57 protein-coding genes (1 of these 57 only partly in view) are annotated in these 57444 nt (G+C 68.0%); 20 read left to right on the plus strand and 37 right to left on the minus strand.

Features of this window, described 5'->3' with window-relative positions; all coding sequences use genetic code 11:
* Window positions 1–81 precede the first annotated feature (81 nt).
* The 3 genes from P3L18_RS18485 to P3L18_RS18495 are packed head-to-tail and all read right to left on the minus strand — an operon-like array spanning window position 82 to window position 2916.
* Window positions 82–1116, minus strand: coding sequence for a class I SAM-dependent methyltransferase (locus P3L18_RS18485; RefSeq protein ID WP_276114881.1), 1035 nt, complete (start codon window positions 1114–1116; stop codon window positions 82–84).
* A gap of 23 nt (window positions 1117–1139) precedes the next feature.
* Complete coding sequence (locus P3L18_RS18490; RefSeq protein WP_006367581.1) at window positions 1140–1928, minus strand: enoyl-CoA hydratase-related protein; 789 nt, start codon at window positions 1926–1928, stop codon at window positions 1140–1142.
* Window positions 1921–2916: an NAD-dependent epimerase/dehydratase family protein gene (locus P3L18_RS18495; RefSeq protein WP_276114882.1), complete on the minus strand. Its 996-nt coding sequence runs from the start codon at window positions 2914–2916 to the stop codon at window positions 1921–1923. Before P3L18_RS18495 ends, P3L18_RS18490 begins: the two co-directional genes overlap by 8 nt.
* Before the next feature lie 143 nt (window positions 2917–3059).
* Between P3L18_RS18495 and P3L18_RS18500 the strand changes: the two genes are divergently transcribed.
* Together P3L18_RS18500 and ligD are read left to right on the plus strand one after the other, a co-directional pair.
* Complete coding sequence (locus P3L18_RS18500; protein WP_079930309.1) at window positions 3060–3647, plus strand: TetR/AcrR family transcriptional regulator; 588 nt, start codon at window positions 3060–3062, stop codon at window positions 3645–3647.
* 23 nt (window positions 3648–3670) lie between these two features.
* Window positions 3671–4660: a non-homologous end-joining DNA ligase gene (gene ligD / locus P3L18_RS18505; RefSeq protein WP_006367584.1), complete on the plus strand. Its 990-nt coding sequence runs from the start codon at window positions 3671–3673 to the stop codon at window positions 4658–4660.
* 44 nt (window positions 4661–4704) lie between these two features.
* Here ligD and P3L18_RS18510 read toward each other — a convergent pair whose 3' ends face one another.
* Window positions 4705–5346, minus strand: coding sequence for a TetR/AcrR family transcriptional regulator C-terminal domain-containing protein (locus P3L18_RS18510; protein WP_020170746.1), 642 nt, complete (start codon window positions 5344–5346; stop codon window positions 4705–4707).
* A gap of 78 nt (window positions 5347–5424) precedes the next feature.
* On the opposite strand from P3L18_RS18510, the gene P3L18_RS18515 reads away from it, so the two are divergent.
* Window positions 5425–6381, plus strand: coding sequence for a zinc-binding alcohol dehydrogenase family protein (locus tag P3L18_RS18515; RefSeq protein ID WP_276114883.1), 957 nt, complete (start codon window positions 5425–5427; stop codon window positions 6379–6381).
* Here the strand turns inward: P3L18_RS18515 and P3L18_RS18520 are convergent.
* Both P3L18_RS18520 and P3L18_RS18525 read right to left on the minus strand, forming a co-directional pair.
* Entirely contained in the window at window positions 6371–7213 is an 843-nt protein-coding gene (locus P3L18_RS18520; protein WP_079930311.1) for an NUDIX hydrolase, read from the minus strand. The two genes, P3L18_RS18515 and P3L18_RS18520, sit on opposite strands and share 11 nt — an antisense overlap.
* A 118-nt stretch (window positions 7214–7331) precedes the next feature.
* Entirely contained in the window at window positions 7332–8198 is an 867-nt protein-coding gene (locus P3L18_RS18525; protein ID WP_006367588.1) for an ABC transporter ATP-binding protein, read from the minus strand.
* Between the two features lie 178 nt (window positions 8199–8376).
* On the opposite strand from P3L18_RS18525, the gene P3L18_RS18530 reads away from it, so the two are divergent.
* Window positions 8377–9366, plus strand: a complete 990-nt coding sequence (locus tag P3L18_RS18530; RefSeq protein WP_276114884.1) for an LLM class flavin-dependent oxidoreductase — start codon at window positions 8377–8379, stop codon at window positions 9364–9366.
* Between the two features lie 6 nt (window positions 9367–9372).
* On the opposite strand, the gene P3L18_RS18535 is transcribed toward P3L18_RS18530, so the two are convergent.
* The 4 genes from P3L18_RS18535 to ctaD all read right to left on the minus strand — a co-directional run bounded on the left by P3L18_RS18535 (window position 9373) and on the right by ctaD (window position 13674).
* Window positions 9373–9849, minus strand: coding sequence for a cupin domain-containing protein (locus P3L18_RS18535; RefSeq protein WP_079930313.1), 477 nt, complete (start codon window positions 9847–9849; stop codon window positions 9373–9375).
* A complete protein-coding gene (locus P3L18_RS18540) occupies window positions 9846–10607 on the minus strand; it encodes a peptidyl-tRNA hydrolase (RefSeq protein ID WP_020170741.1) in 762 nt (253 codons plus the stop codon). The genes P3L18_RS18535 and P3L18_RS18540 overlap by 4 nt, the downstream gene beginning before the upstream one ends.
* Window positions 10604–11821: a phosphoserine phosphatase SerB gene (gene serB, locus P3L18_RS18545; protein WP_026920001.1), complete on the minus strand. Its 1218-nt coding sequence runs from the start codon at window positions 11819–11821 to the stop codon at window positions 10604–10606. The genes P3L18_RS18540 and serB overlap by 4 nt, the downstream gene beginning before the upstream one ends.
* A gap of 83 nt (window positions 11822–11904) precedes the next feature.
* Window positions 11905–13674 carry a cytochrome c oxidase subunit I gene (gene ctaD / locus P3L18_RS18550; RefSeq protein ID WP_079930316.1) on the minus strand — a complete coding sequence of 590 codons (1770 nt, stop codon included), beginning with the start codon at window positions 13672–13674 and terminating at the stop codon, window positions 11905–11907.
* Between the two features lie 350 nt (window positions 13675–14024).
* Between ctaD and P3L18_RS18555 the strand changes: the two genes are divergently transcribed.
* The 3 genes from P3L18_RS18555 (at window position 14025) to P3L18_RS18565 (ending at window position 16365) form a co-directional block, all read left to right on the plus strand.
* A complete protein-coding gene (locus tag P3L18_RS18555; protein WP_253194007.1) occupies window positions 14025–14990 on the plus strand; it encodes an ABC transporter substrate-binding protein in 966 nt (321 codons plus the stop codon).
* Window positions 14977–15765 carry an isocitrate lyase/phosphoenolpyruvate mutase family protein gene (locus tag P3L18_RS18560; RefSeq protein ID WP_276114885.1) on the plus strand — a complete coding sequence of 263 codons (789 nt, stop codon included), beginning with the start codon at window positions 14977–14979 and terminating at the stop codon, window positions 15763–15765. The genes P3L18_RS18555 and P3L18_RS18560 overlap by 14 nt, the downstream gene beginning before the upstream one ends.
* Window positions 15766–15873: 108 nt before the next feature.
* Complete coding sequence (locus tag P3L18_RS18565; RefSeq protein WP_276114886.1) at window positions 15874–16365, plus strand: carbonic anhydrase; 492 nt, start codon at window positions 15874–15876, stop codon at window positions 16363–16365.
* Window positions 16366–16398: 33 nt separating this feature from the next.
* On the opposite strand, the gene P3L18_RS18570 is transcribed toward P3L18_RS18565, so the two are convergent.
* Window positions 16399–17796 carry a DUF2252 domain-containing protein gene (locus tag P3L18_RS18570; RefSeq protein ID WP_276114887.1) on the minus strand — a complete coding sequence of 466 codons (1398 nt, stop codon included), beginning with the start codon at window positions 17794–17796 and terminating at the stop codon, window positions 16399–16401.
* A 78-nt stretch (window positions 17797–17874) separates the two neighbouring features.
* Between P3L18_RS18570 and P3L18_RS18575 the strand changes: the two genes are divergently transcribed.
* Entirely contained in the window at window positions 17875–20844 is a 2970-nt protein-coding gene (locus P3L18_RS18575; RefSeq protein WP_276114888.1) for a DEAD/DEAH box helicase, read from the plus strand.
* Between the two features lie 25 nt (window positions 20845–20869).
* On the plus strand, window positions 20870–21673 hold the full coding sequence (locus tag P3L18_RS18580; protein WP_079930321.1) for a hypothetical protein: 804 nt from the start codon (window positions 20870–20872) through the stop codon (window positions 21671–21673).
* Window positions 21674–21681: 8 nt separating this feature from the next.
* Here P3L18_RS18580 and P3L18_RS18585 read toward each other — a convergent pair whose 3' ends face one another.
* The 8 genes from P3L18_RS18585 to P3L18_RS18620 form a co-directional block, all read right to left on the minus strand.
* Window positions 21682–22197 carry a TrmH family RNA methyltransferase gene (locus P3L18_RS18585; RefSeq protein WP_276114889.1) on the minus strand — a complete coding sequence of 172 codons (516 nt, stop codon included), beginning with the start codon at window positions 22195–22197 and terminating at the stop codon, window positions 21682–21684.
* Entirely contained in the window at window positions 22197–22976 is a 780-nt protein-coding gene (locus P3L18_RS18590; RefSeq protein WP_276114890.1) for a hypothetical protein, read from the minus strand. Before P3L18_RS18590 ends, P3L18_RS18585 begins: the two co-directional genes overlap by 1 nt.
* Before the next feature lie 194 nt (window positions 22977–23170).
* A complete protein-coding gene (nrdF, locus tag P3L18_RS18595; RefSeq protein WP_276114891.1) occupies window positions 23171–24145 on the minus strand; it encodes a class 1b ribonucleoside-diphosphate reductase subunit beta in 975 nt (324 codons plus the stop codon).
* Between the two features lie 17 nt (window positions 24146–24162).
* Window positions 24163–24933 carry an NUMOD3 domain-containing DNA-binding protein gene (locus P3L18_RS18600; RefSeq protein WP_276114892.1) on the minus strand — a complete coding sequence of 257 codons (771 nt, stop codon included), beginning with the start codon at window positions 24931–24933 and terminating at the stop codon, window positions 24163–24165.
* Between the two features lie 33 nt (window positions 24934–24966).
* Entirely contained in the window at window positions 24967–27174 is a 2208-nt protein-coding gene (nrdE, locus tag P3L18_RS18605) for a class 1b ribonucleoside-diphosphate reductase subunit alpha (protein WP_276114893.1), read from the minus strand.
* Between the two features lie 89 nt (window positions 27175–27263).
* Window positions 27264–27746, minus strand: coding sequence for a class Ib ribonucleoside-diphosphate reductase assembly flavoprotein NrdI (gene nrdI, locus P3L18_RS18610; RefSeq protein WP_020170731.1), 483 nt, complete (start codon window positions 27744–27746; stop codon window positions 27264–27266).
* 221 nt (window positions 27747–27967) lie between these two features.
* On the minus strand, window positions 27968–28201 hold the full coding sequence (locus P3L18_RS18615; protein WP_006367608.1) for a redoxin NrdH: 234 nt from the start codon (window positions 28199–28201) through the stop codon (window positions 27968–27970).
* Window positions 28202–28556: 355 nt separating this feature from the next.
* On the minus strand, window positions 28557–29126 hold the full coding sequence (locus P3L18_RS18620; RefSeq protein ID WP_020170730.1) for an NAD(P)H-dependent oxidoreductase: 570 nt from the start codon (window positions 29124–29126) through the stop codon (window positions 28557–28559).
* A 93-nt stretch (window positions 29127–29219) separates the two neighbouring features.
* Between P3L18_RS18620 and P3L18_RS18625 the strand changes: the two genes are divergently transcribed.
* Both P3L18_RS18625 and hpxO read left to right on the plus strand, forming a co-directional pair.
* Window positions 29220–29846 (plus strand): TetR/AcrR family transcriptional regulator, encoded by a 627-nt coding sequence (locus P3L18_RS18625; RefSeq protein ID WP_006367610.1) that lies wholly within the window; start codon window positions 29220–29222, stop codon window positions 29844–29846.
* A gap of 115 nt (window positions 29847–29961) precedes the next feature.
* Window positions 29962–31161 (plus strand): FAD-dependent urate hydroxylase HpxO, encoded by a 1200-nt coding sequence (gene hpxO, locus P3L18_RS18630; RefSeq protein ID WP_276114894.1) that lies wholly within the window; start codon window positions 29962–29964, stop codon window positions 31159–31161.
* Window positions 31162–31222: 61 nt separating this feature from the next.
* On the opposite strand, the gene eccB is transcribed toward hpxO, so the two are convergent.
* The gene (gene eccB / locus P3L18_RS18635) at window positions 31223–32731 is read right to left on the minus strand and encodes a type VII secretion protein EccB (RefSeq protein ID WP_276114895.1); all 1509 of its coding nucleotides are present in this window, start codon (window positions 32729–32731) and stop codon (window positions 31223–31225) included.
* A gap of 353 nt (window positions 32732–33084) precedes the next feature.
* On the opposite strand from eccB, the gene eccE reads away from it, so the two are divergent.
* Window positions 33085–34761, plus strand: a complete 1677-nt coding sequence (eccE, locus tag P3L18_RS18640; RefSeq protein ID WP_276114896.1) for a type VII secretion protein EccE — start codon at window positions 33085–33087, stop codon at window positions 34759–34761.
* A gap of 6 nt (window positions 34762–34767) precedes the next feature.
* Here eccE and manA read toward each other — a convergent pair whose 3' ends face one another.
* The 3 genes from manA to P3L18_RS18655 all read right to left on the minus strand — a co-directional run bounded on the left by manA (window position 34768) and on the right by P3L18_RS18655 (window position 37725).
* Window positions 34768–36015, minus strand: a complete 1248-nt coding sequence (gene manA / locus P3L18_RS18645) for a mannose-6-phosphate isomerase, class I (protein WP_079930328.1) — start codon at window positions 36013–36015, stop codon at window positions 34768–34770.
* Window positions 36012–37133 carry a hypothetical protein gene (locus tag P3L18_RS18650; RefSeq protein ID WP_014360597.1) on the minus strand — a complete coding sequence of 374 codons (1122 nt, stop codon included), beginning with the start codon at window positions 37131–37133 and terminating at the stop codon, window positions 36012–36014. The genes manA and P3L18_RS18650 overlap by 4 nt, the downstream gene beginning before the upstream one ends.
* Window positions 37134–37257: 124 nt before the next feature.
* Complete coding sequence (locus tag P3L18_RS18655; protein WP_081482465.1) at window positions 37258–37725, minus strand: DUF3499 domain-containing protein; 468 nt, start codon at window positions 37723–37725, stop codon at window positions 37258–37260.
* Between the two features lie 141 nt (window positions 37726–37866).
* Here P3L18_RS18655 and P3L18_RS18660 point away from each other — a divergent pair, with 141 nt between their 5' ends.
* A complete protein-coding gene (locus tag P3L18_RS18660) occupies window positions 37867–38370 on the plus strand; it encodes a metallopeptidase family protein (protein WP_050955222.1) in 504 nt (167 codons plus the stop codon).
* A gap of 118 nt (window positions 38371–38488) precedes the next feature.
* Here P3L18_RS18660 and P3L18_RS18665 read toward each other — a convergent pair whose 3' ends face one another.
* Window positions 38489–38752 carry a WhiB family transcriptional regulator gene (locus P3L18_RS18665; protein WP_170320161.1) on the minus strand — a complete coding sequence of 88 codons (264 nt, stop codon included), beginning with the start codon at window positions 38750–38752 and terminating at the stop codon, window positions 38489–38491.
* A gap of 722 nt (window positions 38753–39474) precedes the next feature.
* Between P3L18_RS18665 and cofD the strand changes: the two genes are divergently transcribed.
* From cofD to P3L18_RS18680, 3 genes are read left to right on the plus strand one after another with little or no spacing between them, the layout of a single operon-like run.
* Entirely contained in the window at window positions 39475–40539 is a 1065-nt protein-coding gene (gene cofD / locus P3L18_RS18670; RefSeq protein ID WP_170320159.1) for a 2-phospho-L-lactate transferase, read from the plus strand.
* Complete coding sequence (locus tag P3L18_RS18675; RefSeq protein ID WP_014360601.1) at window positions 40536–41903, plus strand: coenzyme F420-0:L-glutamate ligase; 1368 nt, start codon at window positions 40536–40538, stop codon at window positions 41901–41903. The genes cofD and P3L18_RS18675 overlap by 4 nt, the downstream gene beginning before the upstream one ends.
* Complete coding sequence (locus tag P3L18_RS18680) at window positions 41900–42469, plus strand: NUDIX domain-containing protein (RefSeq protein ID WP_276114897.1); 570 nt, start codon at window positions 41900–41902, stop codon at window positions 42467–42469. The genes P3L18_RS18675 and P3L18_RS18680 overlap by 4 nt, the downstream gene beginning before the upstream one ends.
* Window positions 42470–42511: 42 nt before the next feature.
* Here the strand turns inward: P3L18_RS18680 and glgC are convergent, their stop codons facing one another.
* A complete protein-coding gene (gene glgC, locus P3L18_RS18685; RefSeq protein ID WP_026919995.1) occupies window positions 42512–43726 on the minus strand; it encodes a glucose-1-phosphate adenylyltransferase in 1215 nt (404 codons plus the stop codon).
* A gap of 156 nt (window positions 43727–43882) precedes the next feature.
* Here glgC and glgA point away from each other — a divergent pair, with 156 nt between their 5' ends.
* The gene (glgA, locus tag P3L18_RS18690) at window positions 43883–45049 is read left to right on the plus strand and encodes a glycogen synthase (protein ID WP_205741419.1); all 1167 of its coding nucleotides are present in this window, start codon (window positions 43883–43885) and stop codon (window positions 45047–45049) included.
* On the opposite strand, the gene P3L18_RS18695 is transcribed toward glgA, so the two are convergent.
* From P3L18_RS18695 to P3L18_RS18740, 10 genes are all read right to left on the minus strand, one after another.
* Window positions 45039–45905 carry a putative RNA methyltransferase gene (locus tag P3L18_RS18695; protein WP_346348441.1) on the minus strand — a complete coding sequence of 289 codons (867 nt, stop codon included), beginning with the start codon at window positions 45903–45905 and terminating at the stop codon, window positions 45039–45041. The genes glgA and P3L18_RS18695 overlap by 11 nt on opposite strands.
* Before the next feature lie 71 nt (window positions 45906–45976).
* Window positions 45977–46144 (minus strand): DUF3117 domain-containing protein, encoded by a 168-nt coding sequence (locus P3L18_RS18700; RefSeq protein WP_006367626.1) that lies wholly within the window; start codon window positions 46142–46144, stop codon window positions 45977–45979.
* 171 nt (window positions 46145–46315) lie between these two features.
* Window positions 46316–46771 (minus strand): DivIVA domain-containing protein, encoded by a 456-nt coding sequence (locus P3L18_RS18705; protein ID WP_276114898.1) that lies wholly within the window; start codon window positions 46769–46771, stop codon window positions 46316–46318.
* Between the two features lie 104 nt (window positions 46772–46875).
* A complete protein-coding gene (locus tag P3L18_RS18710) occupies window positions 46876–47937 on the minus strand; it encodes a glucosyl-3-phosphoglycerate synthase (RefSeq protein WP_014360607.1) in 1062 nt (353 codons plus the stop codon).
* The gene (folP, locus tag P3L18_RS18715) at window positions 47934–48833 is read right to left on the minus strand and encodes a dihydropteroate synthase (protein ID WP_079930336.1); all 900 of its coding nucleotides are present in this window, start codon (window positions 48831–48833) and stop codon (window positions 47934–47936) included. Before folP ends, P3L18_RS18710 begins: the two co-directional genes overlap by 4 nt.
* 22 nt (window positions 48834–48855) lie before the next feature.
* On the minus strand, window positions 48856–50625 hold the full coding sequence (locus tag P3L18_RS18720) for a long-chain-acyl-CoA synthetase (protein ID WP_276114899.1): 1770 nt from the start codon (window positions 50623–50625) through the stop codon (window positions 48856–48858).
* 80 nt (window positions 50626–50705) lie between these two features.
* Window positions 50706–51245, minus strand: coding sequence for a TIGR00730 family Rossman fold protein (locus P3L18_RS18725; RefSeq protein WP_079930339.1), 540 nt, complete (start codon window positions 51243–51245; stop codon window positions 50706–50708).
* A gap of 118 nt (window positions 51246–51363) precedes the next feature.
* Window positions 51364–52230, minus strand: a complete 867-nt coding sequence (locus P3L18_RS18730; protein WP_079930340.1) for a TIGR00730 family Rossman fold protein — start codon at window positions 52228–52230, stop codon at window positions 51364–51366.
* A gap of 66 nt (window positions 52231–52296) precedes the next feature.
* Window positions 52297–53391, minus strand: coding sequence for a succinyl-diaminopimelate desuccinylase (gene dapE, locus P3L18_RS18735; RefSeq protein ID WP_276114900.1), 1095 nt, complete (start codon window positions 53389–53391; stop codon window positions 52297–52299).
* Between the two features lie 85 nt (window positions 53392–53476).
* Complete coding sequence (locus P3L18_RS18740) at window positions 53477–53983, minus strand: DM13 domain-containing protein (protein WP_276114928.1); 507 nt, start codon at window positions 53981–53983, stop codon at window positions 53477–53479.
* A gap of 228 nt (window positions 53984–54211) precedes the next feature.
* Between P3L18_RS18740 and P3L18_RS18745 the strand changes: the two genes are divergently transcribed.
* From P3L18_RS18745 to P3L18_RS18755, 3 genes are all read left to right on the plus strand, one after another.
* Window positions 54212–54514, plus strand: a complete 303-nt coding sequence (locus P3L18_RS18745; protein ID WP_276114901.1) for a hypothetical protein — start codon at window positions 54212–54214, stop codon at window positions 54512–54514.
* Between the two features lie 152 nt (window positions 54515–54666).
* Window positions 54667–55632: a 2,3,4,5-tetrahydropyridine-2,6-dicarboxylate N-succinyltransferase gene (dapD, locus tag P3L18_RS18750; RefSeq protein WP_014360609.1), complete on the plus strand. Its 966-nt coding sequence runs from the start codon at window positions 54667–54669 to the stop codon at window positions 55630–55632.
* A gap of 75 nt (window positions 55633–55707) precedes the next feature.
* Entirely contained in the window at window positions 55708–56118 is a 411-nt protein-coding gene (locus tag P3L18_RS18755) for a VOC family protein (protein WP_079930343.1), read from the plus strand.
* Here P3L18_RS18755 and P3L18_RS18760 read toward each other — a convergent pair.
* Together P3L18_RS18760 and dapC are read right to left on the minus strand one after the other, a co-directional pair.
* Complete coding sequence (locus tag P3L18_RS18760) at window positions 56100–56795, minus strand: helix-turn-helix domain-containing protein (RefSeq protein WP_276114902.1); 696 nt, start codon at window positions 56793–56795, stop codon at window positions 56100–56102. The genes P3L18_RS18755 and P3L18_RS18760 overlap by 19 nt on opposite strands.
* 13 nt (window positions 56796–56808) lie before the next feature.
* Window positions 56809–57444, minus strand: the 3' portion of a protein-coding gene (gene dapC, locus P3L18_RS18765; protein WP_014360611.1) for a succinyldiaminopimelate transaminase. Its footprint extends 480 nt past the window's final position; the window shows 636 of its 1116 coding nt (coding positions 481–1116); the start codon falls outside the window, past its right edge — the gene reads right to left on this strand; its stop codon occupies window positions 56809–56811.

Here is a 57444-nt window from a genome sequence, read left to right on the forward strand (position 1 = left end):
CGCGCTCACCACGCCTCCTGGCCGCAACCGACACAGTCACCGATCTACACAACCGGCCCGCTTAACTGAACGGTATTGGGGCTAACTGGGCTTGTACCCACTCACCACGACGTTGTAGAAGAACTTCGGCGGCACGACCTTGCGCAGGACGTTCTCGTCGAGCCACGTCAGGCGCTTCCACGAGCCGAACGCGAAACCGGCCCAGCCCCAACCGAGTTTGCCCGGCGGCACCGCGGCCTCGAACGTACGGACCGGCCAGCCGAGCATCGCCGCGGCGAACTCCTCGGTCGCGGTCTGCACCGACGACGCTCCCGCCGACCGGGCGATACCCGCCAACTCGTCGGGATCGAAGGTGTGGATGTCGACGACAGCCTCGAGCGCGGCGGCGCGCGAGGACTCATCGAGCTCCTCCTGCGGACGGCGCCACGACTGCAGCGGACCGAGCTTGGTGAGGTTCGTCGTCAGGTACCAGGTGGCCCGGCTCATCCACCGGGCGTAGAAGTCACCGATCGTCGACGGCTCACCGGCGAAGACGAACCGCCCGCCCGGCTTGAGCACCCGCAACACCTCGCGCAACGCCTGCTCGACGTCCGGAATGTGGTGCAGCACAGCGTGTCCGACGACGAGGTCGAAGGTGTTGTCGTCGTAGGGGATCTTCTCGGCATCGGCGACCCGGCCGTCGACCTCGAGTCCGAGGTTCTCGGCGTTGCGCAGCGCCACCTTCACCATGCCCGGCGACAGGTCGGTCACCGACCCCTTCTCGGCCACCCCGGACTGCATGAGGTTCAGCAGGAAAAAGCCGGTGCCGCAACCGAGTTCCATCGCCCGCCCATAGGGCAGCCCGCTCGCTGCGCTCCCGGCGGCAGCAACACTTGCCGCCGGCACCGCGTCGAACCGGCCGCGCGCATAGTCGATGCAGCGTTCGTCGAAGCTGATCGACCACTTCTCGTCGTAGGTCTCGGCCTCCCAGTCGTGATAGAGCACCTGCGCGAGCTTGGTGTCGGTCAGCGCCGCCGCGACCTCCTCGGCGCTGGCGTGCGGGTTGGGCGCCGGATCGACCGGCGACCCGGCGCCAGTCTCGTTGTCCGTCTCCGGCTCGTTCTCGGTGGTCGTCATGTGTCCCTCTCCCTCTGCGCGGCTCACTTACCCGTGAACCGGGCCTTCCCCGGGCCGTTCTCCACGAACGACTCCATTCCGATCTTGCGGTCCTCGGTGGCGAAGAGCGCCGCGAACAGTTGTTCCTCGATCTTCAGCCCGGTCGCCAGGTCCACTCCCAGCCCCTGGTCGACGGCCTTCTTCCCGGCGGCCAGCGCCACCGATGCCGCGTTGGCGAACTGGCCGGCCCACGCCAGGGCCGCGTTGTAGACCTCATCGGGTGCCACGACCTCGTCGACGAGCCCGATCCGCAGCGCCTCGTCGGCGCCGACGAACCGGCCGGTGAAGATCATGTCCTTGGCCTTCGCCGGTCCGACGAGACGGGCCAAACGCTGCGTACCGCCACCACCGGGGATGACACCCAGCAGGACCTCGGGGACGCCGAGCTTCGCGTTGTCGCCGGCGATACGTCGGTCCGCGCCGAGCGCGACCTCCAAACCGCCGCCGAGCGCATAACCGGTGATCGCGGCGACCGTGGGCTTGGGGATCTCCGAGATCGACCCCAACGCGCTCTGCAGGCGACCGGCGACCTTGGCCATCTCCGGATAGGTCATGTCGTTCATCTCTTTGATGTCGGCGCCCGCAGCGAGCACCTTGGGACCGCCGTAGACGACGACGGCCTTGATGTCGTCACGGTCGGTGGCCTGTGCGGCCGCGGCGGCCAGCTCGGACTGGACCTGTCGGTTCAGCGCATTCATCGGTGGCCGGTTGAGCAGGATGGTGCCCACACCGGGATGGTCGTCGGAGGTCTCCAGAGTCACGAACTCAGCCATGGTCGAAGGCTACCGTCTGACGATCAGGCCGTTCGAGCCGTCCCTGCGCCGCGGCGGCGTCGGTGAGATCGGCCATCGTCACCGCACCACGCGCCGCACCGCCGGCGACGAGTTCGGCGGCGAACGCGGTGAGTACACCGGTCGCCCACGACTGCCGGCGCCCACGAGCGGCCCGGCTGCGCCCGGTACGACGATTCTGCGCAACCACCAGCCATTCGTCCGAGCCCACGTGCGGAACGCGGTCGAGGAGAATCCCGAGGGCGGGGACCCGACCGGCGAGTGCGAGCGCGCCGGTCGCACTCCGGCTGCTCAGTGCGAGGTGACTACGCACTCGGACTCCCCGGTCCGCGAGCAGGACATGGTCGGGGAAATCGGCCCGCAGGTAGCGCCGGCGCCGACCGCTGGGCTCCGTGATCCGACGGGACTGCCGAAGATTGACGATCCGGCATCCCTCGGGCGGGTGATGAACCGGGGTACCGAGCAGCCCGGCGGTCCACTCGACAGCCGCCGCACCGTGGTGTTCCCCGGTACCCAACACGACTCCGAGGTCGACGTCATCGCCCGGCTCCGTGTCGAGCTCGGCGATCAGCAGGGTGCTCAGTCCGGGCACGAGACCCGCACCGGTCACGACCGTACCCACCGACGCCTCCGACATGGTGGTCCCGCCGACGTCCTCGCACAACGCCCGGCGCAGCGCGGCCAGATACGCCGAGGTCGCCGAGATCTCGACGACGGCCGGAGCACCGCAACGCGCCAGCGCCGGCGTCTCCACCCCGGACGCATTGATCACCACGTCGTGCACCGCCGACAGGTGCGCCAACGTCCGGAGCCCCTCCGGCGCAGTCAAATCGAGTCGAGTCAGATCGAGCCCGATCAGATCCTTTCCGGCGTCGCGCCCGGCCCGCGTCACCACATGCCCGCGCGAACGCAGCTCCTCGACCACCACTCGACCGACCGCACCGCGGGCACCCATCACCAACGCTCGCATCGCACTCTCCTCAGACCGGCCCTCATCGGACCGACGCTCATCACCCGACCGAACAATGTCCAAACATCCGTTTGGAGATTGCAGCGTAACCCGACAACGCTCAGTTTCCAACCAATCGTTTGGACTGTCGGTATGGTTCGTTCGTGGCCTGGGACACCGAGACGACGCGACGCCGACTACTCGACGCCGGCACCCGGCAGTTCGCCGCATACGGCTTCGCCGGGGCACGCCTCGACGCAATCGGTCGCGACGCCGGGGTGAACAAGGAGCGGGTCTACCGCTACTTCGGCGACAAGCGCGGCCTGTTCACCGCGGTGCTGACCCGGGAATTGGCAAGCCTTCTCGAGGGGGTCGATCCCGCTGGCGCCGGCCCCGAGGCGATCGGCCGTTTCGCGGGAGCACTGTTCGACCGGTGCGCCGAGCGCCCGCACCTGCCCCGGCTCTTGGCCTACGAGAGCCTCGAACTCGGCTCCGCGGTCGGCATCGACGCTCGAAACCCGATGTGCGCGAAGAACATCGCCGGATTCCGAGCGGTAGTGCCCGGCCTGGACCGCACCGGGGCCGAACAACTGCTCTTCAGCGTCATCTCGCTGGTCGTCGGCTGGTGGACGCTGAGCGCCCTGGTGCAGACACTGCCGGTGCGGCCCGACGACGCCGCGAGCAGACGCGCCGCTGTCGTCGCCCACGCCACCGCGATGGCAGACTGCACATCAGGGCGCGACGTCGGCTGACGCATGGCCCGAGAGGAGCGGCGATGGCCCCGTCGGCAGCGAGCGATGCAGGGGAACCGGTGATGCTCACCGTCGGCGAACGGACCATCCGACTGTCGAGCCCCGACCGCATCTATTTCTCCGAGCGCGGCGAGACCAAACTCGATCTCGCGCACTACTACCTCTCCGTCGGCGACGGCATCGTGCGCGCGCTGCTGGAGCGCCCGTGCATGCTGCACCGCTTTCCCAAAGGCGTGGATGGAAAGAAGGTGCACCAGAAGCGGATTCCGGCCGGAGCTCCCGACTGGGTGGAGACGACCGAGCTGTGGTTCCCCCGGTTCGGACGCACCGCCGACGAATTGTGCGTCACCGAACTGGGCAGCGTGATCTGGGCGGTGCAGATGTCGACGGTCGAGTTCCACCCGTGGAACTCCCGTCGTGCCGACCCCGAATCGCCCGACGAGTGGCGAATCGACCTCGACCCGATGCCCGACTGCGACTTCGCACGAATCCGCCGGGTCGCCGGCGTCGTCCACGAGGTCCTCGACGAACTCGGCATCCGCGGGTTCCCGAAGACCTCCGGCGGGCGCGGGCTGCACATCTACGTCCGGATCGTCCCGGAATGGGGGTTCCCCCAGGTTCGCCGTGCGGCACTGGCATTCGCGAAAGAGGTCGAGCGTCGCTGTCCCGCGGACGTGACGACCACCTGGTGGCGCAAGGACCGTGACCCGTCGGCGGTGTTCGTCGATTACAACCAGAATGCCCGCGACCACACGATGGCCGCGGCGTACTCGGTGCGCGGCAACCCGCGGGCGACCGTGTCGGCGCCGGTGACCTGGGCCGAGATCGCCGACGTCGAGCCCGACGATTTCACCATCGCCACGATGCCTGCACGATTCGCCGAACTCGGTGACCTGCACGCCGAGATCGACGACGTCGCCCATCGCCTCGATCACCTCCTCGAGTGGGCCGATCGCGACGACGCCGCGGGCGGCACGACCGACGACACCGACATCGTCGACCTCGACGGGTAGAACTCCGCAAAGGGTGACACCACAGAGAGGACACCACAGACCGCTCAGAGTCCCACGCGCACACCGATTCCGGCGATGAGCGCTTCCAGCGCCCAGTCGAAGGTGTCAACCGGCAGTGTCGCCATCTCCTCGCTGAGCGCATATTGCAGGGGCTGCTCGTCGGGGTCGAGGCGGGCGCGTCGGGCCTCGGCGGTGATGCGATTCTCCCCCGGCACCGGATGCCGGTGCTGCTCTTCGATCACATACCCGGTGACCAACGCGTTGAGCGCGACCAGTGCTCGCTGCGCATCCAGCGGTGTCATGCCTGCGGCGGCCAGCACCCGGACCGGTTCTTCGAGTCGGCGCAGGGCATCGTCGTCGAGCAGCGTGGTTCCCGAGACCAACTTGGCCCCGTCACGGTAGGACAGCAGCGTCGTACGGATGCGATGTCCACTGGTCCGCAACAATTCTCGCCAGTCGGCGGCGGCCTCGTCGGGGATCGGCTCGTCGAGCAGTCGCCGCAGGATGCGCGTGGCCATCTCGTCGGTCAGCTCGGTCATGTCGCGGACGTGGTAGTAGAGCGCACCGGCGCGCACGCCCAATCGGCCGGCCAGCGCCCGTGCCGTGATCCCGTCGAGGCCGGTCTCCGCGAGCTGCTCGAAGGCGGCGTCGACGATCGCATCCCGGCTCAGCGGCGTCCGTGCCACAGATCCCCCTTGACTCTTGAACAATGTTCAATCATCCTAACAGAGGTAAGTTTTGAACAATGTTCAAAGGAGTAATTCATGAAAGCAGCTCTCGTCACCGACCTCACCCGCCCACCTGTGTATGCCGACCTCGACACTCCCGTCGCCACCGACGGATACGTCGAGGTGCAGATGCTCGCCGCCGGGGTGCATCAGATCGTGCGCTCCATCGCAGGCGGAGCGCACTACTCCTCGGGAGACGAACTCCCCTTCGTCGTCGGCGTCGACGGGGTGGCCATACTCGGCGGGCATCGCGTCTACACCGGCGGATGTCCCGACCCATACGGCACCATCGCCGAACGCACAGTGGTGCCCGCGGGATTCGCGGTGCCGATCCCCGATGCGCTATCGAGCGAGACCGCCGCCGCCGTGGTCAACCCCGCAATGTCGTCATGGATGCCGCTGGTGAAATCCGGTGTCCCTCAAGGAGGCACCGTCGCAGTTCTCGGAGCGACCGGCACCGCCGGTACTCTCGCCGTCCGGATCGCCCTGCACCTGGGCGCCGGTCGCGTCGTCGCGGTCGGCCGCAACGCCGCGGTGCTGGCCCGTCTCGCCGAAGACTCGCGGGTGCAGACGGTGTCGCTACTCGACGACGATCCCCGAGGGCGACTGGCGGCGGCGTTTGCCGAGGGGATCGACGTGATCCTCGATTACCTCTGGGGTCCGGTCGCCGAGATGACGCTGGAAGCCCTACGGGCGCACAGCCTCACCGGACGCCACTCCAGCGTGGACTACGTCCAGATCGGCGCACTGGCCGGCCGGTCGATCACCCTCGACGCCGCCATCCTGCGCGCGCGTCCGATCTCGATCTGGGGCTCGGGTGGTGGATCGATCGACCCGCGTCTGTTATTCGCCGAACTCCCCGCCCTGCTCGATCTCGCCGCCGCCGGTGGGCTCCCGATCGATGTCCGCACCGCGGCGCTCGCCGACGTCGAGCAGGCGTGGAACTCCCCCGAGCCCGGCCGGCTGGTCGTGACGATCGGGACTAGAGGGTGATGTCGGGTGGCAGCTGATCGCCGAGACCGGCGAAATAGTCGTCGGAACGGGTGAAAGCCAAGCCCGACAAGCCCTTTCCAGCGCTCACCACCGGTTCTATCGGCTCGATGGCGCGCTCGGCGTCGAGGAGATCGGCCACGGTCGCGTATCGGGCCACCTCCGTCAACTGCGCCCACGTCGGGGGCAGCAGGAAATGCTTGCCCGCCGACCACGCGTCGATCGCGTCCTGCGCACTCGCCCACCGGGTGACGTCGGCCTCGGTGGTCGAACCGTCCGGTTCCTGGCCGGGCGGGACGGCCGCCAGAAAGAAACGGGTGTCGTAGCGGCGCTTCTCGTTGACCGGGGTGATCCAGTGCGCCAGCGGCCGCAGCAGGTCGGCGCGCAACGTGAGGCCGTGGGCGCGGAGGAAACCGGCGAACGACAGGGATTTGTCGACGAGGGCGGCGCGGTCGTCACGCAACGTCGCGGGGTCGGGGAACTCCTCGCCCGACGAGGCGAGCAGCACGCCGCATTCCTCGAAGGTCTCGCGTACCGCGGCGCAGACCAGAGCCTGCGCGAGTTCGGTTGTGGTGGAGAACTGTTCGGCCCACCACTGCGGCGCGGGTCCGGTCCAGGCGAGGTCGGCGTCGCTGTCGCGGGGGTCGACCCCGCCGCCCGGGAACACCGTCATACCACCGGCGAACGCCATCTGCTTGACGCGGCGCTGCAGGAACACCTCGATCCCGCCACCGCTGTTGTCGCCACCGTCGCTGTTCTTGCCGCCATCGCGCACGAGCACCACGGTCGCCGCGTCACGTAACGGCGCGGCCTGCGGTGCCGACGTCCCTGCCATCGAAGACCTCCAACCCGTCCCGGCCGAGATGTGTGCCGGGACACCCGTCGACACTATCGCCGGGCCGCGGCACAACCGCATCCAGGGGCGGCCGATCCCGATCGACCGCAGCGACTCGTCAGCCGGCGGAACGTCGGTGTCCGCCGGCGCGGCGGGACCGGCGGGCGAAGAACCGGCCGTCGACCTTCGACAAGGTGATCTGCTGGCGGAACGCGGTCGACAGGTTCTTGCTCGTCAACACCTTGTTCAGCAGTCCCTGCTCCACCACGGCCCCCTCCGACAGGAGCATGGCGTGGGTGAATCCGGCGGGGATCTCCTCGACGTGGTGGGTGATGAGCACGATCGCCGGCGAGTCGGGGTCGGCGGCCAGCGCGGAGAGCCGTTCGACGAGCTCTTCACGCCCGCCGAGGTCGAGTCCGGCAGCCGGTTCGTCGAGCAACAGCAGTTCGGGGTCGGTCATCAACGCCCGGGCGATGAGGACCCTCTTGCGTTCACCCTCCGACAGGGTGCCGAAGGCCCGATCGGCGAGGTGTTCGGCACCCATCGACTCCAGCGATTCGAGCGCCTGTGCCCGATCGACGTCGTCGTAGGTCTCCCGCCACCGGCCGATGACCGAATAGCCGGCGGAGATGACGACGTCGCTGACCACCTCGTCGTCGGGGATGCGGTCGGCCAGCGCCGCACTGGCCACGCCGATCCGCGTGGACAGTTCGCGGACCTCGACCTTGCCGAGTTGCTCGGCCAGCACGAAGGCGATACCGGAACTCGGGTGCAGTTCGGCGGCGGCCATGCGCAGCAGGGTGGTCTTGCCGGCGCCGTTGGGACCGAGGACGACCCAGCGCTCGTCGAGTTCGACCTGCCAGGTGACCGGACCGACCAGGGACGTTCCGCCGCGAACGACCGCGACGTCACGGAAATCGATCAACAGGTCGGGGTCGGAGGTGGGCTCGTCGGGCACGGGATCGCTGGCGGTCACGGACTCCATCGTGCCCTACTCACCGCGCCCGTGGGCACCATCATCGCGATGCGTGTCCGCCTGGCGCCGGGGTCCGCCGAGGACCTGCCGTGCCGGGCGCGGCGTCACCGGCCGATGTGTGCGCGAGACGACCAAAGTCGGGATCGGGCAAGGGAATAGCCGTCCGCCCGACGACCTTGATCAAGGTATGAGTGTGCCTCTTTCGATCCTCGACCTCGCCCAGGTGGGCACCGGAGAAACCGTGGGCCAATCGTTGGCCGCCTCGACCGACATGGCCATCCGCGCCGAGAAGTGGGGTTACGAACGGATCTGGTACGCCGAACACCACAACATGTCGTCGATCGCATCGTCGGCGCCTGCGGTGCTGATCTCCCATATCGCGGCCCGCACCTCCACGATCCGGCTCGGCTCCGGCGGGGTGATGCTGCCCAATCACGCGCCGTTGACGATCGCCGAGCAGTTCGGCACCCTCGGCGAGCTCTACCCCGGTCGCATCGATCTCGGGCTGGGCCGCGCCCCCGGTGGTGACCAGAACACGTTCGCGGCCCTGCGCCGCGACATGGCCGCCGCCGATCGCTTCCCGAACGACGTTCTCGAACTGCAGGGCTATCTCACCGGGCACTCGCGCGTGCCCGGGATGAGTGCGACGCCGGGCAACGGTACCGACGTGCCGCTCTACATCCTCGGTTCGTCGCTCTTCGGTGCGCAGCTCGCCGCGGCGCTCGGCCTGCCCTATGGTTTCGCCTCGCATTTCGCGCCCGGCGCCCTCACCCAGGCGGTGCAGATCTATCGGGAGCAGTTCCGGCCGTCGGAGCAGCTCGCCGAGCCGTATGTGATCGCCGGGGCCTGCGTCATCGCCGACGAGGATCCGCAGCGCGCCCGCGACCAGCTCCACCAGGCCAAGCGGCATCGGGTGACCGCGCTCTTCGGCCGGGGCGGACGAAAGTTCACCGACGAGGAAGCCGATGCAATCCTGTCGATGCCGCAGGGACGTCAGATCGACGAGATGCTCACGTATTCCGGCGTCGGCACCCCGGACGAGGTGCGGGAGTATCTCGACTGGTTCGCCGGACATGCCGACGCCGACGAGGTGATCGTCGCGTCGATCGCCCCCGACCGGCAGGTGTGGCTGCAGACGCTGGAGCACCTGGCGCCGGCGCGGGTCCCGGCGAGCTGAGCGCCGTCAGGCCAGCCGGAAGTCGGCGAAGTCGAATCCGGGTACGACGACGCAACTGACCAGCGCCGCTTCGTTTCCCACGGCACGCGCCCGCTGCCAGTGCCCCGGCGGCACGAGTACCTGCGGTCGGTGGCCGGCACCGATGTCGGGTCCGACCACGATCGTCTCGGTGTGCTCGATGCCGGTGGGCCCGACGCCGAGGGGCACAGCACCGTCACCGCCGAGATCGAGTTCCACCGGCGCACCGCGGTGAAACAGCCACATCTCCGCGCCGCGCACGGTGTGCCAGGCCGATTCTTCACCGGGTAACAGCACGAAATAGATCGCGGTGCCCGCGGCGCGGTCACCGTCGTATCCGGGCAGCGACGCGGCGGGCAGCGTCAGCTCACTACGCCACGTCTCGGCGTACCAGCCGCCCTCCGGGTGAGGCGCCAGATTCAGCGGTAGCGCCCACTCCGGTAATGCCGCTTGATCTTTCGTCATTCGATTACCTCCGCGATCACGGTCACTGACCCCGGTGCGATCTCGGTGAAGCCCGCATCCCGAACGGCCACCGCCTCACCGGCACGTTCTGCGGCGAGCAGCCGTGTCCAGGTGGAGTCGTCGGCGGCGCACACCATCAGCGGACACCCGGCCTCGCGCCAGTCGCGGGCGGTGGCCTCATCGAGGAGCTTCACCGCGAGCATGGCGCCGTGACCCACCTGGGCCGCCGACTTGCCGACCGTCATCTCCAGTCGTGGGTCCAGCCACAGACACACCCCGCGGCCGCCGGGCGCCGGTGGCAGTTCACCATCGACCTCGGTGCCACCGATCTGCAACCGGGAGATCCGCTTGTCGACGTCGCCGACCCGGCCGGGCACCAGGGCGCGGGCCTGCGCGCCGCCTTCGGTGGCGGTGAGGCCCCAGACCTCTTGCGCGGCAACCCACTGCGCACCGCGGGCGCGTCGCGCGATCTTGCGGATACGCGCGTCACACCAGGCGTCCATCGGCGCCGACCACGGACCGTCGCCACCGGATCGGTCGTCGAGGCACAGCAGCGCCACCGCACGGGCGGCGGCCACCAGCAGCTCGGTGCGGTCGGGGGGATCGGCCTTCTCGATGCGCAGCACCATCTGCATGGCGAGCACGTCGGCGGGATCCGGCGGGTCGTCGTGACCGCCGACATAAGCCGTCAGCCGACGGTGATCGTCCTCGAACGGGTCGGGTACGACAGAGCCCGGGTCGGTCGATGTGTCGGTCATTCCAGCGGAACCCGGCGCAGCACCCCGTCGGCGGCGTCGGCGGCCTCGATCTCGTCGCGGGTGACGCCGAGAATGAACAGCACCGCGTCGAGGAACGGGTGGCTGAGCGCGGCGTCGGCGACCTCACGGAGTGCGGGCTTGGCGTTGAACGCGATACCGAGACCGGCCACCGACAGCATGTCGATGTCGTTGGCGCCGTCGCCCACGGCGATGGTCTGTTCCATCGGCACCCCGACCTGATCGGCGAACGACCGCAGCGCCCTGGCCTTGCCCGGCCGGTCGACGATCTCCCCGACGACCCGGCCGGTGAGGGTTCCGTCGACGACCTCGAGGGTGTTGGCCCGCACGAAATCGAGTTCCAGCTCATGGGCGAGACCGTCGATGACCTGCCGGAACCCGCCGGACACCACACCGCAGTGATAGCCCAGGCGGTGCAGCGTGCGAATCGTGGTGCGCGCTCCCGGCGTCAGCTCCAGCGACGAGGCGACGTCGTCGAGAACGCTCGCGTCGAGACCGGCGAGCGCGGCGACCCGTTGATGCAGGGACTGCGCGAAATCCAGTTCACCGCGCATCGCCGCCTCGGTCACCGCCGCGACCTCGGCCTCCCGACCGGCATGGGCGGCGAGCATCTCGATGACTTCGCCCTGGATGAGCGTCGAGTCCACATCGAAGACGATGAGTCGCTTGGCGCGTCGCGCGAGCCCCCCGCGTTCGACCGCGATGTCGATGCCGTAGCGGGTGGCCACCCGCGCAAGGCCCTTGCGCAGTGCGGCGTCGGCCGCGACGTCGTCGCGTCCACCGACGCTGACCATCAATTCCAGTCCGGTGAGCGGATAGTCGGCCACCCCGCGGATCGAGTCGATGTTGCCGCCCTGCCCGGCGAGTTCGGCTGCCACCGCGGAGAACGCGCGCGCGGTCACCGGGCTGCCGAGCAGCACCACGGCGTGTGTCGAGGGCTGATGGCCACCGGACTGTCCACCGACCTCGACGTGGACATCCATCCCGACCGAGCTCATCGCCTGCTCGACGACGTCCTGCACCTGCTCGGGGTCGGTGTCGCACGCGACGAGCACCCCGAGTGTCAGGCGATCATGGATGACGACCTGCTCGACGTCGAGCAGGGAAACCTGTTGTCCGGCAAGCGCACCCATGAGCACCGAGGTGACACCGGGCTTGTCGGGGCCGGTGACGGTGATCAGGAGGGTCGCCTTCACGACCGCACCCGGAGCGGTGTGAACCGATCCGGGTGCGGAAGTGGTGTGTGAATCCGGGGAGTCGCCCACCGCGCTGCGCCGCGTCAGTCGGCGGAGGACTCGTGGTCGCCGACGGTGAGCGGGTCGCGCCGGGCATGCTCGGCGCTTTCGCTGTCATGCCCGTGACCCGGGCCGACGTGCGCCTCGGCACGCATCCGGTCGATCATGTGCGGATAGTGCAGCTCGAACGCCGGACGCTCCGAACGGATGCGGGGCAGCTCGGTGAAGTTGTGTCGCGGCGGCGGGCAGCTCGTCGCCCATTCGAGGGAGTTACCGAAGCCCCACGGATCGTCGACGGTCACGACCTCGCCGTAGCGGTAGCTCTTGAAGACGTTCCACAGGAACGGCAGCGTCGACAGTCCGAGGATGAACGCGCCGGCCGTGGAGATCTCGTTGAGGGTGGTGAAGCCGTCCGAGGGCAGGTAGTCGGCGTAGCGACGCGGCATGCCCTCGTTACCCAGCCAGTGCTGCACCAGGAAGGTGGTGTGGAAGCCGATGAAGGTCAGCCAGAAGTGCCACTTGCCCAGGCGCTCGTCGAGCATGCGTCCGGTCATCTTGGGGAACCAGAAGTAGATGCCGGCGTAGGTCGCGAACACGATGGTGCCGAAGAGCACGTAGTGGAAGTGCGCGACGACGAAGTAACTGTCGGAGAGGTGGAAGTCCAGCGGCGGGCTGGCGAGCAGCACACCGGTCAGACCACCGAAGAGGAAGGTCACGATGAAGCCGACGGAGAAGAGCATCGGCGTCTCGAACGTCATGTGGCCCTTCCACATGGTGCCTATCCAGTTGAAGAACTTCACACCGGTCGGTACCGCGATCAGGAAGGTCATGAAGGAGAAGAACGGCAGCAGGACCGCGCCGGTGACGTACATGTGGTGAGCCCACACCGCCACCGACAGCGCGGCGATGGCCAGCGTCGCGTACACCAGACCCGAGTAGCCGAACAGCGGCTTGCGGGAGAAGACCGGGAAGATCTCCGACACGATGCCGAAGAACGGCAGCGCGATGACGTACACCTCGGGGTGACCGAAGAACCAGAACAGGTGCTGCCAGAGGATCACACCACCGTTGGCCGGGTCGTAGAGATGGGCGCCGAACTGACGGTCGACCTCGAGGCCGAGCAGGGCCGCGGTCAGCAGCGGGAAGATCAGCAGGATCAGGATGGTGGTGACCAGGATGTTCCAGGTGAAGATCGGCATCCGGAACATCGTCATACCGGGGGCGCGCAGACACACGACGGTGGTCACCATGTTGACGCCACCGAGGATGGTGCCCAGACCGGAGACGCCGAGGCCCATGATCCACAGGTCGGCGCCGACGCCGGGCGAGTGGATCGCGTCGGTGAGCGGTGTGTAGGCGGTCCAGCCGAAGTCGGCCGCACCGCCCGGGGTGATGAAGCCACCGATGGCGACGGTCGAACCGAACACGAACAGCCAGAAGCCGAAGGCGTTGAGCCGCGGGAAGGCGACGTCGGGGGCACCGATCTGCAGCGGCAGCACGAAGTTGGCGAACCCGATGACGATCGGAGTCGCATACATCAGCAGCATCACCGTGCCGTGCATGGTGAACAGCTGGTTGAACTGCTCGGTCGACAGGAACTGCATACCCGGATGCGCCAACTCCGCACGCATCAGCAGGGCCATCAGACCGCCGATGAGGAAGAACGCGAAACAGGCGACGATGTACATCATGCCGATCAACTTGTGATCGGTCGTGGTGATCAGCTTGTAGATGAACGAACCCTTGGGCTGATGGCGCTCCGGGTACGGACGTACTGGTGCCACTTGCGTGGTGGGCTGGTCTACCGCGGTCACAGATCCTCCTCTTGCCCGACCGGTCGGGATGCGATTTCCGCCGGTCGGCACATGAACAAACCGAGCGCTGGTTACCGATCCTAAACCCTTGCACCCACCCCGGCCGAGTGGGTCCTACGATCCGTCGTACTTGATTTTTCGGGAGCATCATCGGCGCAGGTCAGCTGCGACGCCGGAGCCGACGCGCCGGGCTCGTGGGACCGCCCCGCGACGCCCCGCGGTCCCCCGGCGGCAAGGTCGGGTGGGTGCCGATCGGGCCCTGCTAGGTTGGGCGGGTGCAGGGTGGCGGTGAGGACCGGGTCGTACGCGGATCCGGAGACGGTGTTCGGAGTCGGTCGAGCAGGCGTGGCGTGGTCGCCTCGGCGCTGCTGGTGTGCGTCGCAACCGTGGTGCTCGGTGCCTGCTCCGACGATCAGCCGCTGCTGACCACCCCCGACGGCAAGACCATCTCCACCTCGACCACGCGTATCGCCGAGGTCAACGTCGTCTCCGCGGACCGCGACTACTCGCGCACCTGCCTGGCGCCGACCACCGCGTCCGACCCGCGCACCGACCCCGCGCGCATCGTCGTGACCGACCCGGCGCTGCTCGATGATCTCTGCGCCCTCGGCATCGGCACCAAGGTGACCGCCGTGACCGCTGCCCCCGGCACGATCCCCGCCTACCTCGGACCACAACTGACGTCCGTTCCGGCGATCGGGACCACCCCCGATCCATCGGCGGTGCGCACCGCCGCCCCCGACATCGTGCTCACCACCCCGGCGACGGCCGGATCGGCGCAGGCCTTCGCCGGTACCAAGACCGCGGCCATCCCCGACGGCACCTGGCAGGAACGCTTCCAGGCGGTGGCCGACGCCCTCGGCCGCTCCGCCGACGGCACCCGCCTGCTGCAGGAGTTCACCGACGAGGCCTCCAAGACCGGCAAGCGGATGGACGCCGCCCACAACCAGGTGTCGCTCGTCCGGTTCACCAAGGACTCCGAGATCATCGCCGGCACGGGCACCTTCGCCGGCCAGATCCTGACGATGATCGGCGTGCAGCGCCCCGCCCCGCAGCGCGGCACCGACAGCTTCACCGTCACCGACAAGAACTTCACCGACGCCGACGCCGACCTCATCTACGTGTCGTTCGACGGCGACGGCGGCCTCGATCACGGCAAACATGTCCTGCTCAGTGATCGCTGGCTGGACATGGGCGCGCCCACGTGGAAGCGCGTCCTCTCGGTCAACGACGAGATCTGGTACAGCGGAACAGGTCTGGCTGCGGCGTGGCTCGTACTCAACGACGTGAAGGATTCCTTGAATGGCAATTCCTGACGGGACCGGTTCGGCGAGCACAACCCCGGACCCGGCGGCCCTCGCCCGCACACTGCTCGATTTGCACGTGCCCGGCAGCCCGGTCGTGCTGCCCACCGTCTGGGATGCGTGGTCGGCGACCCTGGCCGCCGACGCCGGGTTCGCGGCGCTGACCGTCGGCTCCCATCCGGTTGCCGACTCGATCGGTCGCGCCGACCACGAGGGCATGACCTTCGACGAACTGCTGACCCGCGTACGCCAGATCACCGCAGCGGTGGACCTTCCTGTGTCTGTGGACGTGGAGTCGGGGTACGGCCGGTCTCCGGCCGCACTGATCGACGGACTACTCGACGCCGGAGCGGTGGGTCTGAACATCGAGGACACCGTGCACGCCGACGGTGGACGTTTGCGCGCCGCCGGAGAGCACGCCGAACTCGTGGGCGCGTTGCGCACCGCCTCCGACTCCGCCGGTGTCCCGGTCGTCATCAACGCACGGACCGATTTGTTCCTGCGTGCCGACGGCGCCGAGACCGACCGCGTGGCCCGCGCGATCGAACGTCTGACGCTCTGTGCGCAGGCCGGGGCGAGCAGCCTCTACCCCGTCGGCCGACACACCGACGCGGTGCAGCGCGAGCTCACCTCGTCGTTGCCGTTGCCGGTCAACGCGATCGCCGTGCCCGCCGAGGATTCGCTCACGCACCTGGCCGAGCTCGGCGTCGGACGGATCAGCTTCGGTCCGTTCTGGCAGGCCGATCTGGCCGCACGATCGAAGGACCTGCTGGCCCGCTGGCAGTGAGCGCCCAAAGCGGACCGGGCGCGAAATACATGCGCCGACGCCGATGTGTTCGGCCCGTCGTGATCGCAACCCTCGCGCCCCGGGCGTGCCGGCGCGCACCGTGGACACATGACTGTCACCGACGAGTACCTCGCCAACAACGCCGAGTACGCGAAGACCTTCTCCGGTCCCCTACCCCTGCCGCCGAGCCGCCACGTCGCGATCGTCGCCTGCATGGACGCCCGCCTCGACGTCTACCGGGCGCTGGGCATCAACGAGGGTGAGGCGCATGTCATCCGCAACGCCGGTGGCGTCGTCACCGACGACGAGATCCGGTCGTTGGCCATCAGCCAGCGACTGCTGGGCACCACCGAGATCATCCTGATCCACCACACGGACTGCGGCATGCTCACGTTCACCGACGACGACTTCAAGCGCGACATCCAGAACGAGATCGGTCAGAAGCCGGCGTGGGCGGCCGAGTCCTTCCCCGACGTCGAGGAGGATGTGCGGCAATCGTTGACGCGCATCCGCAACAGCCCGTTCGTCACCAAGACCAGTTCACTGCGCGGATTCGTCTTCGACGTGGCCACCGGCACACTCAACGAGGTCACCAACTGACGACTCCGGCATCGTCGCCGAACCCCGCAGTACTCAGGGCCAGCCCGGCGCCGACGGGATCGACCCGTCGGCGACCGCGGCGGCCAATTGTGCGTGATCGCGCTCGGTCTGGTCGGCGTAGGCGTGCGCGAACCGCACCACCGATTCCTCGACCTTGTCGGAGGTGCCGAGGTAGTCGGCGATGGCGCGGGCGTCTCCGCTACGGGCATGGGCCCGCGCGAGTACGTGGCCGCATGCGGCCGCGAACTGCGACAGCGCGCGCGACACGGTCGGGCCGTCCGGGATGACCTTGCCATCGCGGAACTGTCGGACGTAGAACTCCCACTCCCCGATCGTTGTCCACCCCAGGAACATGTCCGAGGCGCTCTGGATCAGGCGCTGGCCGTTGACGACCCGCTGACCGTGGTGGCCGTAGGCGCTCGGCGCGACCACCTTCTCGTACACCGACGGGGCGGCCTGTTTGATCTGGAAGAACAGCGGGTCGCCGGTCTCGTGCTCCTCGGCGAGGTTCAGGAACACCCGCATCCCGACGCTGCCCACCCCGACGACCTGCTGCACGGCGTCGACGAGGTCGAAGCGGCGCAGCAGTGCCGCCACGTTCTCCGGCACCGACGCGTAGTACGCGACGATCACGTCGTTGAGGACGTCGGTGTAGTCGGCCAACGCGTGCACCCGATAGGGCGGCTCCTCCTTGATCATCCGGCGCCCGTCGACGAGGTGGGTGAGTTTCTTCGAGGCTCCCCGGCTGGTCCTCTTCTGCGCGCGCTTCTCGATCACGCTGTCCAGCCGTGCCCCGTTGGCCGGGGTGGCGATGTAGCCGGTGAGTTCGTCGACCGAGAACTTCTCGGCCCACACATCGAGGATCGGCCACCCCGAGTAGGTGCGCATCCACGTGCGGTAGCCGCGGAATCCGGCGCGAACCGCCTCGGTGGCGGCCGCGTCGGCGACCTTGTTGTCCCGCGCCAGCACCACCAGGCTCGCCAGGAAGCGCAGCACATCCCATTCGAACGGGCCGGGCAGGGTCTCGTCGAAGTCGCGCAGATCGAAGGCCAGCGTTCGCTCCGGGGTGTTCCACAGCCCGAAGTTCAGGACGTGCGCGTCGCCGCAGAGCTGGACGGTGATGCCGGTGTTCGGCCGGGAACCGAGGTCGGCGGCCATCACCGCGGCGGCGCCGCGGTAGTAGGTCCACGGTGACGCCGCCATCCGGCCGTGGCGGATGGGGACGAGCCGCTGATCGCGCGTCTCGTTCTGCGCGAGGATGGTCTGCAGCGCATCGTGCCCGCGCGCCGACGGGTCCCAGTCTCCGAGGGCTCGGCGAGGCACGATCTTGCGTGCGGCCTTGCCCACCGAGTGTTCCTGACCGGAATAGACGGTGGGGCCGGAGGCGAGCGCCTCACCGTGGGTCTTCGGGGCGTCGTGGGTGCTGGTCATCCCTGAAGTCTCTCGCAGGTCGGCACCGCCGGCAGCCGTTTCGCGGTCGTGTCGGGGCCGCGAACTACCCTGAAGGCCATGGCATCGACCCTCGCGACGCGTTCCGGCGAGCCGTCGGCTCCGGGCGGGTCGGTGGCCGGGTTGCATGCGCTGTGGCGCCCGGGTGTGGGGTTGGCGGTCTGGGAGGACCCCACCCGCACGGGTGAGCTCCCCGATCCTCTGCGATCACTGTTGGCGGGCAAGCGTTTCCGCCGCCAGATCGACATCATCGACGACGCCGGCCGCCGCGACTTCGTCGCCACGATGACCCTGGGCACGGCTTCTGCCGTCTCGTTCCTCGATGCCACCCGATCCCTACCCGTCGCCGGCGACATCGCCTGGTATCGGCATCTCGTCGACGGGGTCCGGCGCTTCGTCGGGGCCGGCGCGGTCGCCCCCACCCTGGCCGACATCGCCGGCGAGACGGTGTTCCGCTGGGCGCCGTTGCCGACCTCGGCGTGGCGTGCCTGGAGTGCGGTGATCACCGGCGGCGCGCCGGGCGCACTCGCCGACAACGGCGGCGCCGCCGCCCTGATGGACTTCGCGGCCGAGGTGGTCGATCACGAATGCCGTTGCCGGATCGATGCTTCCGCGTCACGACTGGGCGCGGCCAATCCCACCACGCCGCTGATCGCCGCGCTCGTGGGCGACGGCGCGGTACCGCCGGCCGCCACCCGCCCGGCGGCGACGTCGGCGTGGACGGGCTGGGGCACGAGCGCCGCAGCCGACGAGGCCAGCCTGATCTTCCGGCTGCACGAACCCGACGACCCGGACTCGCCGATCGACGACCTCGGCCCCGACGACGACATCGACCGTGTGCGCACCGACCCCGACCGGTTGCGATGGCGCCTTGCGGTGTGCCGACGCTCGATCGACGGTCATGTGGCGCCGGTGTTGCCGGGTCGGCTCGATGCCACCGACCTCGACGAGGTGACCACCGAACTGGCCGCCGCGGTCCGGGCGTTTCCCGAACTACACCAAGCGGATCCGGATCGGACGAGTCTGGACTACCTGCTGCCCACCGAACTCGCCGAACGCCTGTTCACCACCGGCGCCGCCGCGCTGGCCGACGCCGGGTTCCCGGTCTTGTTGCCGCGCACCATCGCCGAGGTCCGGCCGAGTCTGACCATGCGGGCACGTCCGGTGGTGGGCGGTGGTGCGCCGGCACGCATGGTCGGGTTGCGGGAGATCCGGGAGTTCGAGTGGCGCCTGGCACTCGGCGATGGGCCGGATGCGATCACCCTCGGCGAAGCCGATCTGGACGAGTTGTCCAGGCAGAAGGGCGATCTCGTCCGCATCCGCGGTGTGTGGGTGCGCGCCGAGGGCGCCCGGCTGAGCCGGGCGGCCGCCTATGTGAAATCCCAGCGCGCGCTGGCCGGATCGGGCGCCGCACCCGACATGGGCGAGTTGCTCGGGTTGGTCGCCGGCGACACCGACTCCCTGCCGGTACCGGTGAGCGCAGTGCGCGGACTGGACTGGCTCGACGAGATCGCCGAGACCGGAGCCCTGCGCCCACAACCGATCCCGCCACCCGAACTGTTGGCGGCCTCGCTGCGCCCGTATCAGCAGCGCGGCCTGGAGTGGTTGGCGCATCTGGCACGGCGCGGGATCGGTGGTGTCCTCGCCGACGACATGGGGCTGGGCAAGACGGTGCAGGTGATCGCGCTGCTCGCCCACGAAGCGCATACGGCAGACACCGCCACCCGCTCGCCGACGCTGATCGTGTGCCCGATGTCGGTGGTGGGCAACTGGTCTGCCGAACTGGCGCGGTTCGCGCCGAGCATGCCGGTGGCGGTCCATCACGGTCCCGATCGCGCGAAGGGCGCCGCGTTCGCGGCGGTCCACGGCAGCGCCGAGGTGGTGCTGACGACCTTCGCGATCGCCACCCGTGACCGCGAGTTGCTGGCGACGCACCCCTGGCGGCATCTCGTCGTCGATGAGGCCCAGCATGTCAAGAACGTGAGAACCGCAGCGGCCAAAGCACTCCGGTCGATTCCTGCCGATCACCGGATCGCCCTGACCGGCACCCCCGTCGAGAATCGGCTGGAGGATCTGCGCGCGGTGATCGACCTGGTCAATCCCGGTCTGCTGGGGTCGGCGTCGACCTTCCGTAATCGCTTCGCCGAGCCGATCGAACGCGACCGTGATCCCGACGCGCTCGCCCGCCTGGCCGCGTTGACCCGCCCGTTCATCCTTCGGCGCGAGAAGACCGACCCGTCGATCATCACCGACCTTCCGGAGAAGACCGAGATCACCGTGCGCGCCAATCTCACCGTCGAGCAGGCCGCGCTGTACCGCGCGGTCATCGACGATCTGATGGCGGCCCTGCGGGACAAACAGCAGCGCGCGTTGCGCCGGCGAACGGTGTTGGCGGCGTTGACGCGCCTCAAGCAGATCTGCAATCATCCCGCGCACTATCTGGCCGACGGCACACCGCTGGTCCGGCGGGGCGTCCACCGGTCGGGGAAACTCGAACTGCTCGACGACATCGCGACGACGCTGGTCGCCGAGGGCGATCAGGCCTTGGTGTTCACCCAGTTCGCCGCGTTCGGCGAATTGCTCTCGGCGTGGCTCACCGAGTTGCTAGGCACCGAGATCCCGCTGCTGCACGGTGGCCTGGCACGCGGTGATCGCGACCGGCTCGTCGACCGATTCCAGCACGGCGACACCGGGATTCGTCCGCCGATCCTGATCGCCACCCTCAAGGCCGGCGGCACCGGCCTGAACCTGACGGCCGCCAATCACGTGGTGCACGTGGATCGTTGGTGGAATCCGGCCGTCGAGGACCAGGCGACCGATCGTGCGTATCGGATCGGGCAGCGGCAACGCGTGCACGTGCGACGCTTCGTGTGCGTCGGCACGCTCGAGGAACGCGTCGACGACCTCATCGCGAAGAAGCGGGAGCTGTCACGGCTGACGGTGTCGGCGGGCGAGGCCTGGATGGGCGACCTCGGCAACGACGAACTCTTCGAACTGTTCCGGTTGCGCGAGGACGCGGTGAGCGAATGAGCGGCGCCCAGATGAGTGCACACCGATGAGTGCACGTCGCGGTACGGTCCCGGTGCGCGGGTATGCGCTGACTCCGTGGTCGCGTGCGTTGGTCGATGTGACCGAAGGCCGATTCGCCGGCGACGGCACCGATGCGGCAGTAGACAGCCGCAAGATCACCAAGGCGCGCAGGTACTTCCGCGATCGGCACGTGCATCGGTTGACGATCGGCGCGGGTCGGGTCACCTCGTCGGTCGAGGGCAGTCAGCTCGAGCCGTTCGAGGTGACGATCGAGATCCGCACCGTCGACACCGCGACGGTGGCGACGCTGCTGCGCGCCGCCGACGGTGTGACCGAGGTGATGTCGCTCGCGCGTGGTGAGCAGCCGCGTACCGTTGGTGAACTGGTGCTGCCCACCGAGAGCGCCGACATCGTCGGGGTGTGCACGTGCCCCGACGACTCCGGACGCTGCATCCACGTCCTGTCGACGATGTACGAGGTGGCCGTCGAGATCGACCGGAGCCCCACCACCCTGCTGTCGGTGATGGGGACGTCGCTGCCGGAGTTGCTCGACGCGATCGAGGAACTCGCGCCCGCCCGAGACTCCTCCCCGCAGGGTGACGGAGATCGGACCGGCGACGAGAATGATTCCGCGCCACCGCGAATCGATTTCTACGGCACCGGCGCGACCGCTCCCCCACTCCCATCGCCGCCGCGGATGAATCCGCTGACCGACCTCGACGGCACCGCTCTGCGCACGGCATTGCGGGCCTCCGGCGTCGCCCCCGGCGACATCGCCGAGGCCGTCGACGAGTTGGGCGATCTCTACGACCGGATCGTCGAACCCTGAGGGCGGTCTCACACCAATCCCGCGAGCTTGTAGGCGACGAGCGACCCGGACACCGCGACGTTCAAGCTCGCCCCGCGTCCCACCATCGGTATCTCGACGACGTCGTCGAGCACGTCGAGGACGGACTCGGGGATGCCCGTGCGTTCGTGCCCGAGCACCACCACGGTACGTCGCCGTGCGATCGGTAGGTCGGCCAGACGCGTTGCGCCCTCGGCCAATTCGACGCCGACGAGGTGAGCGCCGGCAGCGCGCTCACGCTCGAGCCACCGGACCGGGTTGCCGGTGCGATGAATACATGAGCGGCCCGGAACGGTGTTGCCCCGTCGCAAGGCCGGACCCACCCAGTCGTGCGGTGGCACCGCCATACAGGCGCCCACTGCATCACAGGTACGCAGCAGGGTGCCCAGGTTGGCTCCGTGCTGGGCCCACAGCGGCGCCAGAATGAGGTGGCCCCAACAGGAACGGGGGCGAGCTCGTCGGGAACGTCGGAGTTCGTCCGCCCTGCGGACGCGAACGCCGGCCATCAACTCAGGTGAGGCGCAGCGCCCCTTTCGGTGATCGACATGGCGACCATGCTAGCCGACCGCGGGCGCCGAGTACGACCATATTCGTGACGATCACGAGCTTCGGGGTCCGCGCGGAGCTCTTTCCCATTCTGCCGTTGGTCGTGTACAGGTCGATCACCGCGATGACACCGGTGACCCGCTGTCCACGGCACGAACTTGTCGTCGGCGCCGACTCCGTTTCGGTCGAAGTACATCTTCTCCTTACCGCGCCGCGTGGTCACGGCGACCCGTCCGGTCGCAGCAAACTGCCGGGCAAGCTCCTGCTGTGCGGTGGGGTCGACGACGTAATCGCTGACGTTGAGCGTGGTCCAGAATTCGACGTGCGGCGCCAAAGCCCTTACTGCACTGCGGAACTCGTCGAAGTTCTCCGAGTTGAACTGATGCAGCGTCGTTCCGTACTGCAGGGGTCGCCCGTTCTTGTTCGCCGCGCGCGAGGTGACGACAAGCGACGTCTCCCGTCGCCGTGCCGCGTGCGTCTGATGCGGATCGATCTTTCCGTAGCTGGTTCCGCCGCTGACGAAATCCAGGGCACGGATCTGCTCCCACGGCAGCTGAAAGGCCGGCGCCCAGATCCCGTCCGGCCCTGCGGTGACCTGAGATCTGCCGATCACCGATCGTGCTCCCCACAGGGTCAGCAGAACCAGACCGCTCCAACCCACACCAAAGATGCCGAAGAAGATCACGCCGGCCGCAGCATGCGCGGCCGCACAGATCGCGACGGCCACGAATGCCGCCACGCCGATCCCCCCACATACCCAAAACGCGGTCCAGCTCTTCGGTGCGGCGCCCACGACGCTCACCGACGCAGGTGCGACCGAGCCTTGCGGTCATCGATCTTGCGGTAGTCGATCTTGTCGTCACTCATGACAATCCCCCCGGATCATTCGCCTTCGTCGCCCCCGCTGCACCCGGTCGGGCGCGTGCTCCTACCTCAGAAGTCCCAGTCCTCGTCCTCGGTGTTGACCGCCTTGCCGATGACGTACGAGCTACCGGAGCCGGAGAAGAAGTCATGGTTCTCGTCGGCGTTGGGTGAAAGCGCCGACAGGATCGCCGGGTTCACGTCGGTCTCGTCCTTCGGGAACATCGCCTCGTAGCCGAGGTTCATCAACGCCTTGTTCGCGTTGTAGCGCAAGAACTTCTTGACGTCCTCGGTCAGGCCGACCTCGTCGTAGAGCGCCTCGGTGTAATCGGACTCGTTGTCATAGAGCTCGAAGAGCAACTCGAAGGTGTAGTCCTTGAGTTCCTGACGACGCTCGGCGGTCTGCACCTCCAGACCCCGCTGGTACTTGTAGCCGATGTAGTAGCCGTGCACCGCCTCGTCGCGGATGATCAAGCGGATGAGGTCGGCGGTGTTGGTGAGCTTGGCGCGCGAGGACCAGTACATCGGCAGGTAGAAGCCGGAGTAGAAGAGGAATGACTCGAGCAGGGTCGAGGCCACCTTGCGCTTGAGCGGGTCCTCGCCACGGTAGTAATCCATGACGATCTGGGCCTTGCGCTGCAGGTGCTCGTTCTCCTCCGACCAGCGGAACGCCTCGTCGATCTCCTTGGTCGAGCACAGCGTGGAGAAGATCGAGCTGTAGCTCTTGGCGTGCACCGACTCCATGAACGCGATGTTGGTGAGCACCGCCTCCTCGTGCGGGGTGGACGCATCCGGGATGAGCGAGACCGCGCCGACGGTGCCCTGGATGGTGTCGAGGAGCGTCAAACCGGTGAACACCCGCATCGTCAGCTGCTTCTCGTACTCGGTGAGCGTGTTCCACGACGGGATGTCGTTGGACACCGGCACCTTCTCCGGCAACCAGAAGTTGCCGGTGAGGCGATCCCACACCTCGGCGTCCTTCTCGTCGGGGACGCGGTTCCAGTTGATCGCAGAGACGCGGCTCACCAGCTTCAGCTTTTCAGACATAATGACTGTCGCTCTCTTTATCCATTGGGGTTTCTCCCTGCGTCTTCAACGCAGTACTGGCATGTGTCTTTGAATACACGCTTGTTGGTGTGATAGCGAGTGTGTGCACTTCGCTTACTGGAGGGCATCGGTCGCCCTTTTCGCACAGCTGACATCTTCGCTCGAGTCTCAGCGCTTCCTTTGCGACCGAAGTTCGGGTTCCCGTCGCCTCGCCGTTGCTCCGAGAGGCGCCGTTTCGATTCTTCTGTCATCGAATGGCCAAAGCTTGGGTGCTCTGCACCGAACTTGCCGAAGTTCGGATTCAGCGCGCCTTGATTGGTCCCGCGTCGATCTGCGGACCACTTCGCCCGTTGTTCGGCCGAGTGACTTCGGCGAAAGAACGGATTCTCAACGGCAAAGCGACTGACCCCCTTTCGTCCGGTTGAGCGGATACGGGCAGCTTCACGCATCTCCTGAGTCCACTCGATACCCATGGGACCGAGGCCGCCATCGGACAAGTTGAGCAATGGCTGACCGTCACGCCGAAGGTAGGCAATCCACTCGACCTCGGCTTCACCAAGTTCCGCCAGACCGTCGACCCAATCCAGGACATCGGCGCATACATCGTCTCGACGCTGCTTACGGAGCCAGCCGTAAAACGGAGTCTTCCTGCCCGACGTCGCGACCTTCAGGTGCTGCCGCAACCGCAACTCCGCCGACTTGGTCGTCAAACCGACGTACCTGTAGTCGTAAGACCGCCGCAAACGAATCGCGTAAATAACACCACCTATTGCCAGCTGATCGGACATGTCATCTGAGCCCTGATCGCGTCGAATGAGGCATTACAGCATGCAGCTGACGCAATTTTCCACCTCAGTCCCTTCGAGGGCCATCTGGCGCAACCGGATGTAGTACAGGGTCTTGATTCCCTTGCGCCACGCGTAGATCTGCGCCTTGTTGACGTCGCGGGTGGTCGCGGTGTCCTTGAAGAACAGCGTCAGGCTCAAGCCCTGGTCGACGTGCTGGGTCGCCGCGGCGTAGGTGTCGATGACCTTTTCGTAGCCGATCTCGTAGGCGTCCTGGTAGTACTCGAGGTTGTCGTTCGTCATATAGGGCGCCGGGTAGTAGACGCGACCGATCTTGCCTTCCTTGCGGATCTCGATCTTGGCCGCGACCGGGTGAATCGAACTCGTCGAGTGATTGATGTAGCTGATCGAGCCGGTCGGCGGGACCGCCTGCAGGTTCTGGTTGTAGATGCCATCACGCTGCACCGCCGCCTTGAGTTCACGCCAGTCGTCGCGGGTCGGGATGGTGATCTCGGCCTGCGCGAACAACTCCGCCACCCGATCGGTCTTCGGCAGCCACTCCTGATCGGTGTACTTGTCGAAGAACTCACCGCTGGCGTACTTCGAGCGCTCGAACCCGGCGAACGCCTTACCCCGTTCGCGCGCAATGGCATTCGATGCGCGCAAGGCGTGATAGAGCACGGTGTAGAAGTAGATGTTGGTGAAGTCGATACCCTCGTCGCTGCCGTAGAAGATGCCCTCACGGGCCAGGTAGCCGTGCAGGTTCATCTGCCCGAGACCGATCGCGTGGGACTCGTTGTTGCCGTGCTCGATCGACGGCACCGAGGTGATCGAGGTCTGGTCGCTGACGGCGGTCAACCCACGGATCGCGGTCTCGATGGTCTGCCCGATGTCGGGCGAGTCCATGGTCTTGGCGATGTTGAGCGAGCCGAGGTTGCACGAGATGTCCTTGCCCACATGCGCATAGGAGAGGTCATCGTTGAACGTCGAGGGCGTCGAGACCTGCAGGATCTCCGAGCACAGGTTGGAGTGGGTGATCTTGCCGTCGATCGGATTGGCCCGGTTCACCGTGTCCTCGAACATGATGTAGGGGTAACCCGACTCGAACTGCAGCTCGGCGAGGGTCTGGAAGAACTCGCGCGCCTTGATCTTGGTCTTGCGAATCCGCTTGTCCTCGACCATTTCGTGGTACTTGTCGGTCACGTTGACGTCGGCGAACGGCACCCCGTAGACACGCTCGACGTCGTACGGGCTGAACAGGTACATGTCGTCGTTGTTCTTGGCGAGCTGGAAGGTGATGTCGGGGATCACCACGCCGAGGCTCAGCGTCTTGATGCGGATCTTCTCATCCGCGTTCTCCCGCTTGGTGTCGAGGAAGCGGTAGATGTCGGGGTGGTGGGCGTGCAGATACACCGCACCGGCCCCCTGACGGGCACCGAGCTGATTGGCGTAGGAGAACGAATCCTCGAGCAGCTTCATGATCGGGATGACACCCGAGGACTGGTTCTCGATCTTCTTGATCGGCGCACCGTGCTCACGGATGTTGGACAGCAGCAACGCCACGCCACCACCGCGCTTGGACAGCTGCAGAGCCGAATTGATCGACCGCCCAATGGATTCCATGTTGTCTTCGATACGAAGAAGGAAGCAACTGACCGGCTCGCCGCGCTGCTTCTTACCGGAGTTGAGGAAGGTCGGCGTGGCCGGCTGGAAGCGACCCTCCATGATCTCGTCGACGAGATTACGGGCCAGCGCGGTATCACCGTCGGCCAGCGTCAGCGCGACCATGCAGACACGATCCTCGAACCGCTCGAGATAACGTTTGCCGTCGAAGGTCTTGAGGGTGTAGCTCGTGTAGTACTTGAACGCACCGAGGAAGGTCGGGAAGCGGAACTTCTTGCCGTAGGCATGCCCGAAGAGGAGTTTGACGAACTCGCGGTCGTACCGGGCGAGGACCTCGGGCTCGTAATAGTTCTCCTCGACGAGATAATCGAGCTTCTCGTCGAGGTCGTGGAAGAAGACGGTGTTCTGGTTGACGTGCTGCAGGAAGTACTGGTGCGCGGCCTCGCGGTCCTTCTCGAACTGGATCCTGCCGTCGCGGTCGTACAGGTTGAGCATCGCGTTGAGGGCGTGGTAGTCGAGCTCTCCCGGGTCGTGACCCGCCGGCGAGGCGTGCACACCCGACTTGCTGGCCGAGGTGGTGGTGTCGGTGGTCACGTCGGAGACGGATGCGGTGGGCGACACGAGAACTCCTGTGCTTTCGGGGTGTGCGGACGGGCGTGAAGGACTGATCGGGGTGGGGGTCGGCGTGTGCGGCTTCGACGATGAAACGACTACCGCGTCACTGTAGTGAGAGGGTCGGACAAGTCCGGGCGCTCGAAGGCAGGAGTCGCCGCGAACTCGACGAGACCCTCCCGAACCCGCGAGACGTCGTGGTCGGTGCCCATCAGCTCGAACCGATACAGGTAGGGCACGTGACACTTGCGCGAGATGATGTCCCCGGCGAGGCAGAACTCCTCACCGAAGTTCGTGTTACCCGCGGCGATCACCGCGCGAATCCACGATCGGTTGTCGGGGTTGTTGAGGAACTTGATGACCTGCTTGGGAACGAATCCTCCGCCGATCGCGGTCGATGACCTGCCGCCGCCGTAGGTCGGGCAGATGAGCACGAACGGTTCGTCGACTCGGAACGATTCGATGCTGAGTCGATCGGCGACGGGAATCCGTACCGACCGCAGTCCCAGCTTGCGGACGAAACGATGGGTGTTCTCCGACACGGAGGAAAAGTAGACGACCAATGGCGCGGTGCCCGTCATCTGTCTCACCCCTACCGAGTCTGATGAACGTTGTATTCGGTCAACGGCTATCCGATCATGGGCCGTATCTGGTTGAACACCGTGATCACATGCGGAATTTCTTGGTCCGGTTGCCTGCCCCGGTGGATCGCACGGGGCAGGCAACCGCGCACGTGGCTGCACGTCGACCCGCCGGCGGTTCGATCCCGACTTCCCCTCCGGATCGAACGAGCGCGGCGGGCTCAGGCAGCGTTGGCGGCGAGCGCCTTGATGCGGTCGGGACGGAATCCCGACCAGTGGTCATCGCCGACCACGACCACCGGCGCCTGCAGGTAACCCAGGGCCATCACGTAGTCACGGGCCTCGTCGTCGGTGCTGATGTCGACGACCTCATAGGACAGCCCGTGCTTGTCGAGCGCCTTGTAGGTGGCATTGCACTGCACACAGGCCGGCTTGGTGTAGACGGTGATGGCCATTGATGAACGCTCCTCGGGTCACGTGATGATCGGCAGATGCTCGTCGGATGGGTGGCGGTCGGTTCGGTTTTCCAGCGTGAAGAACGTGACGCAGGTCACCGCATCTGGCCTTCACCCGCGGCCGCTGACGCCTCTGTGCATCTCGGCCCTGCTGGTGTTGAGAACACTACACCTAGTGCCTGACATTTCAGAGCACCCCAAGAAGTTGTGAATCACATTCATGAAACTCGCAGGTCGCGACGCATGCAGAATCGCGAATCCCGGCGTGTTGCGGTGCCGCCGGGCGTGTCGCGTTTGCGCGCCCCCACGACCCCTGCTCACGGCTCGCAGGTCACCGCGAACCGTGGCGTGGTGGTCAGACGCGGGCGGGCACCTGATCGGCCAGCACGCGCACGGCAGCACCCACGCCGTCGACGACGTCGGCGGGCAGCGCACCGTCGTCGAGTCCGACCGTCTGGATTCCGAAGTCCACTTCTTCCACGACGCGCCCACCGGCGATACCGACCGACTTGCGGGTGTCCTCACGCGACCAGGTGCCCGCGTAGCGGCCCAGCGCAGCTCCGATGACGCCGACCGGCTTGTCCTTCAGCGCACCATTGCCGTACGGCCGCGACAGCCAGTCGATGGCGTTCTTCAGTACGGCCGGAGTGGAGCCGTTGTATTCGGGCGTGGCCAGCAGAACCGCATCGGCCGCACCCACCTGCGCGCGTAGCCGCGCCACCGCGGGATCGACATCGCCGGCCACCGGTCCGGTCGCGGAATCGAGGTCCTCGTTGTAGAACGGCAGTTGCTCGAGGCCGTCGACCAGGGTCACCGACACGCCTTCCGGCGCATTGTCGACAGCGGCCAAGGCCAACCGACGATTGATCGAGTCCTTGCGCAGACTCCCCACCAGCGCCACCACATGAACGGTCGAATCGGACACGACATCTCCTCCTGCACTCGAGTATCAGTTGATAGAATCAACCGGACCACGGTCCGAATATTTCTGCATGACGTCGAGAGTTAGGTACATCACGTGTCCGAGTCAGAGCACAACGCGCTGTCTCTGCGCCTGTCCGGCACCGGCGAACCCGAACGCGCCGACGCCGCGCGCAATCGCCGCCTACTGCTCGCCGCAGCGCAGACGCTCATCGACACCCGCGGTGCCGCGGCGGTGACGATGGATGCCGTCGCGGCAGCGGCAGGCGTCGGCAAGGGAACGGTGTTCCGTCGCTTCGGCAGCCGGACCGGGCTGATGCACGCCCTGCTCGACCACTCCGAATCCGAGCTCCAGCAGGCCTACCTCTCCGGTCCCGAACCCCTCGGCCCCGGGGCACCACCCCTCGACCGCCTGCTCGCCTACGGGCGGGCGCGGCTGAAGATGACCGTGGATCATCTCGACATCCTCCTCGAGGCCGGCGCCGACAGCGGCGAGTTCATGAAGCATCCGGTCTGGCGCGCTTCCACCCAGCACGTGCAGATCCTGCTGCGCCAGTTGGGTTTCGGCGACGACGTCCACACCGTAGCCATCGCGGTGCAGGCACCGCTGGCGGCATCGTCGGTGCAACACCTCACCGACACCGTGGGACTCGACGTCGCCACCATCACCGATCAATGGGAACGCATGGTGCGGACCCTCGCGGCGGGCTGCGCCGCCCGCTGACCACACCGGCGACGGCCACGGTTTCTCCCCGGAGACCATCGACGGGCAGCATCCTCGACGCGCGCGAGCGCCCCGATCCCCTTAGCCTGTAGTGGTTCTGCGGGAAGGAAGTGTTGTGAAGGCTGTCATCATCGGGGCCGGTATGGGTGGACTGAGTGCGGCGATCGCGCTCAAACAACTCGGCATCGAGGTCGAGGTGTACGAGCAGGTCACCGAGAACAAGCCGGTCGGAGCGGCGATCTCGGTGTGGTCCAACGGTGTCAAATGCCTCAATCATCTCGGACTCGAGCGGGAGGTCGCCGAGCTCGGCGGCATCGTCGAGACGATGAGCTATGTCGAGGCGAAGACCGGCGACACCATGTGCCGCTTCTCGATGCAGCCGCTCATCGACGAGGTGGGCCAGCGGCCCTACCCGGTGGCGCGCGCCGAGCTGCAACTGATGCTGATGAAGGCCTACGGGATCGACGACATCCACTTCGGCAAGAAGATGATCTCGGTGAGCGACGGATCAGACAGTGGCGACGGATCAGACAGTGGCGACGGATCAGACAGTGCCACAGTCGAGTTCGCCGACGGCACCACTGTCACCGCGGATCTGGTCATCGGCGCCGACGGCGCCAAATCGCTGACCCGCGAATACGTGCTGGGCGGACCCGTCACGCGCCGCTATGCGGGATACGTGAACTTCAACGGACTCGTGGAGATCGACGAGGCGATCGGGCCCGCCACCGAGTGGACCACCTACGTCGGCGATGGTCGCCGGGTGTCGGTGATGCCGGTGGCCGGTGGCCGGTTCTATTTCTTCTTCGACGTCCCGATGCCCGAGGGTGCGCCGTACGAACGGGGCAGTGCCAGAAAGGTTCTCGCCGCCGAGTTCGCCGACTGGGCGCCCGGCGTACAGACGCTGATCGCCGCCCTCGACCCGGCGGCGACCAATCGCGTCGAGATCCTCGACCTCGACCCCTTCCACACCTGGGTCAAGGGCCGGGTCGCGGTGCTCGGCGACGCCGCACACAACACCACCCCCGACATCGGACAGGGCGGTTGCTCGGCGATGGAGGACGCCGTCGCACTGCAGTACGCGTTCCGCGACCATCCCGACGACGTACCCGCAGCGCTCGCCGCCTACCAGGCGGCGCGCACCGAGCGCGCAGGCGAACTCGTGCTGCGGGCACGCAAACGCTGCGACGTCACCCACGCCAAGGACCCGGAGAAGACCGCGCAGTGGTATCGCGAACTGCGAGAAGAGGACGGCACCAACATCATCCGTGGGATCGTCGGCAACATCATGGGCGGTCCGGTGACCCCGGTCTGACGAGTGGGGTGTGCCACGATCCCGATCGGCCCGGTCGGACACCCTGCTCGGGCGGCGCGCCCTAACCGGCCGGCACGGCGACCGGCGCGCCGGCGGGGTCGGCAGCGATGGCATCATGCGCGACGAGCGCATCGTGGCGCGACAGCGTCGGTCCCGGGGTGAGCAGTGAGACCACCGACCACGGTGCGAGCGCAGGAGCGTCACCGAGACCCAGGATCCGGCCGGTGGCCAGATCCGCGACGCCGAATCGAATGCCCGAATCATTCAGGTAGAACAGCGATTCGGACCGAGTGCTGTCCGGCTCGTTGCCGGTGACGCGGAGGTACTCACCCGACCCCGGGCGAAGGAAGACCTCGTCGATGCCGGGGCCGCTGCCATCGGCACTGGTCAACGTGACCGGTCGCTGCGACGACTCGATCGGTAATCCGCGGCCGAGGAGCATCGTCGCGGTTGCACGCGGGTCGTCGGCACCTCGGGCCCACGTCGTACACAGCGTCGGGGCCGCCGGCACGTCCACCAGATGCGGTGGACGAGACGGAAACTCGCCGACCGGCAAGGCGGTGCCGGTGTGCGGCACCGCATTGACGACGGCCGGTGCCACCGTCATCACCTCCGCGGCACCACCGTCTTCGGCGAGCCGCAACATCTCGGCAGTGGCCGCTCCGACGGGCTGCACCGCGCCGGCGAGCACCGCGTAATAGTGTGCGGCACCGTCGATCCCGACCGTGCGCACCACCGACCCGATCCGTACACCCGGCGCCGAGATCACCGGCGCCGCCGTGCCGGCAGCGAGGTGGGGGACCCGCAGCGGCGCCACCTCCGGCACCGAGTTGAGCAACCCGGTACTGACCGTGCGCGCCGTGGCCCCCTCGAGTCCGAAGGCCCGCATGACCGCCGGGTCCGCGGTGTCGACCTCGGCGCGCACGGGCACCGGCCGGTCCCCACGCCGGACCGTATACAGCAGGAAGGTCGAACGGCCGTCGGAGGCCAGTACCGCGTCTTCTGGTGCGGCCGTGCGGAATCGGTCACCGAGCGCCGGCCTCTCCCCGATCACCGCCAGCCGCACCGCATGCGGCCCATCCGGCCGGCCCGCGAGTTGTCGGTCGTCGATCCGGTCGCACACGCTCCACGTCGAGGTCCCGGGGTGTGCCGATCCGGGTAACCCGGCAGGCGCTCCCGGGATACCCAGCAGCGCACCGCGCGGATAGTCCGCCAACTTGCGGTCGCTGACCGACGTCGGAGCGGCGGCGTCGCCGACGATCAGGCGCGCCGAGGCGAGATTGAGAACGGGATGCAAGGTCTCGTCGATCACGACGAAGAGGCCGCCGCTGTTCTTGCTCACCAGGATCGCCGACTTGCCCACACTGCCCTGTGGTTTCACCAGACCCCAGATCCCGAAGCCGGCCAACGCCAGCAGCGCCAGCACCGTTCCGAGCACCAGAGCGCGCATCTGCGAGCGCATCGGATCGTGCAGCATCCGGGCGTCGCGGCGGACCAGAGCGTGCTCGAGTCTGCTCAGCAGAAACCGGTAGCCGTTGACCTGAGCCTTCGTGGTGAGTTGCCGCGCCATGCGATTCCCTCCCTTCGCACACGACGGTGTTGATACCCGATTGGACGCACCCCATGTCCATTCGGTTCCCCCTGTGGACTACCGAGTCACCGATCCGTCTTCGCGGCGATTTGCGCGATTTGGGTAGTACCCTAACCGATACACGCGGATCGGCTCGGCCCGATGCGCAGAGGTCGTTTGCGCACACCTCGTCCGGGGCGACGGGTCGTGCACCGATACGTCGGGGGAGACAGGTCGAACAGGGGGCACAGGTGGCATCGAACAGGCCGGGACGGACGGGTTCCGGACAGAATGGGGTGGGCGCGCAGCCGCGAGCGCATCGGCGGGCCGCAGGTCCATCCCCGGTGCGGTGCGTGGTGCTCGTCGAGGTGCTGCTGGCCCTGGGTCTGATGATCTGGGCCGTGAGGGGCGCCCACCTGGGCGGGCCGGCACTGGCGATCGCCGCGGTGGCGGCACTCATGATGATCCCGTGGCGCGAGCACACCTCGCCCCTGCAGCGCATCGGTCGCCGATGCGCCTTCGCCTGGGCGCGTCTGCGTCGGCGCACCGACGACGTCGCCCCCGCACCGTTCGACATTCCGACCCGAACGGTCGTGGGATCACGCGTCGCCGACGTCGACGAGGCGCCGATCGGCGCCCGCTGGGCCGGCGACACCCTGATCACCGCGCTGCGGATCCGCCCCGGCACACCCGTGCTGACCCGGCTCGGCGCGCCGGCCGGCGTCGGTTCGGGGACCGCCGAAGCGCATGTCCCCCTTGACGTTCTCGCCGAGTGCATCGATCCGTTCGACATCCCACTCGCCTCGATCGACGTGGTGAGCCACGGGACCCGACTCCGCGGTCGGGGCCCTGCGGCGTCGACCTATCTGCGGACCCTGGGGCGCCTGTCGGCCACCGCCCACCGGAACGTGTTCGTGATCCTGCGACTCGATCCCCGGGACTGTCCCGACGCCGTCGCCCGGCGTGGCGGTGGCGCCGAAGGTGCACTCCGGGCGGCGACGATCACCACCAAGCGGGTCGCCCGCCGGCTGACCGAACGGGGGCTGGCCGTCACCGCGCTCTCGGCGGCCGAGATGACCGCGGTCACCGACCATCTCACCGCCGGCCACGAGCTCGACGAGCTGACCGAGGAGTGGGACGGGTTGCGCGGCTCCCGACTGACCACGCGGTCGCTCGCCGTCGATCCGGACGAACTCCCGCGGGTGGCTGCCGACATCTGGTCGCAGCCGAGCGCCGCGACGACGCTGACGATGCGTCTCGGACGAGGCACCGATGGTCGTCTGCGGGTCGCCGCACTGGTCCGTCTCGACGGTCGCCCGGCCGACGATGGGCCGAACGGCAGCGGCCCGAACAGCGGTGACCCGGCCGGCACCATGCGGTTGCGCGGCCGCCAGTTCGATGCGTTCACCACCTCACTCCCGGTGGCATCGCCCTCGCGGCTCGCACGCGCGCTACCCGCGGCCGAAGGCGCACGTGCCGCACGACTCGTCGAGCACCTCGCGCTCCCCGCCGGCGGCTGCGGACAACTCCTCGGCGCCGATCGGAGCGGTCACGCGGTCGCGTTGCCGCTCGTCGGTCCGGGCGTCGAGGTGGTCGTCCTCTCGGGCTCGTTTGCGATGATCGCCCAAACCGTCCTGCGCACGGTTGCGATCGGGGCTCCGGTGGTGCTCCACACGGCCTCCGCGCAGCGCTGGCACCACCTCGTCGCCGCCGTCGCCGATCCCCCCATGCTGCACGTCGCACTCGCCGACAACGCGCCCCGCGGGGTCCGGGTGGATCTCTACGACGGGATCGACCCGCCGGCCGGTCCCCCACCGCCGGGCGTCACGCGTTTCGTCGTCGACGACGGCACGCGCCGTCCCGGATCGGCCGCGACGATCTCACTCATCCAGAATCCGCGTGTGCCCCAACAGATCTCGGTGGTCACCGCGACCGTCCGGACGACGGTGACCATGGTCGCGTTACCCGAGGAGTGGGCGATGATCGGAGAGGCCGCGCGCAACGAGCCTGTGCCCGCCGGACGCGGATAACCCCGATCACCCGTGGATCGGCACCAGCGCGCGGAAGAACACCGCACGCGCCGACGCCGCGCGGACCACCACGTCGGGATCGGCGTCGGTCAGCCAGGCCGCCCGGCCCGCGGTCACCGCCAGCGGTGCACCCCCGGCCGGACGGACCTCGATGGTGCCGGACAGCACCGCGAGGATCTGCGGGCCCGGCATGTCGAAACTGATCGATGACGGCTGCGTCATCCCGGTGCCGTCGAGTTCCACACGGGACAGCCGGAATTCGGGTGCCGGAGTGAGATAGATGCGTTCGGCGCCGACGGTGCGGATCGCCGGGATCAGGTCGGGCACGTCGACCGGCGTGAAATCGAGGACCCGCAACAGTTCGGGCACGTCGATGTGTTTGGACGTCAACCCGCCGCGCAACACGTTGTCGGAGTTGGCCATGATCTCCACCCCGGTGCCGTCGAGGTAGGCGTGCAGGTTGCCGGCCGGCAGGTACAGACCCTCACCGGGTTGCAGTCGCACCCGGTTGAGCAGGAGCGAACCCAGCACCCCGGGATCGTTGGGATACATCTCGCCGAGTTCGAGCAGGGTCCGCAGTTCGTCGCCGAACCCGCTCTCACCCGATTCGAGCACGCGCACCGCAGCGGAGAGCACAGCGGGCGTCACCCGTTGGATCGTGGCCTCCGGCAGGGTGAGCCAGGTGGTGAACAACGCGCGCAGACCGTGTGAATCCGGTTGGCCCACCAGCATTCCCAGGAACGGATCGAGTTCGCTGACCTGCAGCTCGCGCAGCAACTCGACGGTGACCGCCGGGTCACGGAAACCCGCGAGAGCATCGAACTCGGTGAGCGCGACCACCAACTCCGGTTTGTGCCACGGATCGCGGTAATTGCGGTCACGCGCGTCGAGGGCGAGCCCTTGGGCGTTCTCCCGCGCGAAACCCTCACCGGCCTGGTCGGACGAGGGATGCGCCTGCAGCGACAGCGGTTCGTCGGCGGCGAGGACCTTGAGCAAGAACGGCAGCCGACCGGAGAACCGCTCGACGGTCGGCGCACCGAGGGCGGCGGTCCGATCGGACTCGATCACCGAGAGCAGATCGGCGCCGATCGTCGTCCCGTCGTCCTCGACGACGCACGCCGGACCGGCGCTGTGAGCGCCGAACCACAACTCGGCCTCGGGGTGCGGTGACGGTACCGGTTTGCCACGCAGCGTGGCGATCGCGGTACGCGACCCCCACGCATACGTGCGGACGACTCCCTCGATGACCTTCATCCTTGCTCGGCTCCGATCAGTCGCAGGTACACCGCTGCCATTTCGATACGCAACATCAACACCAACAGGGACGTGAGATCGCCGGGGGCGTCGGCCGGTTCGGCGGGGTCACCACCGACCACGGGCGGGACCTGCGCATCGGCGTCGGCTCCGACGAGGACCTCCGTCGACGCCAGGGCGCCGATGCGACGACGCGTGTCCCACTCGCGGGCGGCGGTGGTGGCCACCATCACCCGCGGTGGGCCATCGCCGCGCGGCCCGTCGATCTGCGGGTCGTAGAACAGGGAGTCGGCGGCCGACCCGGCCTCGGCGACCGACCAGATGTCTCGCGAGACACGTGAAATGTCGGCGAGATCGGCTGTCGCGCACCGACTTCCAGAAACCGCGAAGAGCACCGCGGCGGCTCGATCGGCCACCGCGAGTGTCGCGGGTGAGTCACCGGTCCACATCACCGGCCCCTCGCCGAGCCGAGCGGCGAGGATCTTGGCCTGGTTGTGGAAGGTCTCGCGCGCGGGATGATCGGCGGCAGCCTCGGAGTCGAGCGCGTCGGCGAGGTCGGACACCGTGGGTGCGGATCCGGTGAACCGGACCTGGGTGAGCGCGGTGAACACCGCGAGCAACACTGCCACGAAGCCGGGGAAGCGAAACCGGGGATCGACGTCCACCCGAGGCGAAAAGTCGATCCCATTGCCCCCCAATGCATCCCGTAACGGACCTTCGATGGGCGCACTGATCACGACCTCGGCGCGACGCCGCAACGACCGCGCTGCGGCGTCGGCGAGAGTCATGTCACCGCCATCGATACCGGCGAGAACGACGACGTCGAGCGGACCGATCCAACCGGGCAACGCCGAGGTACACACGATGGGGACGTCGACCCGCGTGGCGAGCATCGCACACACCATCGCGGTGGCGCCGGCGGCCGGACCACCCGGGGCGCACACGATGACCACACTGCGGGGACGCAACTCCGAGAGCGGCTCGGCGACACCCTCACGCACGGCCTCGGCGACCGAGCGCACCTGCGCCCCGGCGAGTGCGGCCGCGTGCAGGAGTCCCTCGGTGTCGGCCGCGATCAGGTCGTCGACGTCGTCGAGATCGGGGGCACCGGTTCGCATGACCCCTACAGTAGTCAGCCGTTCGGCACGGCGCCCACACAGCGCGCGACCCGATGACGGGCGGCCGTCGGCGGTTCGGTGCGCCGGAGTGCACGAGCCATCGGTGGGCACTCGAGGCGAGCGGTCAGTCGACGGGGTCGGGCAGGACCCGGAGGTGGCCGCGCCGGCCCGGGCGCGGTTTGGTGGCACCACCACGCGGCCCGGGATCGGCGGGATGTGCGTCGCGGGTGGGCGCGCGGTGGCGCCCCGGACGCATGTCGTCGAACGCATCGATCGGATCGGGATGGGACATGTCCGCGGCAACCCGCCCGGCACGTCCTCCTGAGCTGGCCTCGCGCACGGCCTCGGCAAGGGCGGTCAGCTCGTAGTCCTCGGCCAACGGCGCCGAGAAACCCCGTTCGCTGCGCAGCATCTCCCAGCCGCGGGGCACGGTGATCCGGCGCGCATGCTCGTCGCACAGATCCCAGGAATGCGGTTCGGCCGAGCTGGCGAGGGGTCCGATCACGGCCGTCGACTCCGCATAGACAAAGGTCAGGGTAGCCACCGCGGAACGGGTGCAGCCGGGCCTGCAGCACTGGCGGGGAAGCTTCACGTCATTGAGGTTAGCCCGGCCCGGATCGATCCGGTGATCCCGACACGCGTGAACCGTCGACACCGACACCGCGGACAGGCAACCGACACGAGACAGGCACCGACACGAGACATTCGGCAGGCGCCCTCCTACACTCGCGCCATGCGATTCGATGGTTTTCGGCCACCGCGCGCCGGTCGCACCGGGCCGGCGCGTACCCCTCGGCGCCGTGAGCGCCGCGGGCGTGGATTGCGGACACCGTTGTTGCCGCCGAGCGTGCCCGCCTGGCGCAGCAAATCCGACGAATTCGACGCGGTGGCCATCGAGGCCTTCGCCGAGATCGATGCGCGGTGGCACGACGAGCTCGCCGGACTCGACATCGCCGTCGACGAGATCCCCCGCATGTTGCCGCGGGATCCGGAGACGATCCAATGGCCCGACGAGGTGACCGCCGACGGCGCGATCCCGCTCGCGCGGCTCATCCCGGCGGGCGTCGACGTCCACGGGCAGCCGACCCGCGCGAAGATCATCTTGTTCCGCAGACCACTGGAGAGCCGCGCGCGTCGCGACACCGAACTGATCGAACTGATCCACGAGGTGCTGGTGCAGCAGGTCGCCACCCACCTCGGCGTCGACGAGGACACGATCGACCGGGGACTCGACTGACCCGGCACGGCGGGACGGCGTCGCTGCGTCAAGATCTCACCGTGGCCGGTCTCGGTGGCCGACGCCGATGGTGATCACCGCACGGTGATCACCATGACCGGCGCTCGCCGGCCGCGGCTCAGATGATGCCGCGCTTGAGGCGGCGGCGCTCGCGCTCGGAGAGGCCGCCCCAGATCCCGAACCGCTCGTCATTGGCGAGCGCGTATTCGAGGCACTCCGCCTTGACCTCACATCCGGAGCAGATGCGTTTGGCCTCGCGGGTCGATCCACCCTTCTCCGGGAAGAACGCCTCGGGATCGGTTTGGGCGCACAGCGCCCGGTCCTGCCACTGCTCCTCCACCGCGTCGAACAGATCGTCGAACTCGTTGGGCACCAACGACAAATGCCGTCGCGGGGCGTCGGACTCGGCGTCGAAGACCCCGACCTGCGGCGCGGTCAGGAACGTTTCGTTCACCGGTCCGAGACTGCGATACAACGCGTCGTCCGAGCCGGTGATGTGTGAATGATCTTGTGGTTCAAGGGGATTGCCGATCGGGTTGTCGAATGCCATCGTCGGCCCCTCCTGCCTGGGAAGTCGTTGTACTGCTGCTGTCTCGCGCCACGGCGTCACTGCCGCGTCACCCCGTCCACCTGTTCGTCGTTCGATCTTCACCAGTGCCCGGCGTTCCGAGTCGCACTCACACCACGCGAGCACCACATCGACCCGAAGCGACATCCGGTCGAACATTCTATCGAAAACACTTAGCTCTCAGTGATTCTCGATCTCGAACCGAAAATGACACTGATGTGATTACACACGCTGGCGGCCACTCAGGTCAAGCCGAGCGAGAAATCTTCTTAATACCACTGGCCGAGGAAAACCGGAGTCGCGACACGTGGGGAAGATGATTCGTCAGGAATCTCACATCGCCTGCGCGGCCGGACGTCCGGGTTGCGACCTCAGCCGCACCCGGACACCGACCCGTACGGTCTACCGGAAGCGCGGGCGCGGCGCCACCCGGGTCGGTGTCGGTCGCGCGCGTCGGTCGTCGGTTCTGGTTCACCCGCTTGTCGTGGGGTCACCAGAGTCGGGCCGCTGCCGTCGGGTCACTACAGTGGAGCGCTGTGAAGGTGACCGTTCTCGTCGGAGGCGTCGGTGGCGCTCGATTCCTGCAGGGTGTCCGCGAATTGTTCGGGCCGACGCCGTTTCCCGCGCCCGCCGAGGACTCGGCGGGCGACGAGTCGGCAACTCCCCCTGGCCCCCATGAGATCACTGCGATCGTCAACGTCGGTGACGATGCGTGGATGCACGGGGTACGGATCTGCCCCGACCTCGACACCTGCATGTACACCCTCGGCGGTGGCATCGACACCGAGCGCGGGTGGGGGCGCAGGGGTGAAACCTGGCACGCCAAGGAGGAACTCGCCGCCTACGGCGCCGATCCGGACTGGTTCGGGCTCGGCGATCGCGACCTCGCCACCCATCTCATCCGCACCCAGATGCTCGACGCGGGCTACCGGCTCTCCGACGTCACCGCCGCACTGTGCAAACGCTGGCAGCCCGGTGTGCGGCTGTTACCGGCCACCGACGACCGCCACGAGACCCACGTCGTGGTGTCCGCTCCGGGCGGCGAGGACGGCGCCCAGGTGGCGATCCACTTCCAGGAGTGGTGGGTTCGGCACCGGGCCAAGATCCCGACATTCGGTTTCGCCCAGGTCGGTTCGGACGACACGCACGCCGCTGCAGGGGTGATCGAGGCGATCGCCGACGCCGACGTCGTCCTGCTGGCCCCCAGCAACCCGGTGGTGAGCATCGGCGCGGTGATCAGCGTGCCGGGCGTACGCAGCGCGTTGCGCACCACCGGGGCACGCGTCGTCGGCGTGAGTCCCGTCATCGACAACCGGCCCCTGCGCGGCATGGCCGACGAGTGTCTGTCGGTGATCGGGGTCGAGACCACCGCCGAGGCGATCGCGGCACACTACGGCGCGCGCAGCGGCAACGGGCTCCTCGACGGGTGGCTCATCGCCGACGGCGACGAGGCCGCGGTCGAGGGCATCTCCATCGGCGCCGCTCCCCTGCTGATGACCGACCCGATCGCCACCGCGCACATGGTGCGCGCGGCGTGTGCTCTGGTCGGCGTCGACACCCCGGAGATCGCCGGACCGGACTCCACCGGAGCTGATCGATGACCACGGGCGACGGCGCATCTCCGATCACCGATCACCGCGCCCCTGGCATCATCGAGGTGCGCCCGGTGACCGGGTTGCCGGAATTCGACACGACCACCGACCTCACCAGCGAGATCCTCACGGCCGCACCGTGGTTGGCGTCCGGTGACGTGCTGGTGGTGACCAGCAAGGTCTTCTCCAAGACCGAGGGCCGCATGGTGCCCGCCCCCACCGACCCCGACGAACGCGACGCCCTGCGCCGACGCCTCGTCGTGCAGGAATCGGTGCGGGTACTCGCGCGCCGCAACCGCACACTGATCACCGAGAACCGACTCGGCCTCGTGCAGGCCGCCTCCGGCATCGACGGGTCGAATGTTCCGGTCGACGCGCTCGCGCTGTTGCCGGAGAACCCCGACCGCAGCGCCGCCGAACTCCGCGCGTCCCTCGCCGCGGCCGCGGGCATCGATGTGGCGGTGATCGTCACCGACACGATGGGCCGCGCGTGGCGGACCGGCCAGATCGACGTGGCGATCGGAGCGGCGGGGATCGCGGTCACCCATCCCTACGAGGGTGGCGTCGACAGCCACGGAAACCCGTTGGTGGTCACCGACATCGCCGTCGCCGACGAGATCGCGGCCGCGGCCGATCTGGTGAAGGGCAAACTCGCGGGCGTACCGGTGGCCGTGGTGCGTGGATTGCAGCCCACCGACGACGGGTCACGGGCGGCCGATCTGATCCGGCCCACCGACGAGGACCTGTTCCACCTCGGTACCGCCGAGGCGATCGAGCAGGGCCGCCGGGAGGCACTGCTGACGCGGCGGTCCGTGCGCGCCTTCGCCGACACCCCGGTCGACCCGGAATCGATCACCGCGGCATGCGCAGACGCGCTCACCGCACCCGCTCCGCACCACACCCACCCGGTGCGATTCGTGTGGGTCCGCGACGCCGCGCGCCGAACGCGACTGCTCGATGCGATGGGCGAGGCCTGGCGCGCCGATCTCGGCGCCGACGAGAAGACCGCCGAGTCGATCGAGAAGCGCGTCGCGCGCGGGCGCATCCTCTACGACGCCCCGGAACTGGTGATCCCGTTTCTGATCCCCGACGGCGCCCACACCTATCCCGACGAGCGTCGCAACGCCGCCGAGCACACCATGTTCACCGTCGCCGCAGGTGGCGCCGTCACCGCCCTGCTCGTCGCCCTCTCGGTACGCGGACTCGGCTCCTGCTGGGTCGGTTCGACCATCTTCGCCGCGCCCGTGGTGACCTCCCACCTCGAGGTCCCCGCGGACTGGGAACCGTTGGGCGCCATCGCCATCGGCCACCCGGCACAGGAGTCCGGGCTGCGCGGGAGCGCGCCCACCGACGACTGGCTGATCGTCCGGTGAGCGCCGAATCCCTGCACGATTCGGCGGTGGCGACGCTCGAGGACTGGACGGCGCCTTCGCCGGAACAGGACTCACTGCGGCACACCTATCGCGCCTTCCTCGACGCCGCCGCGCAGGCCTGCCTACGCGCTTACCCGCCCGGTCACCTGACCGCGTCGGCGATCGTCTTCGACGCCGGCGCCGACCACGTACTGCTGACCCTGCATCCGCGGGTGGGCAAATGGATTCAACTCGGTGGGCACTGCGAACCCGACGACGCGACCATCGCCGACGCCGCGCTGCGTGAGGCGCGCGAGGAATCCGGCATCGACGGTCTGGAGTTGGCCGGGCTCGCGCAACTGCACACCCATCAGATCACCTGTTCGCTCGGCGTGCCGACGCGACACCTCGACGTGCGGTTCGTCGCGGTGGCCCCACCGACGTCGGACGGCGGCCTGCCGCCGATCACGATCAGCGACGAGTCACTCGATCTGCGGTGGTGGCCGGTCGAGGCGTTGCCCGCCGACACCGAGGGCACCGATATCGTCACCCTCGTCGCCCTCGGACGCAGCATCCTCGCACCCTGAGCGAGACACCGGAACGCTGAGCAGACCGGCGCCCCGGAGCGCTCAGACGCGGATGTTCTTGCCGACGGTCACCACACCACCGGCACTGACCGCGAAGCGCTGACGATCGGCCTCGAGGTCGGTACCGAGTTGTTCACCCTCGCCGACGACGACGTTCTTGTCGAGGATGGCGCGTCGGACCACCGCACCCTTGCCGACCCGCACGCCGGGCATCAGCACACTGCCCTCCACGACGGCACCGTCCTCGATCATCACGTTCGCCGAGAGCACCGAGGTGCTCACCGATCCGGCCGACACGATGCATCCGGCGCCGACCACCGAATCCTGGGCGTGACCGCCCTGCACGAACTTCGCGGGCGGCAGATGCAGTGTCTCACCGCGAATCGGCCAGCGACGGTTGTACAGGTTGAACACCGGGTGCACCGACACGAGGTCCATGTGTGCGTCGTAGAACGCGTCGAGCGTCCCGACATCACGCCAGTACCCCCGGTCGCGTTCGGTGGCACCGGGCACCTCGTTGTCGGCGAAGTCGTAGACGAACGCCCGCTGCTGGTTCACGAAGGCCGGGATGATGTCGCCGCCCATGTCGTGATCGGAATCGGAGTCGGCCGCGTCGGCGCGGATCGCCTCCACGAGCGCCTCGGTGGTGAACACGTAGTTGCCCATCGAGGCGAAGGTGACGTCGGGGTCGTCGGGAGTGCCCGGCGGATCGGCGGGTTTCTCCAGGAACCGGGTGATCAGCCCCGACTCGTCGGCATCGATGCACCCGAACGCGCTGGCCTCCGCGCGCGGCACCCGGATGCCTGCGACGGTGACGTCGGCGCCGGAGTCGATATGCGCCTCGACCATCTGCGACGGGTCCATCCGATACACGTGGTCGGCACCGAAAACGACGATGTACTCCGGTTGTTCGTCCTCGATGAGGTTCATCGACTGGAAGATCGCATCGGCGCTGCCGGTGTACCACCGCGGACCCAGACGCTGCTGCGCGGGCACCGGGGTGATGTACTCCCCGTGGAATCCCGATGACCACCAGGTCTGCGAGATGTGGCGGTCGAGTGAATGCGACTTGTATTGCGTCAGAACGCAGATGCGTTCGTAACCGGCGTTGACCAGATTGGACAGGACGAAGTCGATCAGCCGGTAGGCGCCACCGAATGGGACCGCCGGTTTCGCGCGGTCCATCGTCAGCGGGTACAGGCGTTTACCCTCACCGCCCGCAAGGACGATACCGAGCACGTGCGGCTGTGATCTCACACTCACAACTTAACCGCCAATCTGTGCACGGGCCAGACGAACACACACCTCGATCCATTGATGTTCGCGATGTTCTCGCCTCGACGACATCCGGCTCCCGCCGAGTTTGCCCCGCTTTCGTGGCGAACTGCGCGCGCGGGCACTAGCGTCGTCGTCATGAGGGTGGCGATGATGACACGGGAGTATCCACCCGAGGTCTACGGTGGTGCCGGAGTCCACGTGACCGAGCTGGTGCGACACCTGCGCGCACTGATCGAGGTCGACGTGCACTGCATGGGACAACCGCGGGACACCGCGACGGTCTACGCGCCCGACCCGGGGCTCGACGGCGCCAATGCGGCGATCACAACGCTGTCCGCCGATCTGCGGATGGCGGTGGGTGCCGCCGGTGCCGACCTGGTGCACTCGCACACCTGGTACACCGGTCTCGCCGGGCATCTGGCGGCCGAGTTGCACGGTGTGCCACATGTATTGACCGCACACTCACTGGAACCGATGCGGCCGTGGAAGGCCGAACAACTCGGTGGCGGCTATCGGGTGTCGAGCTGGGTGGAACGCAACGCCGTCGAGTACGCCGACGCGGTGATCGCGGTCAGCTCCGGGATGGCCAACGACGTATGCGAGACCTATCCGCGCCTCGATCCCGATCGAGTCCACGTGGTACGCAATGGGATCGACACGTCGCAGTGGTTTGCCGTCGACGACCCGTTCGGTCCGGACTCGACGTTGACCACACTCGGCGTCGACCCCGAACGGCCGATCGCGGCTTTCGTCGGCCGGATCACGAGACAGAAGGGCGTCGCCCATCTCGTCGCGGCCGCCCACCATTTCGATCCCGACGTGCAGCTCATCCTGTGCGCAGGAGCACCGGACACCCCGGAGATCGGTGCGGAGGTCGAGTCTGCGGTCGCCTCGCTGTCGGCCGCGCGCCACGGCGTGCATTGGGTCCGGGAAATGCTTCCACTCCCGCGCATCCGGGAGATCCTCACCGCGGCAACGGTATTCGTCTGCCCGTCGGTGTACGAGCCACTGGGCATCGTGAACCTCGAGGCCATGGCCTGCGGAACGGCAGTGGTGGCCTCGGCAGTCGGCGGCATTCCCGAGGTGGTCCGCGACGCCGTCACCGGCGTCCTCGTCCCCTATGACCCCGCCGATCCGGTTGCGTTCGAGCGCGGCCTCGCCGACGGCGTCAATGCGGTGGTGCGTGATCCGGCGACCGCCGAATCGATGGGCAAGGCCGGACGCGAGCGGGCCGCCGCGGAGTTCTCCTGGGATGCGATCGCCGAGCAGACCCTCGGGGTGTATCAGGCAGTCACACGCTGAAATCCGGCCCCGACGGATGGGGCCGGTCACCGCGAATGCGGCACACCGTGACGGTGACCGCGACGGTGATCTGCAGGCTGCCACCGTGAGCGCCGGCCACGGCGTCGGCCACCTCGTCGATGTGCGCACGGTTGTGGTGAAATGCCGAGGGCCCCATGGCGACGAGGTCGGCGATCGTCGGCGCGGTCACCGTGCACTTCTCCTGCACCACCCGCCGGTCGACGATGTCGAAAGCCGGTGACAACGCGGCCTCGATCCGATCGTCCTTGTCCGGTCCCACCGTCAGCATGCCCAGCGGGCCCACGAGCTCGGTCAGGTGATCGGGACGGGGGGCCACGATGACCAGATGACCACCCGCGCGCAGGACACGCGCGGTCTCGGCGATGTTGCGCGGGGCGAACACCGACAGCGCCACCGCTGCCGAACCCGACCGCATCGGGATCTGCCGCCACACGTCGGCGACCACACTCGCGGTGGTCGGCTCGCCGCGCGCCGCCGCCCGGGCGCACGCCTTGGACAGGTCGATGACCACCCCACGCGCGTTCGGGGCCCGGCGCAGGCACGCACGGAGGTACACACCCGGGCCGCCCCCGAGATCGACGATCAGGGGGGACTGCTCATCGGCGGGGCACAGACCGGCAGGGCACAGATCGGCGACAGCGGTGGCGGTGGCCTCGACGACCGGCGACAGGACCCCTGCATCATGCACACGGAGTCGAGCGGCAACCATCTCCGGACTGTCGGCACGGAGTGCACCCGAGCGCCCGTCGAGGAGCGCGACGTAGCCGTGGCGGGCGATGTCGAACGAATGGCGCCGACCGCACCGCAGCGCGGCGTGGTCGGCGGTGAGATCCAGGGCATCCGAGCAGACCGGACACCTGAGGTCGGGAAGTAGCTCGGTCAGCGCCGAGCGGGCCTGCGACCCGGTCAGCCGGTGACCCCGCGGAGTTCTTCGCCGAGAGCCGCGGCCTCGTCCGGGGTCAGCTCGACCACCAGACGTCCACCACCCTCGATCGGAATGCGCACGACGATCCCACGTCCCTCCTTGGCCGCTTCCAGTGGCCCATCTCCAGTTCGTGGCTTCATCGCCGCCATTCTCAAACTCCCTTCAGAGTCTCGCGTCGCCGAGGGCTCCCGGCCGTCGCCGGACGATCGTTCCGACATGACGGCGCAGCCCGGATCGCGGCCATGCGGCCGGTGACGGTGGTTGCCGCCAGAGCAATGATACGTGGCGCGCCGACGTGCAGATGCCCACGCGCCCGCATGTCAGTCACGCGTTTCGGTCACGGACCCGGCAGTGGGGTCGGCAGAAGCCGCCTCGGCGCCCTCCGGGAGGGACTCGAAGGCGGCCCCCTGTGGGTCCTCGACACCCGCGGACGCCGGGCCCGCCTCGTGACGACCGATGCCGGCGGCGACCGGGTGCACCGACGCGGCGTCGCGGTCCTGCAGCTGCTGGATCAGCGCGCGGAGATCGTCGATCTCGTCGGCGAGCCGGGCCAGCGCCCAGTCGACCTCGCTCTGCTTGTACCCGCGGACGGTGAGCGCGAATCGCAGTGCGCGCACGTCGTATCCGTTGATCCCGTTCCGCGGAAGACGGGTCAGCGTCGAGGTCGCGTCGACCGGTGGAAGGTCCTCACCGCGACCGAACACGAACCAGACCACGGCGAAGACGACGGCCACCACGACCGCCATGATCAGCAGGTACAGCAATAAGGTCTGCATGATCCCATGGTGTCAGAGAGGTGACCGGCCGCGCCGCCGTGGCCTGGTGCCACGTCGCGATCACCACGGCCCGAGGCGAGCGCCCGCCGGGCGAGGCGAGCGGCCTACGAGGCGATCTCCTCGTCGTCGGCGGCGATGTCGACCGCGCGCAGGGTCTTCATCGGCGGACGGTCCTCGAGATAGACGTCGGTGGTGTGCGGGGTGAACGTGCCGTCGGGCTCCGCGGTGAACTGCGTCAACCCGACGCCCGAATCCTCGATGCCGCACCGGCGCATCAGGGTGCCCACGATTTGGCGGCTCATCACGCCGAGCTCGATGAGCGGGCGGTTGCGGTGGGTGCGCACCCCGAGATTCACCTGGCCGATGCCCTCGAGGCCGTACCGGTCGTAGGTGTCGATCAGCAGGCCGATCTCCACCCCGTATCCGGGCGCGAACGGCACCGAGGCGAGCATCTCGCGGGTGCCTGCGTACTCCCCACCGAGTGGCTGGAGCACCGCGGTGAGTTCGGGTTTCTGCGAGGCGAGCAGTGGCCGTGCGACGAGTTCGGTGACGCGGCCGCCGCCGTTCGCGTCCTGCGTGCCCCCGGTGCGCAGAGGGCGGCGGTAGTAGCCCTTGACCAGCTGGATGTCGGGGTTCACCAGCAGGGGTCCGAGCATCTTCGGCACGAACATCGGATCGGGGTCGATCAGGTCGGAGTCGACGAAGGCGATGATGTCACCGGTCGCGACGGCGATCGAGCGCCACAGCACCTCGCCCTTGCCCTTGACGGGCTCGAGTTCGGGGACCGCGTCCTCGCGGCTGATCACCTCGGCGCCGGCGGCCCGCGCCCGTTCGACGGTTGCGTCGGTGGACCCGGAGTCCAGCACGATCAGCTCGTCGACGAGTGTTCCGACCAGCGGCCGGATGGTGGCGATGACGTCGGCGACGGTTTCTTCCTCGTTCAGGGCGGGCAGGACCACCGATACCGTGCGTCCGTCCTTGGCGGCGACGAGGTCGTCGATCGTCCAGTCCGGTTGTTCCCAGGTGTGGGTGGTCGACCACGAACCCCGGTCGGCGGTGTCTGCGGGCGCCGGCCACATGGCGGCCTTGTCCCGACCGGTGGATGCCGTCGGTGTCCGACCGGCGACGTGTGGGCGGTTCTGGGTTCGACGTACCTTCTTGGTCATGCGAGTCCCCTGACTGTTCTGGCTGGAGGCCGTGTGCCCGCTATCGCGGCGACCATGTCGACCACGCGGCGGGTGGCGGCGACCTCGTGGACGCGGAAGATCCGGGCGCCGTGTTCAGCGCTCAGAGCGGTCGCCGCGAGTGTGCCCTCCACCCGGTGTTCGAGGTCCACTCCCAGAGTCTCCCCCACAAAATCCTTGTTGCTCAGCGCCATCAGCACCGGCCAACCTGTCTTAACAAGATCTTTTACGTGACGTAACAAGGTCAGCCCGTGGTGGGTGTTCTTGCCGAAATCATGCGTCGGATCGATCACGATCGAGTCACGGGCAACACCCGCGGCCTCGGCCCGACGGGCCGCCGACGTCACCGCTTCGAGCACATCGGCCACGACGTCGGTGACCGCATCGCCGTAGGCGACCCGATGCGGTCGGGTCCGCACCACCGCGCCGCCGGTGTGCGAACACACGATCCCGGCCCGGTGGGCGGCGGCCACCTCGACCAGTCCCGGGTCGGCTCCGGCCCAGGTGTCGTTGATGAGGTCGGCGCCCACCGCACACGCCTGATCGGCGACCTCGCTGCGCCAGGTGTCGACGCTGATGAGCAGATCGGGGTAGCGATCACGAATCCAGGCGATGAACGGCACCACCCGCGCGATTTCCCCCGCGGCGTCGACCTCCTCGCCCGGGCCGGCCTTGACACCGCCGATGTCGACGATGTCGGCGCCCTCGGCCACGACGCTCTCGACCCGTTCCTTGGCCGCGTCGTCGGTGAAACTGGCCCCGCGGTCGTAGAAGGAATCGGGTGTGCGGTTCACGATCGCCATCACCAGCGCCCGATCGGCGGCGACCGGACGGCCGCACAGGGTTTCGCCCCCGTACTTCACACGTCGCGCGTCCATGGCGACCAGACTACGAAAGCACTCAGTTCTTGGGTGCCTTGGCCGCTGCGACGTCGTCGGGATAGGAGTCGTAGTACTCGACGTATCCGTCGGAGCGTCCGGCGAGCACGTAGAGCGGGTCGTCGCCGACCTTCTCGTAACCCTCGTCGCGCAGCTCGACCTTGCGGTTCTTGAACGTGGAGGTGGCCTCGAGCTGACCGACGATCCGGATGAACAGCGGCATCGCATACGACGGCAGGGCCTCGTAGAGGTGCGACGCCATCTCCTTGCCGTCGAAGCTCGCACCCTCGCGCAGCGTCACCGCCGCCATTCCGGCCTTGCCGTCGGTGCCCGGGACCTCGACGCCGAAGACCACCGACTGCGCGATCGACGGGTGGCCGTCGAGCCCGGCCTCGACCTCGGTGGTCGCGACGTTCTCACCCTTCCAGCGGAACGTGTCGCCGAGTCGGTCGACGAAGGCGATGTGGCTGAAGCCCTGGTCACGAACGAGATCACCGGAGTTGAACCAGGCGTCGCCGTCCTTGAAGGCATCGCGGACGATCTTCTTCTCGGTTTCCTCCGGATCGGTGTAGCCGTCGATCGGGACGCGGTCGTTGACGCCGGAGATGAGCAGGCCCGTTCCGCCGCGTTTCACCTTGGTCAGCCGACCGTCGGCGTTGCGTTTGGGCTTGCCGTCCTCGTCGTACTCGACGATCGCGTACGGCAACGGACAGAACCCGGCGGTGCGGCTGGCGCTGAAGGCGTTGACGAACACCAGGTTCAACTCACTGGCCCCGTAGAACTCGACGATCCGGTCGATGCCGAACCGCTCGCGGAACTCGTCCCAGATGTCGGGGCGCATGCCGTTGCCGACCACGAGACGCACGCTGTGGGCGCGGTCGGTCGGCTTCTCCGGCTGCGCCAACAGATAACGGCACAACTCACCGATGTAGCAGAACGCCGTGGCGCGATTGAGGATGACGTCGTCCCAGAATTTCGACGCCGAGAAGTGTTTGCCGATGGCGATACAGGCGCCCGAGGCGAGCACCGAGGACAACGACACCGACAGTGCGTTGTTGTGATAGAGCGGCAATGGCACATACATGGTGTCGCTGGCGCGCAGGCGCACCGCGAGGCCGCCGATACCCGAGAGACTGGCCAGCCACCGGTTGTGGCTCATCACGCTGGCCTTCGGCAGGCCGGTGGTCCCGGAGGTGAAGATGTAGAACGCCTCGGTGGATGCCGGCAGGGTCGCGGTGACCTGCGGGTCGGCCTCCGACCGTCCCTGCGCCGCGGCATCGAGTGCGGCGAAGTCGAGAACGTGCTCGGGCAGTGCGCTCTCGGGAATCGACTCGAAGGCCTCCGCGCAATCCGGGTCATGGACGAACACCCGGGCCCCGAGGAGCTTCATGCTGTGCTCGAGGACGTTGCCGCGCTGGTTGTAGTTGATCATCCCGGCGATCGCGCCGAGCTTGACCGTCGCGAGCATCACGAACAGATCTGTTGGGCAGTTCTTCGACAGGATCGCCACCACGTCGCCGGTCTGCACACCCTTCTCGGCGAGCACGGCGGCGTAGCGGTTCACCGTCCGGTTGGCCTCACCGTAGGTGGTCGACTTACCGCCGAACCGCACGAACGGCCGGTCCGGGTGGTTGGCGGCGTGCTGCGCGAAGATCAGGCCGATGGTGCGCTTGGCGTCAGCGGGCCGCCTGATCAGCCCGGGTGCGTGCTTGATCATCTGGGGCGCCTGCGGCGCCATCTTGAGCACGCCTTTGAACAGATCTGTGATTCCGACGGTGTCCTGGGACGACATCGACTTACTCGCTCTCCGGTTGGACGACGATGGCGCGCGCTGTCCGCCGCGAACACACGACGCCAGCTCGTGTGCACACCTTACCGGTCAGTAGCATGACGCAGCGCACCCTCTACCGAATCGGTGACGACGAGCCGGTCCAGCGAACTCTGTGCGACGAATCCCGGCGCCACCAGACCCTGTAACCACGACAACAGCGGCGTGTAGAAACCCACCGGGTCGAGCAGCACCACGGGTTTGGTGTGCATGCCGAGGAATCCACCGGTCCACGTCTCGAACAACTCCTCGAGCGTGCCGATACCACCGGGCAACGTGATGAAACCGTCGGCCCGATCGTCCATCAGCTTCTTGCGTTCCCGCATGGTGTCGGTGATGACGAGTTCATCGGCGTCGAGGTCGGCGACCTCGCGCTGCATCAGGGTCCGCGGGATGATCCCGACCGTCGTACCGCCGGCCGCGCGCGTGGCGTCGGCGACCGCACCCATCATCGACACATTGCCGCCGCCGGAGACCAGCGTGTGTCCGCCCGCCCCGATCGCGGTGCCGAGTTCGGCCGCGAGATCCAGATACTCCTGCCCCACATTGCGTCCCGACGCGCAGTACACGCAGATCGCGCTCATCAGTCCCCCACTCTCTCGCTGTCTGTCCGCGGACCTCATGGTCGGCGAATGGAGTGTTCGTGTCGCCCGGCCGGTGCGTTCCGTGCGTGGCCGGGGCCGTGCCGGTCGGGGCAGCCGGTCAGTCGGCCTCGCCACGCGCGGCGAGGCGCTGCGCCGCCGCCCGGATGACCTCGACCGCCTCGTCGGGTTCATCGACGACGGTCACCAGATCGAGATCCTCGGGCGAGACCATCCCCTTGGCGACGAGGACCTCGCGCATCCAGGCGAGCAGCCCGGCCCAGTGCTCGCGGCCGACGAGCACGATCGGGAACCGGACCACCTTCTTGGTCTGCACCAGGGTCAGCGCCTCGAAGAGCTCGTCGAGCGTGCCGAGACCGCCGGGCAGACAGACGAAGGCCTGGGCGTACTTCACGAACATCGTCTTGCGGACGAAAAAGTAGCGGAAGTTCATGCCCAGGTCGACCCAGGGGTTCAGATGCTGCTCGAACGGCAGCTCGATGTTGAGTCCGATCGACGTCGCCGACGACTCGTGGGCTCCCTTGTTCGCGGCCTCCATGACGCCCGGCCCACCGCCGGTGATCACGGCGTAGCCGGCCGCGCCGAGGGCTCGGCCCACGCGCACCGCGAGCTCGTAGTCGGGTGAGCCGGGTCGTAGTCGCGCGGACCCGAATACCGTGACCGCCTCGGCGACGTCGGAGAGGGCATCGAAACCCGCCACGAATTCCGACTGGATACGCAACACGCGCCACGAGTCGCGCATGGTGCGCTCGGCCCGGCGCTCTGCGTCGCGCGGATCGACCCACTCGAGCAGCCGACGGTCGGTGGTGCGCTCGTCGCCGTCGGTGCGGCGCACGCGCATGGGGCCGATGTAGCGGGTGCCCTGCTGATCCTCGATGTCGACGTCGGTGACCGGGTCACGTTCTGCGGGCTTGCTGCCAGAAGTCGTCTCGCTGCCAGAAGTCGTCTCGCTGCCAGAAGTCGTCATGGGCGTAACGCTAGCGCGCCCGGCCGATGTCCCCGCCGCACCGACGGGAACCCGGTGCGCGTCAGTTCAGCTCAGGTAGGTCCGCAACAACTCGGTGACCTCGCGGATCTGGGCGACCGGGACGCGTTCGTCGACCCGGTGGGCCAGGCTCGGGTCCCCCGGTCCGAGGTTCACCGCGGGAATACCCAGAGCCGAGAATCGTGACACGTCGGTCCAGCCGTACTTGGCGCGGAATCGCCCCTGCGCGGCGTCGACGAGTGCCGCGGCAGCCGGATGCGACAGGCCGGGCAACGCGCCTGCGGCGGAATCAGTGAGTTCGAGCGTCACCGCACCGGAGGCGAGCGGCCCGGCGAACACCTCGCGAACGTGGTCGAGTGCGCTCTCGATGCTGTGGTCGGGCGCGAAACGGAAGTTGACGTCGACGTGGGCGGCGTCGGGTACGACGTTGCCGGCCACCCCGCCGCCTATCCCGACGGCCGAGAGCCCCTCGCGGTACTCGCATCCGTCGATGTCGACGCGGCGCGGCGAGTACCCGGCGAGGGTGGTGAGCACCTCCCCCAGCTTGTGAATCGCGTTGTCGCCCATCCACGCTCGCGCCGAATGTGCCCGCGTCCCGGTCGCTGTCAGGCGTACCCGCAGAGTGCCTTGGCATCCTGCCTCGATCTGCCCGGCCGTGGGTTCCCCGAGGATCGCCACGTCGCCGGAAAGCCACTGCGGCAGTTCACGTTCGATGACCCCCAGCCCGTTGTACTCGGCGGCGATCTCCTCGCAGTCGTAGAGGATGAGCGTGAGGTCGTGGCGCGGATCGGCCAACGTCGCCGCGAGATGCAGGAACACCGCGTCACCGGATTTCATGTCCACGGTTCCGCACCCGTGCAGGACCTCGCCCTCGGCGGTGTCGTCGGTGCGCCGGCTCGGCAGATTTCCCGCGACCGGCACCGTGTCGAGGTGCCCGGCGAGGATGACCCGGCTGTCGAGCCCCCGGTCGGTGCGCGCGAGCACCCGGTTGCCGTGACGGACGATCTCGAAGCCGGTGGTCTGCTCCCGGAGCGCGGATTCGACGGCGTCGGCGATGGCCGTTTCGTCCCGGGATTCACTGTGGATGTCGACCAGCGCCGCGGTCAGGTCGATCGGATCGCCATGGAGGTCGAGAGCATTCACGCCCCCACCGTAACGAAGCCGATGGCGCGGCGCCGAAAAGGGTTACACCCGCGTGGTTTACATCGCACAGGTTACACCACAGGGGTCATAAAGGTCGAAGCTCGGCGGCGCCGAATGACACGTCGAACTGCACACACCACAGCACCACCGCCGGGAACCGGGCGAGGTCGGTGGTCGCGGGCACCGCATACACCTGGTCGCCACGGTTGCCCTTGATCGGGCCGAGGTCGACGCGCGGGGCGCCACCTGCGGTACGCCAGCCGGCGAAGCCGCCGATCACCTCCCCGGCCGAGAGCCACACATGCACATCGGGGCCGGTGGTCGTGTCGAGGTTCTCGATGCCGAGAATCCTTGAGCCATCCGGCTTCTCGATGATCGACAGGGTGCCCGTGGTGTCGTGTTCGTGGCTGATGAAGGTCCCGGACGAGAGCACCACGGGCGTGGCCGGTGGCGCGCCCGACGCCGGCGTACCGCTCGCGGCGACCGGGATCTCGTCGGCGATCTCGGTGTCGACGAAGACCAACCACGGCTTGAAGATCACGCCGCCGATCACCACCACGACGATCACCACCACTGCCAGCCCGGCGAGCACCCACGGCCATCGCCGGCGTCGGGCCCGCCCGCCCTGGTGCGGAGTCCGGAGTCCACGTTCGGCCATGATGCGACAATACGGACATCGCACGGTCGCGACCAGCGCGTTCGGCCGTTCGGATGATGGCTCGATCGTGTCCGGAGATGATCGGCGAAACGCCTACTCGGCTGTCGTGACCGTCGTAGCGTGGAGGTGTAGCGGAGTGTTCGAACCGAGGAGATGATCGCCATGTCCGCTCGTTCTCATGATTCCCATCGTTTTCACGATTCCCACGGTCAGCATCCTTTGGGAGTGTTGGCGTTCTTCCTGCTCATCGTCGGTTTCGCGAGCCTCGCCGTGCTGCTCGTGTCGGTGGTGGTCGGCAACACCGCGTTGGCCGTCACCGCCGCCATCGTCGGGCTGGTCGCCTTCGGTGTCGCCGCCACGACGATGACCATGCTGGGCCGGAAGTTGCATCACAGCGCACTGATCCCCGACTACACCGACACCGAGACGGAGCACTACCTGCGCGACTATCGACACGGTGTTTGACCTGGCGGCTCCGCCGCGGTTTGACCTGGCGGCTCCGCCGCGGTTTGACCTGGCGGCTCCACCGCGGTTTGATGGCGGCTCCGCCGCGGCGTGATACCGCCGCCTGATCCGGCTGCCAACCGCACGGCGCCCCACCGGTAAGCTCGGGTGCCGTGACGAACAATGGTGCACACGCAGTCGGAATCGCCACGGTGACCAACGGGGGTTCCGCTGATCCCGGCGTCATCCTCGACGTCTGGTTCCCCGAGCCGCAACTCGGTACGAGTGAGCAGAGCGGCACGACGATCCTGGACGACACCGCGACCCCCGGCGATCTTCGTGACCTGGTCGGTGTCGACGCGGTCCGCAGGGTCAAGACCGTAGCCGTATCGACCACGATCGCCGATCTCTCGGCGCCACCGGTCGACGCCTACGACGTCTACCTGCGTCTACACCTGCTCTCGCATCGTCTCGTCGCGCCGCACGGCACCAACCTCGACGGCATCTTCGGCCTTCTCGCCAACGTGGTGTGGACCAATCACGGCCCCTGCCCGGTCGAGGGATTCGAGAAGATCCGCGCCGGACTGCGCGCCCGCGGCAACGTGACCGTGTACAGCATCGACAAGTTCCCCCGCATGGTCGATTACGTCGCGCCCGGCGGTGTGCGCATCGGCGACGCCGACCGCGTCCGGCTCGGCGCACACCTCGCGCCCGGCACGACGGTCATGCACGAGGGATTCGTGAACTTCAACGCCGGCACCCTCGGCGAATCGATGGTCGAGGGCCGTATCTCCGCAGGTGTCGTCGTCGGTGACGGCTCCGACATCGGCGGCGGCGCATCCACGATGGGCACGCTGTCCGGCGGCGGCAAGGAGCGCATCGTCCTCGGCAAGCGCTGCCTGCTCGGCGCGAACTCCGGCTGCGGCATCCCCCTCGGCGACGACTGCGTCATCGAGGCCGGCCTCTACGTCACCGCGGGCACCAAGGTCACCGGGCCCGACGGCACCACCGTCAAGGCCCGCGACCTCGCAGGCCAGTCCAATCTGCTGTTCCGTCGCAACAGCCTCAACGGCGCCGTCGAGGTGGTGCCCTGGAAGGGCGACGGCATCGCCCTCAACGAGGCCCTGCACAAGAACTGACACACACCACAGCGCGCCGGGGACCTGTCCGAAACGTTCAAGACACCCGGGGTGCGGTGACCATACGGTGATCGCATGACCGACACCGCACGCATTACAGGACCGATCCTCGATGCCCTGTCCATCGTCGTCGCCGACATGGCGGCCACCGTCCATTTCTATACGCTTCTGGGTCTGCAATTCGAGCCCGGCGCCGCCGATGCCCCCCACGCGGAGAGTGCGGTGGGCCCGATGAGGATTCTCTTCGACACCCGCGCCGTCGTCGGCTCGTTCATGCCCGGGTGGACCGAGCCCACGGGTGGCCATCGGATCGCGCTCGCGTTCGCCTGCGCGACCCCGACCGATGTCGATGCCGAGCACGCAACGCTCGTCGCCGCCGGGCACCGGTCGATACTCGAACCGTTCGACGCCGTCTGGCATCAGCGGTATGCGGTCATCGCCGACCCCGACGGCAACCCCGTCGACCTCTATTGTCCGCTGGTCTGAGCGCCGCCGGTCCACGCCGTCGGCGGCGCGCCGGTGAGTTCGGCGAAGTCGCGGCACATGTGCGCGTGGTCGGCGTACCCGGCACGCGCAGCGATACCGCTGAGATCCTCCCCGGCGTCGTCGAGTAGCGCCAGCGCAGTCCGCATCCGCAGGATCCGGGCGAGCGTCTTGGGGCCATACCCGAAGTGCTGCAACGACATCCGATGCAGGGTGCGCGCCGATACCGACACCGTGTCGGCGCATGCGGAGACCGGGACACCGCGTGCAAGCATCAAGGGCAACGTCGGCACCCACGGCGGGGGTGATTGACCGGGCGTGGCGTCGCACAGCGCGGACAGCGCGGCCCCGACGTCGTCGGCGGCCGCGAGCGTGTCCTCCCAGCGTCGCACGTCCGACGACGGCCAGAGATCGCTCAGCGGCACCCGCAAATCCCGGAACTCCGACGCGGGGGCGCCGAGGAGTCCGGGCGCGTACCCGGGCGCGAAGCGCAGTCCGGTCATGTCCCGGCGCCGGTCGGTGCCGAAGACATACGGCCCGGTGTCGGGGCCCGCGATCAGGAGCTCCTCGCCGGTCCAGATCAGATCCATGCATCCGTCGGGCAGGATGACCGACTCGCCGGGAGCGGTGTCGGCGCGCCAGCACGTCGCCGGTCTCGCAGAGCGCTCGGCGGATGTCACCTGCGGTCGCGGCTCAGGCCAGTCGTTGTACCGCGGTGGCGATGCGCTCGTCGGTCGCCGTCAGCGCGATCCGCACGTGGTCGACGCCCGCGGGTCCGTAGAAGTCCCCTGGCGCGGCAAGGATGCCGCGCTGCGCGAGCCAGCCGACGGTCTCCCGGCACGGTTCGCCGCGGGTGGCCCACAGATACAAACCGGCTTCGGAGTGGTCGATGGTGAAACCGGCTGCGCGGACCGCCGCGGCCAGCTCGGTCCGGCGTTTGGCATAGCGGGCACGCTGGACCTCGACGTGCGCATCGTCGGTGAGCGCTGCGGTCATCGCCGCCTGAATCGGGTACGGCACCATCAGCCCGGCATGTTTGCGTACGGCCAGCAGTTCGGCGATCAGTTCCCGGTCACCGGCGAAGAAGCCCGCACGATAGGACGCCAGGTTGGAGATCTTCGACAACGAGTGCACCGCGAGCAGCCCGGTGTGATCGCCGTCGGAGACACGCGGGTCGAGCACCGAGACGGCCTCGGCGTCCCACGACAAACCGAGATAGCACTCGTCGGAGATGACGACGGTCCCGCGTTCGCGCGCCCACTCGATCACCTTGCGCAGGTGGTCGATCCCGAGGATTTTGCCGGTCGGGTTGGACGGCGAGTTCAGGAA

It is taken from the genome of Gordonia sp. N1V (assembly GCF_029269935.1).
Classification (GTDB): Bacteria; Actinomycetota; Actinomycetes; order Mycobacteriales; family Mycobacteriaceae; genus Gordonia; species Gordonia polyisoprenivorans.

Coding starts and splice junctions, on each gene's coding strand:
- folP (WP_079930336.1), bottom strand. CDS start 48,833: ATGGACGCGCGACGTGTGAAGTACGGGGGCGAAACCCTGTGCGGCCGT.
- nrdF (WP_276114891.1), bottom strand. CDS start 24,145: ATGTCTGAAAAGCTGAAGCTGGTGAGCCGCGTCTCTGCGATCAACTGG.
- P3L18_RS18520 (WP_079930311.1), bottom strand. CDS start 7,213: ATGGCAGGGACGTCGGCACCGCAGGCCGCGCCGTTACGTGACGCGGCG.
- ligD (WP_006367584.1), top strand. CDS start 3,671: ATGGCCCCGTCGGCAGCGAGCGATGCAGGGGAACCGGTGATGCTCACC.
- P3L18_RS18615 (WP_006367608.1), bottom strand. CDS start 28,201: ATGGCCATCACCGTCTACACCAAGCCGGCCTGTGTGCAGTGCAATGCC.
- P3L18_RS18720 (WP_276114899.1), bottom strand. CDS start 50,625: ATGTCGTCCCAGGACACCGTCGGAATCACAGATCTGTTCAAAGGCGTG.
- P3L18_RS18485 (WP_276114881.1), bottom strand. CDS start 1,116: ATGACGACCACCGAGAACGAGCCGGAGACGGACAACGAGACTGGCGCC.
- P3L18_RS18575 (WP_276114888.1), top strand. CDS start 17,875: ATGGCATCGACCCTCGCGACGCGTTCCGGCGAGCCGTCGGCTCCGGGC.
- P3L18_RS18490 (WP_006367581.1), bottom strand. CDS start 1,928: ATGGCTGAGTTCGTGACTCTGGAGACCTCCGACGACCATCCCGGTGTG.
- P3L18_RS18495 (WP_276114882.1), bottom strand. CDS start 2,916: ATGCGAGCGTTGGTGATGGGTGCCCGCGGTGCGGTCGGTCGAGTGGTG.
- P3L18_RS18540 (WP_020170741.1), bottom strand. CDS start 10,607: ATGACCGACACATCGACCGACCCGGGCTCTGTCGTACCCGACCCGTTC.
- P3L18_RS18565 (WP_276114886.1), top strand. CDS start 15,874: ATGACTGTCACCGACGAGTACCTCGCCAACAACGCCGAGTACGCGAAG.
- P3L18_RS18730 (WP_079930340.1), bottom strand. CDS start 52,230: ATGACGACTTCTGGCAGCGAGACGACTTCTGGCAGCGAGACGACTTCT.
- P3L18_RS18705 (WP_276114898.1), bottom strand. CDS start 46,771: ATGCAGACCTTATTGCTGTACCTGCTGATCATGGCGGTCGTGGTGGCC.
- P3L18_RS18755 (WP_079930343.1), top strand. CDS start 55,708: ATGACCGACACCGCACGCATTACAGGACCGATCCTCGATGCCCTGTCC.
- P3L18_RS18560 (WP_276114885.1), top strand. CDS start 14,977: ATGGCAATTCCTGACGGGACCGGTTCGGCGAGCACAACCCCGGACCCG.
- P3L18_RS18650 (WP_014360597.1), bottom strand. CDS start 37,133: ATGCGAACCGGTGCCCCCGATCTCGACGACGTCGACGACCTGATCGCG.
- P3L18_RS18570 (WP_276114887.1), bottom strand. CDS start 17,796: ATGACCAGCACCCACGACGCCCCGAAGACCCACGGTGAGGCGCTCGCC.
- P3L18_RS18585 (WP_276114889.1), bottom strand. CDS start 22,197: ATGGCCGGCGTTCGCGTCCGCAGGGCGGACGAACTCCGACGTTCCCGA.
- P3L18_RS18700 (WP_006367626.1), bottom strand. CDS start 46,144: ATGGCGGCGATGAAGCCACGAACTGGAGATGGGCCACTGGAAGCGGCC.
- P3L18_RS18535 (WP_079930313.1), bottom strand. CDS start 9,849: ATGACGAAAGATCAAGCGGCATTACCGGAGTGGGCGCTACCGCTGAAT.
- nrdI (WP_020170731.1), bottom strand. CDS start 27,746: ATGACGGGCACCGCGCCATTGGTCGTCTACTTTTCCTCCGTGTCGGAG.
- P3L18_RS18745 (WP_276114901.1), top strand. CDS start 54,212: ATGTCCGCTCGTTCTCATGATTCCCATCGTTTTCACGATTCCCACGGT.
- P3L18_RS18660 (WP_050955222.1), top strand. CDS start 37,867: ATGCGATTCGATGGTTTTCGGCCACCGCGCGCCGGTCGCACCGGGCCG.
- P3L18_RS18600 (WP_276114892.1), bottom strand. CDS start 24,933: ATGTCCGATCAGCTGGCAATAGGTGGTGTTATTTACGCGATTCGTTTG.
- P3L18_RS18725 (WP_079930339.1), bottom strand. CDS start 51,245: ATGAGCGCGATCTGCGTGTACTGCGCGTCGGGACGCAATGTGGGGCAG.
- P3L18_RS18675 (WP_014360601.1), top strand. CDS start 40,536: ATGACCACGGGCGACGGCGCATCTCCGATCACCGATCACCGCGCCCCT.
- manA (WP_079930328.1), bottom strand. CDS start 36,015: ATGAAGGTCATCGAGGGAGTCGTCCGCACGTATGCGTGGGGGTCGCGT.
- P3L18_RS18525 (WP_006367588.1), bottom strand. CDS start 8,198: ATGGAGTCCGTGACCGCCAGCGATCCCGTGCCCGACGAGCCCACCTCC.
- P3L18_RS18530 (WP_276114884.1), top strand. CDS start 8,377: ATGAGTGTGCCTCTTTCGATCCTCGACCTCGCCCAGGTGGGCACCGGA.
- glgA (WP_205741419.1), top strand. CDS start 43,883: ATGAGGGTGGCGATGATGACACGGGAGTATCCACCCGAGGTCTACGGT.
- eccB (WP_276114895.1), bottom strand. CDS start 32,731: ATGGCGCGGCAACTCACCACGAAGGCTCAGGTCAACGGCTACCGGTTT.
- P3L18_RS18710 (WP_014360607.1), bottom strand. CDS start 47,937: ATGACCAAGAAGGTACGTCGAACCCAGAACCGCCCACACGTCGCCGGT.
- P3L18_RS18515 (WP_276114883.1), top strand. CDS start 5,425: ATGAAAGCAGCTCTCGTCACCGACCTCACCCGCCCACCTGTGTATGCC.
- P3L18_RS18580 (WP_079930321.1), top strand. CDS start 20,870: ATGAGTGCACGTCGCGGTACGGTCCCGGTGCGCGGGTATGCGCTGACT.